The 57,671-nt window shown below is 43.7% G+C and carries 48 protein-coding genes and 1 tRNA gene (2 of these 49 running past the window's edge); 11 read left to right on the top strand and 38 right to left on the bottom strand.

The features are described 5' to 3' along the window. Nucleotides 1-59: the 3' portion of a DUF1257 domain-containing protein gene (locus H6F41_RS02640; protein WP_094535623.1), read on the top strand. 292 nt of this gene lie to the left of the window's left edge; only the last 59 of its 351 coding nucleotides appear in the window; its start codon lies off the left edge, out of view; its stop codon occupies nt 57-59. Nucleotides 60-220: 161 nt separating this feature from the next. Beyond that, nucleotides 221-883 carry a hypothetical protein gene (locus tag H6F41_RS02635; RefSeq protein ID WP_190401912.1) on the top strand — a complete coding sequence of 221 codons (663 nt, stop codon included), beginning with the start codon at nt 221-223 and terminating at the stop codon, nt 881-883. Between the two features lie 20 nt (nt 884-903). Here the strand turns inward: H6F41_RS02635 and H6F41_RS02630 are convergent, their stop codons facing one another. The 8 genes from H6F41_RS02630 to H6F41_RS02595 form a co-directional block, all read right to left on the bottom strand. After that, complete coding sequence (locus tag H6F41_RS02630; protein ID WP_190401911.1) at nt 904-2,985, bottom strand: ribonuclease catalytic domain-containing protein; 2,082 nt, start codon at nt 2,983-2,985, stop codon at nt 904-906. A 142-nt stretch (nt 2,986-3,127) separates the two neighbouring features. Next, nucleotides 3,128-3,310, bottom strand: a complete 183-nt coding sequence (locus H6F41_RS02625) for a hypothetical protein (RefSeq protein WP_190401910.1) — start codon at nt 3,308-3,310, stop codon at nt 3,128-3,130. Between the two features lie 271 nt (nt 3,311-3,581). Next, a complete protein-coding gene (locus H6F41_RS02620; protein WP_190401909.1) occupies nt 3,582-4,427 on the bottom strand; it encodes an LbetaH domain-containing protein in 846 nt (281 codons plus the stop codon). A gap of 168 nt (nt 4,428-4,595) precedes the next feature. Further along, nucleotides 4,596-6,644, bottom strand: a complete 2,049-nt coding sequence (locus tag H6F41_RS02615) for a ribulose bisphosphate carboxylase small subunit (protein WP_190401908.1) — start codon at nt 6,642-6,644, stop codon at nt 4,596-4,598. Between the two features lie 219 nt (nt 6,645-6,863). Next, nucleotides 6,864-7,172 (bottom strand): EutN/CcmL family microcompartment protein, encoded by a 309-nt coding sequence (locus tag H6F41_RS02610; protein WP_190401907.1) that lies wholly within the window; start codon nt 7,170-7,172, stop codon nt 6,864-6,866. A 104-nt stretch (nt 7,173-7,276) separates the two neighbouring features. After that, entirely contained in the window at nt 7,277-7,618 is a 342-nt protein-coding gene (locus tag H6F41_RS02605) for a carbon dioxide-concentrating mechanism protein CcmK (protein ID WP_009625736.1), read from the bottom strand. 114 nt (nt 7,619-7,732) lie between these two features. Continuing rightward, nucleotides 7,733-8,041 carry a carbon dioxide-concentrating mechanism protein CcmK gene (locus tag H6F41_RS02600; protein WP_190401906.1) on the bottom strand — a complete coding sequence of 103 codons (309 nt, stop codon included), beginning with the start codon at nt 8,039-8,041 and terminating at the stop codon, nt 7,733-7,735. A gap of 510 nt (nt 8,042-8,551) precedes the next feature. Further along, nucleotides 8,552-9,307: a carbon dioxide-concentrating mechanism protein gene (locus H6F41_RS02595; protein WP_242022882.1), complete on the bottom strand. Its 756-nt coding sequence runs from the start codon at nt 9,305-9,307 to the stop codon at nt 8,552-8,554. 207 nt (nt 9,308-9,514) lie between these two features. Here H6F41_RS02595 and H6F41_RS02590 point away from each other — a divergent pair, with 207 nt between their 5' ends. Beyond that, nucleotides 9,515-10,522 (top strand): diguanylate cyclase domain-containing protein, encoded by a 1,008-nt coding sequence (locus H6F41_RS02590; RefSeq protein ID WP_190401905.1) that lies wholly within the window; start codon nt 9,515-9,517, stop codon nt 10,520-10,522. Here H6F41_RS02590 and H6F41_RS02585 read toward each other — a convergent pair. Then, the gene (locus tag H6F41_RS02585; RefSeq protein WP_190401904.1) at nt 10,519-11,316 is read right to left on the bottom strand and encodes an ABC transporter ATP-binding protein; all 798 of its coding nucleotides are present in this window, start codon (nt 11,314-11,316) and stop codon (nt 10,519-10,521) included. The genes H6F41_RS02590 and H6F41_RS02585 overlap by 4 nt on opposite strands. A 97-nt stretch (nt 11,317-11,413) precedes the next feature. Between H6F41_RS02585 and H6F41_RS02580 the strand changes: the two genes are divergently transcribed. Both H6F41_RS02580 and lipB read left to right on the top strand, forming a co-directional pair. Further along, a complete protein-coding gene (locus H6F41_RS02580; RefSeq protein ID WP_190401903.1) occupies nt 11,414-12,382 on the top strand; it encodes a FecR family protein in 969 nt (322 codons plus the stop codon). 69 nt (nt 12,383-12,451) lie between these two features. Next, nucleotides 12,452-13,150 carry a lipoyl(octanoyl) transferase LipB gene (gene lipB / locus H6F41_RS02575; protein ID WP_190401960.1) on the top strand — a complete coding sequence of 233 codons (699 nt, stop codon included), beginning with the start codon at nt 12,452-12,454 and terminating at the stop codon, nt 13,148-13,150. Here lipB and H6F41_RS02570 read toward each other — a convergent pair. From H6F41_RS02570 to H6F41_RS02515, 12 genes are all read right to left on the bottom strand, one after another. Further along, the gene (locus H6F41_RS02570) at nt 13,147-14,895 is read right to left on the bottom strand and encodes an EAL domain-containing protein (protein ID WP_190401902.1); all 1,749 of its coding nucleotides are present in this window, start codon (nt 14,893-14,895) and stop codon (nt 13,147-13,149) included. The two genes, lipB and H6F41_RS02570, sit on opposite strands and share 4 nt — an antisense overlap. Before the next feature lie 227 nt (nt 14,896-15,122). Continuing rightward, nucleotides 15,123-19,709: a GAF domain-containing protein gene (locus H6F41_RS02565; protein WP_190401901.1), complete on the bottom strand. Its 4,587-nt coding sequence runs from the start codon at nt 19,707-19,709 to the stop codon at nt 15,123-15,125. A 35-nt stretch (nt 19,710-19,744) separates the two neighbouring features. Next, complete coding sequence (locus H6F41_RS02560; protein WP_190401900.1) at nt 19,745-20,896, bottom strand: hybrid sensor histidine kinase/response regulator; 1,152 nt, start codon at nt 20,894-20,896, stop codon at nt 19,745-19,747. 67 nt (nt 20,897-20,963) lie between these two features. Next, complete coding sequence (locus H6F41_RS02555) at nt 20,964-23,327, bottom strand: response regulator (RefSeq protein ID WP_190401899.1); 2,364 nt, start codon at nt 23,325-23,327, stop codon at nt 20,964-20,966. A 12-nt stretch (nt 23,328-23,339) separates the two neighbouring features. Then, nucleotides 23,340-25,772, bottom strand: coding sequence for a hybrid sensor histidine kinase/response regulator (locus H6F41_RS18875; RefSeq protein WP_242022880.1), 2,433 nt, complete (start codon nt 25,770-25,772; stop codon nt 23,340-23,342). 8 nt (nt 25,773-25,780) lie between these two features. After that, complete coding sequence (locus tag H6F41_RS02545) at nt 25,781-26,782, bottom strand: ABC transporter substrate-binding protein (protein WP_190401897.1); 1,002 nt, start codon at nt 26,780-26,782, stop codon at nt 25,781-25,783. A gap of 372 nt (nt 26,783-27,154) precedes the next feature. After that, the gene (locus H6F41_RS02540; RefSeq protein WP_190401896.1) at nt 27,155-29,620 is read right to left on the bottom strand and encodes a response regulator; all 2,466 of its coding nucleotides are present in this window, start codon (nt 29,618-29,620) and stop codon (nt 27,155-27,157) included. A gap of 10 nt (nt 29,621-29,630) precedes the next feature. After that, on the bottom strand, nt 29,631-30,065 hold the full coding sequence (locus tag H6F41_RS02535; RefSeq protein WP_190401895.1) for a response regulator: 435 nt from the start codon (nt 30,063-30,065) through the stop codon (nt 29,631-29,633). Nucleotides 30,066-30,069: 4 nt separating this feature from the next. Beyond that, entirely contained in the window at nt 30,070-33,039 is a 2,970-nt protein-coding gene (locus H6F41_RS02530; RefSeq protein WP_190401894.1) for a PAS domain-containing protein, read from the bottom strand. A 131-nt stretch (nt 33,040-33,170) separates the two neighbouring features. Then, complete coding sequence (locus H6F41_RS02525) at nt 33,171-34,310, bottom strand: hybrid sensor histidine kinase/response regulator (protein WP_190401893.1); 1,140 nt, start codon at nt 34,308-34,310, stop codon at nt 33,171-33,173. A 205-nt stretch (nt 34,311-34,515) separates the two neighbouring features. Then, on the bottom strand, nt 34,516-36,429 hold the full coding sequence (locus tag H6F41_RS02520) for a M24 family metallopeptidase (protein ID WP_190401892.1): 1,914 nt from the start codon (nt 36,427-36,429) through the stop codon (nt 34,516-34,518). A gap of 165 nt (nt 36,430-36,594) precedes the next feature. Further along, the gene (locus H6F41_RS02515; protein ID WP_190401891.1) at nt 36,595-37,086 is read right to left on the bottom strand and encodes a hypothetical protein; all 492 of its coding nucleotides are present in this window, start codon (nt 37,084-37,086) and stop codon (nt 36,595-36,597) included. Between the two features lie 201 nt (nt 37,087-37,287). On the opposite strand from H6F41_RS02515, the gene H6F41_RS02510 reads away from it, so the two are divergent. Next, complete coding sequence (locus tag H6F41_RS02510; RefSeq protein ID WP_190401890.1) at nt 37,288-37,923, top strand: exopolysaccharide biosynthesis protein; 636 nt, start codon at nt 37,288-37,290, stop codon at nt 37,921-37,923. A gap of 83 nt (nt 37,924-38,006) precedes the next feature. Next, nucleotides 38,007-38,624: a DedA family protein gene (locus H6F41_RS02505; protein ID WP_190401889.1), complete on the top strand. Its 618-nt coding sequence runs from the start codon at nt 38,007-38,009 to the stop codon at nt 38,622-38,624. 15 nt (nt 38,625-38,639) lie between these two features. Here the strand turns inward: H6F41_RS02505 and ureC are convergent, their stop codons facing one another. From ureC to H6F41_RS02420, 17 genes are all read right to left on the bottom strand, one after another. Then, the gene (ureC, locus tag H6F41_RS02500; RefSeq protein WP_190401888.1) at nt 38,640-40,352 is read right to left on the bottom strand and encodes an urease subunit alpha; all 1,713 of its coding nucleotides are present in this window, start codon (nt 40,350-40,352) and stop codon (nt 38,640-38,642) included. A 4-nt stretch (nt 40,353-40,356) separates the two neighbouring features. Continuing rightward, nucleotides 40,357-40,668, bottom strand: a complete 312-nt coding sequence (locus H6F41_RS02495; protein WP_190401887.1) for an urease subunit beta — start codon at nt 40,666-40,668, stop codon at nt 40,357-40,359. 55 nt (nt 40,669-40,723) lie between these two features. Then, nucleotides 40,724-41,368 (bottom strand): Uma2 family endonuclease, encoded by a 645-nt coding sequence (locus tag H6F41_RS02490; RefSeq protein ID WP_190401886.1) that lies wholly within the window; start codon nt 41,366-41,368, stop codon nt 40,724-40,726. Between the two features lie 32 nt (nt 41,369-41,400). Then, complete coding sequence (gene ureA, locus H6F41_RS02485; RefSeq protein ID WP_190401885.1) at nt 41,401-41,703, bottom strand: urease subunit gamma; 303 nt, start codon at nt 41,701-41,703, stop codon at nt 41,401-41,403. Between the two features lie 7 nt (nt 41,704-41,710). Further along, nucleotides 41,711-42,535 (bottom strand): urease accessory protein UreD, encoded by an 825-nt coding sequence (locus H6F41_RS02480; protein ID WP_190401884.1) that lies wholly within the window; start codon nt 42,533-42,535, stop codon nt 41,711-41,713. A gap of 57 nt (nt 42,536-42,592) precedes the next feature. Continuing rightward, complete coding sequence (gene urtE, locus H6F41_RS02475) at nt 42,593-43,315, bottom strand: urea ABC transporter ATP-binding subunit UrtE (protein WP_190401883.1); 723 nt, start codon at nt 43,313-43,315, stop codon at nt 42,593-42,595. 30 nt (nt 43,316-43,345) lie between these two features. Then, nucleotides 43,346-44,095, bottom strand: a complete 750-nt coding sequence (gene urtD / locus H6F41_RS02470) for an urea ABC transporter ATP-binding protein UrtD (protein WP_190401882.1) — start codon at nt 44,093-44,095, stop codon at nt 43,346-43,348. After that, nucleotides 44,070-45,260 carry an urea ABC transporter permease subunit UrtC gene (gene urtC, locus H6F41_RS02465; protein ID WP_190401959.1) on the bottom strand — a complete coding sequence of 397 codons (1,191 nt, stop codon included), beginning with the start codon at nt 45,258-45,260 and terminating at the stop codon, nt 44,070-44,072. Before urtC ends, urtD begins: the two co-directional genes overlap by 26 nt. Before the next feature lie 27 nt (nt 45,261-45,287). Further along, entirely contained in the window at nt 45,288-46,457 is a 1,170-nt protein-coding gene (locus tag H6F41_RS02460) for an ABC transporter permease subunit (RefSeq protein ID WP_190401881.1), read from the bottom strand. A 120-nt stretch (nt 46,458-46,577) separates the two neighbouring features. Next, entirely contained in the window at nt 46,578-47,897 is a 1,320-nt protein-coding gene (gene urtA, locus H6F41_RS02455; RefSeq protein WP_190401880.1) for an urea ABC transporter substrate-binding protein, read from the bottom strand. 427 nt (nt 47,898-48,324) lie between these two features. Further along, nucleotides 48,325-48,843 (bottom strand): FKBP-type peptidyl-prolyl cis-trans isomerase, encoded by a 519-nt coding sequence (locus tag H6F41_RS02450; RefSeq protein WP_190401879.1) that lies wholly within the window; start codon nt 48,841-48,843, stop codon nt 48,325-48,327. A gap of 167 nt (nt 48,844-49,010) precedes the next feature. After that, a tRNA-Phe gene (locus tag H6F41_RS02445) sits at nt 49,011-49,083 on the bottom strand. Nucleotides 49,084-49,211: 128 nt separating this feature from the next. After that, nucleotides 49,212-49,835 (bottom strand): YdcF family protein, encoded by a 624-nt coding sequence (locus H6F41_RS02440; protein ID WP_242022878.1) that lies wholly within the window; start codon nt 49,833-49,835, stop codon nt 49,212-49,214. A gap of 140 nt (nt 49,836-49,975) precedes the next feature. After that, nucleotides 49,976-50,572 (bottom strand): recombination mediator RecR, encoded by a 597-nt coding sequence (gene recR / locus H6F41_RS02435; protein WP_199288635.1) that lies wholly within the window; start codon nt 50,570-50,572, stop codon nt 49,976-49,978. 48 nt (nt 50,573-50,620) lie between these two features. After that, the gene (locus H6F41_RS02430) at nt 50,621-51,220 is read right to left on the bottom strand and encodes a hypothetical protein (protein ID WP_190401878.1); all 600 of its coding nucleotides are present in this window, start codon (nt 51,218-51,220) and stop codon (nt 50,621-50,623) included. Nucleotides 51,221-51,286: 66 nt separating this feature from the next. Further along, nucleotides 51,287-52,024, bottom strand: a complete 738-nt coding sequence (locus H6F41_RS02425; protein ID WP_190401877.1) for a Stp1/IreP family PP2C-type Ser/Thr phosphatase — start codon at nt 52,022-52,024, stop codon at nt 51,287-51,289. Between the two features lie 150 nt (nt 52,025-52,174). Further along, nucleotides 52,175-53,866 (bottom strand): ABC1 kinase family protein, encoded by a 1,692-nt coding sequence (locus H6F41_RS02420; protein ID WP_190401876.1) that lies wholly within the window; start codon nt 53,864-53,866, stop codon nt 52,175-52,177. A gap of 138 nt (nt 53,867-54,004) precedes the next feature. On the opposite strand from H6F41_RS02420, the gene H6F41_RS02415 reads away from it, so the two are divergent. From H6F41_RS02415 to H6F41_RS02400, 4 genes are all read left to right on the top strand, one after another. Continuing rightward, nucleotides 54,005-54,829 carry a DUF4351 domain-containing protein gene (locus tag H6F41_RS02415; RefSeq protein ID WP_190401875.1) on the top strand — a complete coding sequence of 275 codons (825 nt, stop codon included), beginning with the start codon at nt 54,005-54,007 and terminating at the stop codon, nt 54,827-54,829. A 4-nt stretch (nt 54,830-54,833) separates the two neighbouring features. Further along, nucleotides 54,834-55,109, top strand: coding sequence for a hypothetical protein (locus H6F41_RS02410; protein ID WP_190401874.1), 276 nt, complete (start codon nt 54,834-54,836; stop codon nt 55,107-55,109). A gap of 4 nt (nt 55,110-55,113) precedes the next feature. Then, nucleotides 55,114-57,516 (top strand): ComEC/Rec2 family competence protein, encoded by a 2,403-nt coding sequence (locus tag H6F41_RS02405; protein ID WP_190401873.1) that lies wholly within the window; start codon nt 55,114-55,116, stop codon nt 57,514-57,516. 116 nt (nt 57,517-57,632) lie between these two features. Beyond that, nucleotides 57,633-57,671, top strand: the 5' portion of a protein-coding gene (locus H6F41_RS02400) for a S9 family peptidase (RefSeq protein ID WP_242022877.1). 1,947 nt of this gene lie beyond the right edge of the window; the window shows 39 of its 1,986 coding nt (coding positions 1-39); its start codon is at nt 57,633-57,635; its stop codon lies beyond the right edge, outside the window.

Genomic DNA, 57,671 nt, shown 5'->3' with positions numbered 1-57,671 from the left:
TGACTGAAGTGAAGCGTCCTGGGCTAAGCAATGCCAACGTCAAACTTGTCTTGCAGTAAGAGGCATAATCTTGCGATCTAAATATGCAAACAAGCAGGCTATTCATATCTTTGAGTAGCCTGTTTGTTTGTGAAAATTGCTAGAAAAAAGCTTAGCCCCTTCACATTTCTCGTTTTTAAATGTAGGATCGTGATACATAATTTTAGAAATTATTGCCCCCATGGAAATTGCGATCGCACTCTTGCAACACTACAGTTTTGACCTTGGGGGCTATAGCATCCAAGATTTAACCCATGCATGGCGCATTTTTAAACCTGAATGGGTACGTCAAGCCGTAATCGAATCACTATTCCAAGGTAGATATAAAGCAATTTCCGTTAATCAAATTTTGCAACTATGGCAGCGTAAGGGGGAACCTCACTGCCGCTACAACCATGAGTTTGAGCGTTTAGTCTGTGGCGATGTCGCTGTAATTTACGAAGATCGCATTTATTACACACCTCCACGCACTTCTGTACAAGATGCGGCGATTACAGAAATTGCCCCCTTTCGGCCAGTTAGTGAGGCTATCTCACCAATTCCATTCCCCAAACGAGCAATGCTAGGGAACCTAGGTAAACAAACTACTAACTCCCACAGCCCCTTTAAGTATCCCCGCCACACCATGCCATCGGGAACAACCACATCAATAATAGCCCCCCGATCAACATCAACATCTGAATATTCACTGGTGTATGAGTCAGCCTACGCAAATATGACTTTACTCGCAGAAACTTCGATGTTTGTCGATAAATTGCGATCGATGTGTGGCGAGCCAGCTAGTCTCTATAAAGAAGAGCGCGATATTGAAGCCACTAACAACAATGTTATGGTAGAACGCTAGAATTTCTAATTAGACAATTTTTAGAAGTCTATCATTTCAGATTCTATGCGATCGCTATCTCGCTCCATTTCCATTTCTAGAATTGAAGTAGATTGTTGCGCCTCCTGAAAATAAATAATGTCTTTGCGAGGGTCAACTTCACCAGTCTTAATCCGCAAGTTATCACCAACTTGAATTTGTCGATTAATTCGCATCGGCAACTTTAAGCCCAGATCTTCAATTAGTACGAGGGCAAGCTTTTCATTTTCACGTAACCAATCCAACATCAAGGCTTCCCAAACCACATCTTTGTTGCGACGCAGATATTCTAAACTCCAATACCGCACCGACTGCTTCTCAACCTGATTGGCATCCCAGATTGCAGGATCGATTGCTTGTAAAATACCCGTTAACATCTCCGCCGTAAATGGTAAAGGCTCATTGCGTAAAAAGGCTTTGATTTGCCAATGCGCTAGTAGATCACTATAACGACGAATTGGAGAAGTTACCTGTGCATAAGCATCAAGTCCTAAACCTGAATGGCGTGAGGCATAAAGACCCAGTGAACCTTTAGTCATACATCGGCAAATGGCAAACTCGCGTACAGGTCCTGATGGTAACTGCATCAGGGTGTCTAGGGGTGGTAATTCAGGTTGTTCTTGATAGCGATAGGGAATCGGAATACTATGGGTTTGAGCAAACTTGGCAGCGACTTCTCCTGCCAGAATCATCATCTCTGCGACTAGTTGCCGCGAGAAAGTGTCCTCCATTAGTTCTAAGGTAAGGCGATCGCCATTTTTAGAATCGACCTTAACACTTGTATCAGGTAAATGAATTTCGATTGCCCCCTGAGCAACCCGCCATTTTTTTCGCAATCTCGCAAAATCAGCAAGACGCTCAAGATCGTCCTCGACACCGAGTTGCAACATTTCTTCGACATCTTCATAGGTAAGTCGATAGTTCGGCTTAACCAAGCTAGCTACAATTTCATAGTGGGTGACTGCGCCCACTTCATCCAGATCAACCGCAAAGGACAGAGCATGACAGACTTTGTTCTCAATTAAGCTCATTGGCCCTGCCGCCAACTCAATGGGGAACATCGGAATCACTCCCGTTGGTAGATAGACACTCGTACCACGTTTACGCGCATCCTTATCTAGAGGACTCTCAGGATCAAGCCATCGCGTTGGATCGGCAATGTGAATCCAGATCCGCTTATTACCATCAGCTAAAGTCTCAATGCTCAGACCATCATCAATTTCAGTGGTGGTAATATCGTCGATCGTATAGACATGTAAATGGGTAAGATCTTGCCGTAGATCTTGCATACTGTCAGGAATTGGCGAGTTTAGACATTCTTGCGCTGCCACAATTAACTCATTGGCGAAGCGGATCGGAATTTGACTGCGGAGTAAATTTAAGTTCTCATGTTCACTCCAAATGCCTAAATCTACTAACATTTGGAATGCTGATTGCTCATTTTTAGAGCGCTTGGCAAAAGTCAATAGCTCTTGTGCCGCCGCTTTATCGGATGATTCATCGCCATAGAGGGCATAGCGCTCTAGACAATCTAAACGACTGCGATCGCTAGTTGTCCAAGTAACATCTTCGCCTGAAAGTTTTGTGGTTAGTTTATTTTGAAATTCTTCAATTAATTTTGCCCGTTGTGCTGCTGCTGCCGCTTGGTGTTTTAGCTCTGCCACCTGTGAGCTAGAACGAGGCTCATAGAGATCTCCTTTTTGCTTAAAGTAAATTTTGTCATTACTTAATAAGCAATAGGCGGCATAGGAGGTAATTGCGGAACTTTCGGAAAAAAGTAGGTTAGCTAAATCTTTAGGGCTAGTTGTCTGATTGTCTTCAATGAGAATTTCCCAAGCCACTTCGAGACTGGATGGATCGAGAAAATTCTCAACTTTTTGTAAAAATGAGGGAATTTGTGAATGGGTGAAGCTTGCATCATCCCCACTAGATTTGATGGTGTAGTTGATTTCTCGAGGATGGATAGTATGGGTATTGCCATTTTCATCAATTGATTGAAAGTGTTTTTTGCCTTCAGGGCGATCAATCACAACAAGGCGACGATCGCCATGCAATTTCACTTCAACTAGCGTACCTTTTTCCAAAATTGCCCCTTATTCAGCAAAGCCAAAATTCTTCTTTAATATTCTACCTTTTTATATAGCTGTCTCCATATAAAACCTAAAAACCAGAGTTGTGAAGATGTGCTAACTCTAGTTTTTGGATTTTAGGTTTATAAATTGATACCTAGACAATTTCATCCAACATAGTTGTGGCGATTGCCCCAACGGCGGAAGCTGCGATCGCAGGTTGATAAGCCCTAATGGCATTTGATAATGTCGCTCTTGTGGGTTGTTTAGGGGCTAAAAGCATAGCAGTTCCCAAAGCTAGTAAAGCAATACTAGATTTAAGTCTAAAGGTGCTATTCATCTTTTGCATTCCTCCCACGCAGGTTAGTTCAAAGTTTGACTTAGTGCAGCAAATGACTAAGACACAGGCTTTTTTGTTTCCTGTAGATTTAGTGAAGTAAGCTTAGCTTCAGAATTTACTTTGATTGACAGTAATAGTAATCGGTAAACCATCATGAGAATGTAATCTAAACATCAAGTTTTATATGATTTTGATCACATCAAAAAAGGAGTGCGCCCACTTTTTGGGCGCACTCCTTTTTGCTTATTGATATGCTGAAATACTTAACCAACTAATTTTGTGGATACAGTCTTTTGATGTAGCGATTGATTTGTGATTGAGCATATGCCTTAGCCTGTGCTGAATTAGCTGCCGTTAGGGTTGCTAGATCAGTACCACTTACAGGATCAATACTGGAATTAACTGGTTCATCTTCCAATGACTCGGATATATCTGATGACTCGGATATATTTGAGGATTCAGCAAATTTTTCAGCGGAAATTTCTACTTGAGTTTCCGTAACTGTGCGCTCAACGGAGTTGGCAACGATATTATCTGGAGTTGCCGTCACGCTTGTGTGGACATAGGTTTCAGTTGTTGAGCGTTCAATAATATTGTCAGAATTATTGGGGATTTCGGTAATAGGGTTGGGGTTATTTTTTAAAGGAGTTGCGGGTGAGTAGGTATGGGTAAAGGAATAATTGGTCGGGGAAGTAGGATTGCTATGGGGGGGTAATTCTTGAGCAATAGCAGGACTTGCTTCTTTTTCTATACTGCTTTGTTCTAACCCACTAATTAAGGAACAGGGAGGTACAATTGCGCCTTTGGCAATTACAGCACGGACAATTGAACTAGAAGCGCCGATACAAGCGCCTTCACCAATTTTGCTAGTGCCATAAACTAGGACTCCCGCTCCTAAGTTTGCCCCTGCCCCAATTTCTAGAATTCCACCTTGGGCATGAAGTACCACACCCATGCCAATACAAACACCAGCAGCAATCATGATGCGTCCCCCCTGATCGGCTTGGATCAGTACACCTGCGGCAATTGCTGCAGTTTGATCGATTACTACATCCCCACAAACGTAGGAGCGAAAATCTCCGATCGGTTCTAAAGGTGGTAGGTAGTTCGATTGCATTACATTCTTTTCTAAATTCTCTAAATACCGAAACTAGAAATGGCGTAGCCATTTTTAGTTTTAAAAAGCTTTACTGAGTTTTGATTCACAAAATCGTTGTTACACTTTCTGTGATCCTAATAGAGAACCTCGCACAGCGAGGTTCTCTATTAGGCATTAATTTAGTCACTATTTAGCAGGGCGTTGAATAATTCCTTCAAATACGCGACGCTTTGCCTTGGTATCAATACCGAGCAATCGCACATACTCATCACCATGCTCAGCTAAACAGGCTTCTAAGGCACGAATTACTTCGGACTCATTGGCTGCGGCAATGGGTGAGCAGCTATGCCAAGAGCTAGTACGGAAGTGACGTTCGTCAGCATGTTCTGTGCCAATGCGATAGCCTTGTGATAGAAGCTGACGAATGCGGGACATCATTTCGGCACTGATCTTGCCAACAGCTCCGCCATAGGAGCCATTGCTGCTAGTATTGCTAACCTTAACGGCAGTGCGGGTCGCGGTTACGGGCTGTCCACCAGGACGGTGCACGAGGATTTCCACAACGCGGCGCTTTGCCTTGGTGTCAACGCCAACTAGACGAATATATTCATCGCTATACTCAGCAATGTAATTTTCTAAAATTGCGATCGCAGCCGCAGCATTGCTAGCGGTAATTGCGGGTAGAGTTTGCCAAGAGGTAGTTCTGAAGTGACGCTCATCGGCATGCTCAACACTAATGCGATGACCTTGTGCCAACAGTTGGCTAATAGTAGTGGCGGCATCATTGGCTACACCATTACTACCTGCACGAGGAGCGCTATAGCTCGCATTAGAGCCATTGCTACTAGCATTACCGATACTGACAGCAGCGCTAGTAGGATTTTGAATAATTGTTTCGACAACGCGACGTTTTGCCTTGGGGTCTACGCCCACCAATCGGACATACTCGCCTTCATGTTCAGCAAGAATATTATTGAGGGCAGCAATGACACTGGACTCATTGGTAGCATCGATGGCTGCACCAGTTTGCCATGAACCAGATCGGAAACGACGCACATCAGCGAACTCAGTGCTGATGCGGAAGCCCTGTGACAGCAGTTGACGAACTTGACCAGCAACATCGGTGTTATTAGCACTAGCAGTACCACCATTAGAGGTTGCCTTAGGCGCACTATAGCTAGCTGTAGCAGCGGTGGTATTACTGATCACCGCAGGTTTATCGCTAGGACGTTGAATGATTGTTTCTGAAAGGCGACGCTTTGCCTTGGGATCAACGCCAAATAGGCGGACGTAATCACCTTCATTTTCCACAAGTGCATTTTGGACTGCTGAAATTACAGTTGAGGCTTCAGATGTGTGTGGAATTGCACAGGACTGCCAAGAGCCAGTGCGGAATCGACGCTCATCGGCATACTCGGCGGCAACATGGTAGCCCTGAGCTAAAAGTTGTCTTATTTGCTGTGCTAAATCCCCATTCATAGGTTCGTTCCTCTGTGCGTTTGTATTTGTGCTTGTAAAACTGTGACTGGTTTGATTAATTTGATTAAAATCTTGCTTATTAATTCGCGTATTAAGATCTTCAGCAGAGTGGCTGTTTGGTTTCGGCGAGTTCTGTTGTTGGCGAATCGGGGTAATGCAGGCAATATCAGCAGCACAGCGATACCCTTGTCGCAGGGATTCGTTGATACCGACAACATGACTCGCAAAATTTTGTTCTGATTCCCGTACATTCGGTAGCAGATCGGCTTGTTGCTGCGTCGTAATCACTGCACCAGAAGGAACATATTTACCCGCAGGAATTTCTACATCTTGGACAAGGGCATGTAAAGAAATAACGCAGCCGTCACCGACTCGCGCATTAAATACGGTTGAGCGGAACCCAATAAAGCAGTCGTTGCCAACAAAAGCCGGCCCATGGATAAGAGCCATGTGCGTGATTGAGGTGCGATCGCCAATCCAGACGGAGTATTCTTTCCCGTCACCACCAATTACACGACCTTTTTCAAGACCATGAATAACGACTCCATCTTGAACGTTCGTACTATCACCAATGTGAAAAGGATTGCCCTCATCAGCACGAATTGAAGTGCCAGGAGCAATCAAAACATTAGCGCCAATATGAACATCCCCAATTAGATTGGAAAAAGAATGAACGTAGGCGGATGGGTCAATTGTGGGTTCTGCCAATTTCCTAGACCAAGGCGTAGGGGGGGCAGCAAAGCTACTAACTACCATAGTGAATCTGTACTTCTAGGCTTTACTTAATAACTGGGTCATCAAAACCAAGAATATAAGTACCTTAGAAGCACTCCTCCAAATAACAACTTAAGCTACAACATCGGAGAACTATTAAGAACTATTAATTACTAGCGCTGCTCATTCAAGATTTAGATTGCATCTAATTAGATCTAGGCAATGCTTTGGGCAATACTCTGAAATTAGTGTAGATGCGTACTATTGCATTCTCTCGCTATATTTTTTGCTGTAGAGAGTACGATCGCTGAGACTAACTGTGTCAATGATGGCAATCACTGCGGCATCAATCGGACGGTTTTCGCTGTTTAGCACTTGTCTTGCGCCACTACCACGGGTAAACAGTACCCACTCATCTACGCCAGCACCAACTGTATCAGTGGCAACTTCATAGTCGGGGAGTAGTTGACCTTGCAGATCAACTAATTGCAAAAGCAAAAACTTAGTCCCAGACAAATTGGACTCTTTGTAGGTACTGACGACCGTACCGCAAACTTTAGCGATTTGCATATTGTTATAAGTACGTGAATGGTGATGAATGCGCTAGCAAGTCAATTGCTAAACCAGTGCGATCGCTCGTTAAGCAGAGCATGATCGCGCTAGTTAAGCCCTAACTATGGGCGGTTCATAGGACGGATGGAGTTAACATTGTCACGGAACTGCTCGACTTCTTCGGTGTAGCGAATAGGTAGAACGTATTCGAGGTTTTCGTGAGGACGCGCAATGATGTGGGTGGAAAGAACTTGTCCGCCGTTGACACGCTTGACAGACTCAGTACCTGCTGCTACTGAAGCTTGCACTTCGGATACATCACCACGAACGATAACGGTGACACGACCACTGCCGATCTTTTCGTATCCAACTAAGGTTACGCGAGCTGCCTTGACCATGGCATCTGCTGCTTCTACAACGGCAGGGAAACCAAGGGTTTCAATCATTCCAACTGCGATCGCCATAATTAATGTTCTCCTAAAAAACAAATAATGAAAATAGTGAAAATTTAGTCTTTTGATACTTTTTTGGAAAAATCTTTTTGAGATAATTACAAAAATAGTTGCCAAAAGTCATGTTTAAAAAGCAAACTGTTCTACTTCTCGCGTGTAGCGAATAGGTAGGACATACTCTAGGTTTTCGTGTGGTCTAGCAATAGTGTGGGTCGAAACAACTTCGCCCCCATTGACACGATTTGCAGCATCAACACCAGCGTCGATGGATGCTCTCACCTCAGAGATATCACCTCTGATGATGACAGTTACCCGTCCACTACCGATCTTTTCGTAACCCACAAGGGTAACGCGAGCTGCCTTGACCATGGCATCCGCCGCTTCTACGATCGCGGGGAAGCCTCTAGTCTCGATCATTCCAATACCGATTGGCATAATTTAAGCCAGTATCCTTACGAATCTCTAAAAAATTGAAGTTCTCGCGATTTATCTATCAATCATATGTAGATGCACGAGCGCAACTATTGATCTTAGCTACGATCGGTTCGCTTCAAACATCAAATTTTAAATTTTTAATACAAAATAAAAATGAGATGACGCTCGGCGCACTTTATGCCCCTGCTTTATGGCAGATGGCTTTTCGCAGCTAATTTCCAGATATTTATGACTTTCTGTTGTAACGCATTTCTTAACTAATTACTTCAATAAAGTAGTAGATAAGTATTTATTACTAAAGATATAGCCATTATAAACCTGAACAATCAGAGAAAATGAATAATATAAATATATCCAAATCTATCTTTATATATACGATAACGAGTGGCGGTACATTTGACAATATAAGCCGTCATGATAAATCTAAATAACGTATATAAATCTGGCTTATTTGCAATTTATTTGGGGTCACTTGATCCCCAATTTGCTGTTCACTAATGCGATCGCAGATTAACGATCATTAAGAGGGACATTAAGAGGGATAGTTTCGACTTCAGCAATTTCTAAGTTTGGTAACTGCACCAATTCTTGCTCTTGTTGCTGTAATGCCATCATCGGTATATTTACGGGGATCGGAGTCTCAATCCAATATTCCGATGTGGGCAAGGTTTCTTCGAGATCGTCGAGAGGGCGAGGAATAATCATTAATGTATGGAATTCCCCAATTCGTTCGGCTTCATACATGCCTGCTTCGATTGCGATCGCAACATCAGCAACATTGCCGCGAATAATTGCCGTGCATAGCCCTGCACCGATGGTCTCATAGCCCGCTAGATGCACATCCGATGATTTGAGCATCATATCGGCAGCACCGACCATGGCAGGAAATCCGCGAGTTTCTAGCAAGCCAATGGCTTGATTGCTAAGGCGACTATATCTACCGTCGGTAAGCTGACTCAAGCGGGTGCTAATTGGTAAAATTGCTTCTAAATTAGGATAGGGACGCGGAATCACAATCGTAGAAACTAACTGCCCAAATTCTTTCGCAGTTTCGGCTCCAGCCTCTACTGCCATTCTCACATCGGTAATTTGCCCTCGGACAATTGCTGTGCAGAAGCCGTTGCCAACTTTTTCGTAGCCAACTAGTCTGACGGTTGCTGATTTGAGCATCATGTCAGCAGTACCAACAATTGCAGGAAAACTAATAGTTGAGACCATCCCCAAAGCACTTCCAGAGAGATCGATTCTTTGAGATGTACTACTCATTAGCTAACACTATGAAACTAAAAAAACTTGTAACAGACTTCGCGAAAGTCTTAACCATACCAGTGTATTTTACTCTCTTCCCACTCAAAAACTTGAGAGAAGTCTAAAAGACTAAGTTTTCAGTTGGCAGCGATTCTCCCTGCTATTCTGTAATTAAATGCTTGATAAAATAGCCAAGCAAGCCCAAGATGTCTTGCTCTTAGAAAAATGCAATCGCCCGAATCTGCGCTTAAAAAAGAATACATTCTAGTCGTAGATGATACGCCACCCAACTTGCATTTGCTAGTTACGATGCTAACCCGCAAAGGCTACGATACTCGCGGTGTGGATAGTGGTGCAGCAGCTTTGATAGATATTGAGAGAGAAGCCCCCGACTTGGTTTTATTAGATATTAATATGCCTAATATGGATGGGTTTCAGGTTTGTACTCAGTTAAAGTCAAATCCACTCACTGCTGAAATTCCTGTAATTTTTATTAGTGCGCGTGATGGGGTGTTGGATAAGGTGCAGGCTTTTGCAGTCGGTGGAGTTGACTACATCACTAAACCATTTCAACTTGCGGAAGTATTGGCTCGAATTGAGAACCAGCTAACCTTACGCAGACTGCAAAAGCAATTGCAGGAACAAAATGAGCGACTGGTACTGGAGATTAGTAATCGCATCATTGCCGAAACTTTGCTGCAAGAAGCAAATGAGAAACTAGGCAGACTCGTTAATATGGATGGTTTGACCCAGATTGCAAATCGGCGCTGTTTTGATGAGTATTTAGAACAAGAGTGGCCTAGATTGGCAAGGGAGCAACTACCGTTGTCTTTGATTATGTGTGATATTGATTTTTTCAAAAACTATAATGACACCTATGGGCATGTGTCAGGTGATGACTGCTTACGCAAGGTTGCCATGGTTATTAAGCAGTCAGTGCGTCGTCCTGCGGATTTGCCAGCACGTTATGGTGGTGAGGAGTTTGTGGTGGTATTGCCGAATACGGATATTGATGGAGCGATGCAGATTGCTGAGGCAATTCGCCAAGATCTCTTGGATTTGAAAATTCCCCATGAAGATTCTGCGGTGAGTAAGTTTGTAACTTTGAGTATGGGTGTAACATCTTTGATCCCGATTGTTGACTCTAGCCCTGCGATATTGCTGACGGCGGCGGACTATGCTCTGTATCGAGCGAAGGAATTGGGACGCGATCAAACCTATAAAATTGGCTAGTCCCATTCTTCTTCTTGATCAAATTGATCACTTGGTTGAGAAAGAGGGTTTCGTTTTAATAAGTTATCAATGTCTTGCCAATTGACCAGATTAGCCTCAGCATCTTGAGTTAATTGCCCTTGATGCAGACAGATAAGTCGATCGCACCATGGTTGTACTAAATCGAGTTGGTGATTGATCATTACTACGGTAACGGGATCTGGTAATTGGGTTAACTCGGTTAAGATTTCTAGTAATAAATGTGAAAGCCCACGATCTAAGGCAGATGTTGGCTCATCAAGCAATAATATTTCTGGTTCGAGCATTAAGGCTCTGGCGATCGCTATCCATTGTCTTTGACCAAGGGATAGCTCTAGTTCGGAGCGATTTAATAGTTTTGATTCAATTTGTAGTTTCTCTAGCCATTTTTGCGATCGCAGATCAATTTCATGCTGGGGAAATTTCTGTAGTTTGAGGGGATAGGTGATTGCTTCGGCAACAGTCATGCCTAACAGGCTTGGTTCTTGGGGAACAAGTAACACTCGTCGTCGCAAGGTTTGAATGGGAATATCTTGGATGTTTTTACCATTGAGGGAAATTGTGCCAACCGATGGATCGGTGAGGCGATTTAGCAAGCGCAAAAATGTGGTTTTACCTGAGCCTGTTGCACCAATTACAGCAGTTTTGCTACCTTTTGCGATCGCAACCGATATATTTGATAAAAGTGTCCGAAACTTAGTCTGGTAGCTGACCTGATCTGTTGCGATCGCAACATTGGGCAGGAGTATCTGAGATACTGATGAAACCTTTTGCATGATGTAACTGTCTGTGCGGTTTAACGATCATAACGATCAAGATAGCCTTCAAACTATTAAACCTTTTCTCAAGCTAAATTGTGGAGAACCAACACATATGTCTGCATCACATCTTTCACAAAATTTTTCACAGCATATTTTAGAAACAACGTTGCAAAATCCTAGGAAAATATCTCACCAAAAGCGCCTTGCCTTTTTTCTGACAAGTTTATGTGTTGCTTCCTTAGCTACGCCGCAGATTGCCCCAGCATCGGCTCAAGCAACACAGGCGACTGTGCAGGAAATTTTGGATGGTAATCAAGTTTTTATTCAAAACAAACAAGCTGCACTCAGGGATGTTGCCCGCAAACAGCAGCAGGTGCGGACAGGCAATTCGCGAACAGCCCTTTTGTTTAATACTGGTGCAGTGGCAAGGCTATCAAAAAATGCCGTCTTGAAAATTGGTGATTGCGCTCGGCTGAGTCGAGGCACAATTTTAATAAACGGTGCAGTCAATGCTTGCTCGGCTTCGATCACGACGGGGGTACGCGGCACAACCTATGTCTTGGAAATTGATGAGGCGGGCAATCAGGAAGTGAAGGTGTTAGAGGGTACGGTCGTGGTCAAGCGCAATGCCGTCCCCACGTTTGAGGAAGAAGATTTAGATATTGATGATCAGTCAGATGACGATACAAATCTATTAATGCCTATCTCTCCCTTAGATCAAAAATCTTCCAACCCTCCAAGCACTGCACCCAAGGGTAAGGAGTTTGATGATGATCTGATGCCAGATCAGAATTTAGAGACAGAAACTCAAGATCAAGATGAAGTTGTGTTGCAAGCTGGTGAAAAAGTCGAGGTTGATCGGCAGGGCGAAGTTGGCATCATCGAGAAACTCACTGCCGATGAGTTTGTGAGTTTATTGCAAGGCAATTTGTTTCAAGGCTTTAGCAGTCAAATTCCGGGAATCGATAATGTGCGCTCTGCGTTTAGCAATCTATTCCCTAATGTTAACTTTCCTATTTCTATTCCTAATATTCCTACACCAAGTATTCCTATTCCAAGTTTTCCGAGCTTTCCCTTTTAAACATTTTTAATCCCGCCTTCGGCGGGATTAAAAATGTTTATGTATTTTATTTTTATTTGGAATGTTCATATGCTCCGTAATTGCTTACTTTATCAATGTGATCGACCTGTTCCCTATCTAACTGCATGGGAATGGCAAAAGTCATTAGTGGAAGAACGTAAGCAAGCAAAACGCAATGGGCAAGATTTGCCCGATGTGTTGTTATTGGTTGAGCATCCTGCTGTATATACCTTAGGGCAAGGTTCAAGTTTAGAGTTTTTAAAATTTAGTCCTGATGATCCCGATATTGAATGTCATCGCATTGAACGCGGTGGCGAAGTTACCCATCATGCGATTGGGCAGTTAGTTGTCTATCCCATTCTCAATCTTGACCATCATCAGCATGATTTGCATTGGTATTTGCGACAACTGGAAGAGGTGATCATACAGGTGTTGGCTAGCTATGGGTTAACTTCTCAACGCATTGATGGCTTAACGGGGGTATGGATTAATCAGGGTGGTCAATATCAAAAAATTGCACAAATGGGAATCAAGATTAGTCGCTGGATTACGATGCATGGTTTTGCGCTGAATGTATCCATGGATTTATCTGGTTTTGAACGGATTGTCCCCTGTGGTATCGCGGATTGCCAAGTTTGTAATCTCAATCAATTTGTGCCGAATCTGGAAGTTGAGCAGGTAAAAATTGCGATCGCAAAGACTTTTGCCGACATCTTTAATTTAGAAATACAGCCCCGATCCATCCCCAATCAATGGCTTAAAAGTTAACTTCCCATATAGATTTTGGTAATCTCGGCAGCAGGGAGAGGGCGGTTAAATAGATAGCCCTGCCCATACTGACAGCCAGCATTTTGTAACCATTGGAGCTGTTCCTTGGTTTCGATGCCTTCGGCAATTACGGATATTCCCAATTGATTGCTGAGGGCAATGATCGTATCAACAACGTGATAATTGTTGTTTTCAGCGTAAATTTGGTTAACAAAGGAACGATCAATTTTGAGATTATCGACGGGGAAACGATGGAGATAGCCAAGGGAAGAATAGCCTGTGCCAAAGTCATCAATACTGATTTGGATATGTCGCGATCGCAATTCTTTGGTGAGGGCAATCGCTGCCTCCGCATTGTCCATAATCGCGCTTTCGGTAATCTCTAGCTTGATGTTGGCAGGGTTTGCGCTAGTCTCCGCAAGGATTTGATCAATATCAGCCAGTAGGGTCGATGAAGCAAACTGGCGCACCGAAAGGTTGACACTCATCGTTAGATCTGTCCAGCCCTGCTGTTGCCAATCGTGGAGTTGTTGGCAAGCTTGACGGAACACCACCATGCCCACAGGCACGATCAAGCCCGTTGTCTCCATGGAGGGAATAAATTCGTTTGGCGCAACCATACCGCGTTCGGGATGCCGCCAACGTACTAGGGCTTCAAACCCTGCTAGGCGCTCTGTTTGCAAATTGATGATGGGTTGGTAAAACAACACAAACTCTTGCTGCTCTAGCGCCCGTTGTAGATCATTTTCTAAAATCAGGCGATTGAACATGGTTAGGTGCATTTGGCGATCAAAGACTTGATGACTATCTTTGCCCCGCAGTTTGGCTTGATACATGGCAGTATCGGCATCTTGTAATAGCTCTTCAGGTTTGCGATCGCTATTTTTGCCTAGGGCAATTCCCATGCAAACGGTGATGTAAATTTCGCAATTGGCAACCACAAATGGTTCTACAAAGCTTTGGAGAATATCTTGCAAAAATGGCTCGACCTGTGACTCATCTTCCACTTGATCAAGCAGAAAGCAAAATTCATCTTCTCCCATTCTGGCAAGGATATCGCCAGATCGTAAATGTTGTCGCAACCGATCTGCGATCGCAACTAATAATTGATTGCCCACATGATGCCCAAAGGAACCATTAACCAATTTGAATTGATCGCAATCTAAATAAACTAAAGCGAGGGAAGAATCTCCTTGTTTTAATCTATCTGCTAAATTGTGCAGCAAATAGGCGCGACTAGGTAACTTGGTGAGCGCATCCTCAGAAATCATAATTTGTAATTGGGCGGTGCGGTCTTGCACCATCGACTCCAATTTAGTATTAAATTCTGCTAGTTGCTTATACTGCTGATGAATGCGAATCATCGACTTAACCCTAGCCATCATTTCTAAACGATTGACTGGTTTACTGATAAAGTCATCGGCTCCTGCAAATAGACATTGAGCAAGGTCTTTTTTGGTGGTGAGAGCCGTTACCATAATAATTGGCACGGGACTCCATTTGGGGATGGCTTTAATGCGCTTACAAACTTCAATGCCATCCATCTCTGGCATCATCACATCCAGCAAAATTAGATCGGGTTGAAATACATCTAGGGATTCAATTGCATCTCTGCCATTAGCAGCATAGTGTAAGTGATAATCCTGATTGTCTTGATCGACATCTTCGCTATTACTCAAAAGCGTTTCAATAACATCAAAGTTATCAGGTTCATCATCGACGACTAAAATAGATGGTTTGCTCATAGTTAGTATTGCTGGGACACTACAAATTGGGTATCTAGAAATTTGCTGGACAGTGATGAAGTTGATCGTAATCGTAATTCATGAATTTTCACCATTATCAATAGTTTTATAGCTAAGACCAAAACTCAAAAGAGAGTCGTTGCGCGTCGCGCTGCGACTCTCTTTTGGGGTTCTTTTGGGGTTTGCTTTTGTCGTAACATACATGGCTACAGCTATAGTGATAATTTTTAGTGAGAACTCAACAGCCTTTGAATGGTTGTAGTTAGCTCCCGTAATTTGACGGGTTTACTAAGATAACTAGTTGCGCCTGCGGCAAGACAAAGCTCAATATCACTTTCCATTGCCAAAGCCGTGAGCGCAATAATTGGTGTATTGGCGAGAGCAGGCAATTGGCGGATTTTTTGAGTCGCTTCTAATCCATCCATGATCGGCATTTGAATATCCATCAAAATCAAGTCAGGTTGTACCGATTGCAAAATATCAAGGGCTTGTTGTCCATTATTGGCAATGATCATTTCATAGCCTTTGGCAATCAGATAACTAGAGATGGTCATGATGTTGGCTTCGCTATCTTCCACCAAGAGGATGATGGGAATGTGGGAAATTCGCGTACTAGTTTGGCTAGAGGTTCTGGAGTTATTATTTTGACTGGGCGGCAAGAGTTCAGGATGCGTGGTGATACAGGGAAGATCAATCATGAAGCAACTGCCCCCCCCCAACTTGCTGGTCAAGCTGACTTTACCACCGTGCATTTCCACGATCCTTTTGACGAGGGCAAGTCCTAAGCCTGTGCCTTGATATTGACGGTTGAGGGCGCTATCGATTTGAATAAATGGTTGGAATAGCTTGCCGATATTTTCGGCGGAGATGCCAATGCCTGTATCGGTGATGGCGATGCGAAGATAGCCTTGAATGTCGGAGTGATCATTCTGTTCGGGGCTGTCAAGGGGCAGTACACTCGCCTCTAAGTTGATTGAGCCTTCCTCTGGTGTAAATTTCACGGCATTGTTGAGCAGATTAATCAGCACTTGGCGAATGCGGCGCTCATCGACGTTTAATTCTGGGAGGTTATTGGGGAATTTGGTATGTAGTTGAATCCGTTTTTTGAGGGCTTGCTGCTTGACAAAGGCAAGACTCGATTGACAGAGTGATTCGACGGTAACGGTGCTGTATTCTAGTTCGATCTGTCCTGACTCAATTTTGGCAACATCGAGAATGTCATTGATTAGCTCTAGTAAGTGGGAGCCACTGCGTTCAATGGTTTTTAATGCTTTAATTTGGGATTCGGTGACATTGCCAAAGACTCCTTCTTCTAGCCCTTCAGTCATGCCGAGGATGGCATTGAGGGGGGTACGCAATTCATGGCTCATGTTTGCCAAAAATTCATCTTTAAGGCGAGTGGCTCTGGCAAGTTCTTGATTGGAGAGGGCGAGTTGATCGTTGCGCTCGGTGAGTTGTTGTTGGGCTTGCTGACGATCGCCTAATTCTTGTTGTACCTGATCGAAGAGGTTGACCTGCTGAATAGCAATCGCAAGTTGGTTGGCAACTTGTTGTAGCAGTTGAGCATCTGTATCAAGCCACACCCGTTTTTCTGAACAGGCATGGATGACTAGCACTCCCCAAAGCTTATTACCGACATAGGGAGAAACCCAGCGATGACTTTCGTCGGCTCTGATTTCCTGCAAAATGGGAGCAACAATTTTGGATTGAATTTTTCCTTCAACAGAATATTCCATTAGGCATTCTGTCCAACGATCATTCATGACATCTGGCACAATTCGAGGTTGACCTTGCCAATAAAGTTCTAAGATTTCTTGAGACCAAACTTCATCATCCCAGTGCAAGTTTTTTAGTTGAGGCAAACCATCGGATACGGCTTCTTCTTCAATCTGACTATTACCATTGGGAAATACTCTAAAGATAAGTACCCGATCGCCATGAAGAACTTCTTTTACTTGTTGTACAGCCGTTTCGAGGATATGCGGTAGGTCAAGCGATTGCTGAAGAATTTGTTGGGTAATATTCGCCATAGCCTGCTGCCGCCGCAGTTGCTGCTCAATCTCAGCTTCTTTCTGTTTGCGCTCTAATAATTCACTTTCCACCTTCTCGTATAGGCTCGCTTGCTGAATGGCGATCGCTAGTTGGATAGCGATTTGCTGCGTCAAACTAATCTCAAATTCTTGCCATTGACGGGGGCGATCGCATTGATGGACGCATAGCAATCCCCATAGTTTTTCGCCACAGGGCAAGGGAATAATTAGGTTGGCACGGATCTGGAACTGTGCCAAAACATCGATATGACAGGGCGTTAAGCCATGATTGTAAATATCATTGATTGCCGAAAATTTACCCTCTAGGTATAACTGGGCATAGTCTTCGCCAAAACAATGATCATGGACGGGTCGCCTCAGTACCGATCGCAGCCCTGCCACAGAGGATTCGGCAACAAACTCACCGTCATCGTAGTGAGAGTCAACATCGAATTTGAAAATACCAACGCGATCGGCATGGAGCAGTTGGCGAATTTCTTGGCAAGCTGTATCAAAGATTGTTTGCAGATCTAGGGATTGGCGAATGCGTTGGGTAATTTCCCGCAGTAGTGTTTCCTGCTGTGCTTGCCGCTTGATGATCTGATTCGCCTGTTTGCGATCGCTAATATCGCGGCAGACACAGATTAATAGCCCATCATTGGTTAAGGTCAGCGATAGCCCTTCATCAAAGGTAGATCCATCTTTGCGAGTTGCGATCGCTTCACCACTCCAAGATTTATCGCGTCCCAACACAGGAAAGACCTCATGCCCAAATCTCTCTATCTCCGATGGCGAATATAAAATTTGCCAATTTCTGCCCAACAGATCCTCCACATTGGCATAGCCAAATATCTCCGCATGGGCATGGTTCATGTAGATGTATTTGTCATTTTCCAACACAGCAATGCCATCGATGGCACTCTCAATCGCCGCTAGTTTTTGTTGAAGATCTTTTTCGGTACGCTTGAGATCGCTAATATCGACAATCACACAGACGCATTCCTCTTCCGAAAGCATCGCTAGCCCAATCAACACATGAAGAGGATGACCAGACTTGTGATAGTAAACCTTTTCCCAAGGTTCAATCACGCCACTTAATTTGACATGGGCGAGCGTGTGCAGATCGATGGGCAGATATTCGAGAGGAATCATCTTTGTCCAATGCAGTTCATGCCCTTCGAGATCGCTGCGACTGTAGCCAATCAAATCTAAGAAACAATCATTGGCATCAAGAATGTCACCTTGCAAATTGACAAATAGCATCCCCACTACGTTGGCTTCAAATATGCCCCGAAATCTTGCTTCACTGGCTTTTAGTTCCGATTCAGTCTGCTTTTTATCGGTTTGATCGCGAATAATTACCATCACCTCATCTTCATCGATCGGCACGACCCGCACTTCTTCAAAAACTAGGCGATCGAACTTGTTATACAACTGATGTTCATAGACCTGTAATTGTTCTGTAGTCAGCGCTCGATCGATGACATCCAGTTGACGTTGGCATAAATCTGGCGGTAAGACCTCGGAAATATGGTACTTAATCGGGACAAAGTTATCGTGATAGTCGGTATCGTTGATGTATTCTAGGCACTCGCCATGACGATTTATGCGGAGCAACATATCAGGTATCGCTTCGATGATGGCGCGCAGTCTGGCCTTGCTGTTTTGCAATGCTTCAGTACGTTCGGCAACCTTTGCTTCTAAGGAGTGATTGAGGGCAATCAGCGCAAGTTTGGCTTTTTGGCGTTCTTGCAGTTCTTCCTGTAGTTGTTGGTAAGTTAAGACTTGCTTTTGTTCTAATTCTAGATTTTGACTTTCGAGGAACGCAATTTTTTCAGCCTCTAGGCGCAGGACTTTTTGTTCTAGCACTGTTGCCAAATTGTAAAGCTCGATGGGGTTGAGAGCTTGGAGTAAGCTGCTTTGGGTAACGATCCCTAAAAGTTGATTCTGGCTATCGGTCACGGCAAGGCGACCGATGAAATATTGCTCCATCAACTGATAGACCAACCACAATGTATCCGTTGGTTGCACGGTAAAGATGGGGCTGCTCATCATCTCGTGAGCATTGCTGTTTGCAAGGTTTAAGCCCAAAGCTTGAAACTGAACAATATCGCGCTCCGTGATAATTCCTAACGGTACTTGTGGTTGGTTTTGGGGATTAGCATTCTCCTGTTCGCGATCGGCAGTAACGATCACGGAGCTGATGCGATGGCTTGCCATGAGTTGGGCGATCGCCAGCATCGATTGATCGTGACGAGCGCAAACCACCTCACGGGTCATCACCTCAGAGACCATTCGCAAGCGCAGAAGGTCGATCGGGCGGGAAGTTTGACGCAAACTTTCATGGGTAATGATGCCCACAAGCCGATCTTGCTCATCGACAATGGGCAGATGGCGGATGCCCTGCTGCTGAATCAGATTCACCGCCATAAATAAGTCTGTAAAGGCTGACTCACGCATGGTGGTAACTTTCTGCGTCATCACTTCACGGATTGGCAAGAGATCGATCGGTTGCCCCTCAGCACTGAGGCGCACCACATCCCGCTCGGTCATAATCCCCACAATCTGTTCATTCTCGACAACTAACACGCAGCTCGATCGCACATCTATGTGCAGTTTCTCTTGCCTGTTCGATTGGTCTTGTTGAACTTCACATTGCGATCGCAAGTCACTCATCCTATGGATTGCCACCATCACTGTAGTTTCAGTCGACACTACAATCGGATCGCGAATGATTGCCGCATTTAGTTCTGATTTGGTAAGTGGATTAGGATGAGAGAACATAGATTTAGGAAAAAATTAGTGAAGTTAGCCCAGCTCTAATCATGAACAATTGGCATATGGGCAATTGGCAGTGAAATATTTACTGTTGTCTGCTCTTGGCAGATACTTGCGATCGAAAACTGTCCCCTTGCTAGTTCTACAATTTTTTTGACGATTTTTAAACCCAAACCAACACCTTGTTGTTCGTAGATTTTGCGCTCAAATTGCATAAAAGCACCAACAAGAGCGATTTGTTCGTCGGTCATGCCACGCCCGAAATCTTGTACTGACAAATGAAATACGTGATCAACAACTTGACTCCTTACTTTTATTATTGATCCTGCTGCCGAGAATTTCATAGCATTATCAAGTAACTCATACAAAATCGTCCAAAGATAATTCTCTGGTATTGTAATTTCAGCTTCCTCTAGCTCAAAGATTAGATCATCACTACGTTGCGCTCGACTAGCATCTGCTCTCAGCTTTGACTCAACTATGTCTTTGACAAATTTGGTATGTTTTGATTTAAATAATTTCTGATGATTGGGCGATACCTCTAATTCTAGGTAAGTTAAAAACTTTCTAGTCAATCCCTCTAAGCGTTGTGCTGATTCATCTGCCCAACCTAACATTTCCCGAATTTCGCTAAGATCCATATTTTCGAGATCTGCCATCAATACATCAATTGTACCGATGATGCCATTGAGGGGAGTATTCAGCTCGTGGGACATCTTGGCGGCGAGAGTACCCCGTAATTCATTGAGAGTGCTTTCGAGGATATTAATTGTATTAGATTGAATACTAGAAAGAGTTTGGATATTGTCGTACTGTTGCTTAATGCGGAGCATCGAGTTAACCCTTGCTCGCAGTTCGACACTATTGATTGGCTTACTCAAAAAGTCATCAGCCCCAGCATTCAGACAATTTGCCAAATCAGATTTACTATTGAGGGCTGTCACCATAATGATTGGTACTGTTTGCCATTTGGGAATCGCCTTGATGCGCTTACAAACTTCGATGCCATCGATCTCTGGCATCATCACATCTAACAAGATTAAATCTGGCTGACAGGCATCAAGCACTGCGATCGCATTTTTACCACTAGCAGCGTAATGTAACTCGTAGTCTTGATCGCCCAACAAAGTTTCGATTACATCGAAGTTATTGGGGTCGTCATCGACAATCAAAATTGAAAATGTATGTGTCATTACCTTGCTTTTATTAAACTCAATATATCAGCCATATTTCAGCGTAGGGGCAATTCATTAATTGCCCCTACACCAAATTAGAATTTTCCTTTGCCAGATAGTCTTCTAAATAAGTAACTACCACAGGGAAAGTCGCATCAATCTGCTCCATTATTTGTTCACTGCCATCCAGTTGTTTATTGCGTCCTGCCACCTCTAAACCAAAGCAAAGTTCCGCAAAGGCTCTTGCCCCCAACATGCGGCTACTTCCCTTTAAAGTATGTGCTACATATTCAATTTGTGAAGCATCCTGTTCTAATATTGCCTGATGTAATTTATCTAATAGAATGGGACATTCTTCATTTAAGAAGATACTAATCATCCGTTTAGGTAAACTCAGAGAGACTTGCTCAATCTCTTGGAGAGAGCGATCATCAAAGTCTGAATTAACATCGAGGATCGATGGTTCTGGTTCTTGTTCTTTAGGGAAATGTCCCCAGCGATCGATAATTCTTTGGAGCGTTTCAAAGGATACGGGCTTACTGATGTAGTCATCCATCCCTGCCCCCAGACACATCTCCCGATCGCCCTGCATTGCACTTGCAGTCATCGCAATCAATTTAGGACGCAAGGGATTATTCGAGAGTTGTGACCATTCGCCGACAATGTGCGTAGCAGTTTCCAGTCCATTCATACGGGGCATTTGCACATCCAAAAATACAATATCAAAATCTTGTTCCTTAATCGCTTCTAATACCTCAATGCCATCATTCACTATTTTGGGAACATAACCCATTTTGCTCAGCATTGCCAGCACCATTTCTTGATTGATCAGATTATCTTCTGCAACCAAGATATTCAGAGGTAATTGAGTGGCGAGATCGGTGCGAAGTGGTTTGGTGGGACGCAGCATATTGCGCCGCTCAATGGGAGTCATTGCCTGTGGCGCTTCATCGGTGACAGTCACGGGGATGACAAAGGAAAAAGTTGAACCTTGATTGAGGGCGCTTTCTGCCCAAATTTTACCCCCCATCATTTGTACAAGCTTCTGACAGATGACCAGCCCTAACCCCGTACCGCCATACTGACGAGTAGTGGCAATCGATGCTTGGGTAAAGGGCTGGAATAGTTTTTGTAATTGTTCAGGAGAGAGTCCGATTCCTGAATCTTTAATTGCAAATAAGAGCGTTGTTTGATTGTCTGCGTCAGTGGTAGGGGATACAGAAATTTGGACTACTCCTTCATGGGTAAATTTGACAGCATTGTTCGTTAAATTAAGAAGGATTTGGCGTAACCTAATCGCATCACCGAGGATATAGGCAGGGGTATTTTCGTCAATTTGATATTGAACTTTGATTCCCTTCGATTCAGCTTGAGTGCTAAGCAGAGCACAGGTGTCGATGATAATTGCATAGACATCAACGGGAAGATGCTCTAACAAAAGCTTTTGGGATTCTAATTTGGAGAAGTCGAGAATGTCGTTAATCACCGTGAGCAGAATTTCGCCACTGGTTTGAATCGACTGCACAAAGCGATTTTGCTCTTGATCGAGTGTTGTTGTGGCGAGTAGCTCGGTCATACCCAAGACTCCGTTGATGGGAGTCCGAATTTCATGGCTCATCATCGCTAAGAAGTCCGACTTAACTCTCAGCGCAGATTCGGCAACTTCTTTAGCTTGTTGGAGATTAGTTTCATACTGCTTGCGATGGGTGATGTTGCGAAATCGCCAGACAAATCCCCAAAATTTTCCCGTGGGCGAAGTAACAGAACTACTAAAGTATTCATAGTTATTGTTATTGATGATGATTTCGCCGTGACTAACTTCCTCTGGCTCATCGTAGGTTTCTTCTAAAATTTGAATAATTTCCTCGGGAAAATTTTCCTGTATCAATAGTGGAATTAGGGGCAGTTCTCGATAATTAACATGGGCGGTGATCGCATTCATGTCCCATATTTCACACATTTTTTGGTTATAGGCAACTAGTTTGCCTTGCTCATCAACGGCAATAATTCCCTCCAAACTTGCCTCTAGTTGAGCATGGATCATCGCATTAGCCCGTTCTAGACGATCGTGCTGTTCTTTGATGCGTAGCATCGACTGCACTCTAGCGCGAAATTCTAGAGAGCTAAGGGGCTTACTAATAAAATCATTAGCCCCTGCATTCAAACATTTAGCAAGGTCTTCTTTGGAGTTTAGTGCCGTCACCATGATGATGGGGACTTCTTGCCACTTGGGCAGGGTCTTGATTAGTTTACAAACCTCGATCCCATCCATGACGGGCATCATTACATCTAGCAAAATCAGATCTGGCTGAAATGTATCCAGATAGGTGATCGCATCCTGACCACTAGCGGCATAGTGTAATTGGTAGTCTTGATCGCTCAATAGCGTTTCAATCACATCAAAATTATCAGCTTCATCGTCAATGATTAAAACAGATGCTAGATTCATTGCCTATCTTGGTTAAGTCGCTAAAAGTTGATGGATAGTTTTCACCAGTTGCTTTAGCTTAACAGGTTTCGAGAGATATTCATTCGCACCTGCGGCGATGCAGCGCTCACGATCGCCAGTCATCGCCAGAGCCGTCAGGGCAACTATCGGAACGTTAACTAAAGCAGGAATCTGTCGAATTTGTCTAGTTGCCTCTAAACCGTCAATAATCGGCATTTGTACGTCCATCAAGATTAAATCGGGCTGCTCGGCTTTTGCCATTGCGATCGCATCTCTCCCATTTTGTGCCAAAACCATGCGATAGCCCTTTGCCTTGAGATAGCTGGATATAGTGACGACATTAGCATCATTGTCTTCAGCTAATAAAATTAAGGGCATTGCCTCGGGAGTGTCATCGGTTGAGGCAGTATGTACGTCTTGGGTGCTGATAAATATGGGGTTATTTTCTTCTTGATAGGAATTATTACAGGGGAGTGCGATGGTAAAACAACTGCCGACCCCTTCTTGGCTGCGGAGACTAACCTTGCCGCCATGTACTTCGACAAGCCGTTTGACAAGGGCTAGCCCTAGTCCCGTTCCTTCATATTGACGGTTCAGGGCGCTGTCGATTTGCATAAAGGGCTGAAATAGACGATTGATATTTTCGGGTGCAATACCGATGCCTGTGTCGGTGATATCAATACATAGATACTTTTGGGGTAAGGTGATCGCCAATTTGTCGTGGGGGGCTGAGGTGGAATTGTCAAGACTTATAGAGTCTTGGAGTCGGACTTCGAGGGTAATGCGTCCACCTTGAGGCGTGAATTTGACAGCATTGTTGAGTAGGTTGATCAACACTTGGCGAATCCGTCTTTCATCCACCTGCAATTCGGGAATATAGCGAGGAATTTTGACTTCTAGTTGAATGCTTTTGCTGAGGGCTTGTTGTTTGACAAAGGCTAAGCTGGATTGACAAAGTAGGGCGACATTTGTAGAGCTGTAATCGAGTTCTAGCTGACCTGATTCAATTTTGGCAACATCAAGGATGTCATTAATCAAGGAGAGCAAGTGCGAACTACTACGCTCAATAACCCGTAATGATTCGATCTGGGCAGTGCTGACTGTACCGAATACCTGATCTTGCAAGCCTTCGGTCATACCTAAAATGGCATTGAGAGGAGTCCGTAACTCGTGGCTCATATTTGCCAGAAACTCATCCTTGAGACGGGTAGCTCTGGCAAGTTCCTGATTGGTTTGTTGGAGTTGAGCTTCGTAGTGCTTAATATCGTTGATATCGGTAATTGTGCCAATGGCTCTGATTGCTTTGTTGTCTGCACCTGTAAATGCTTGCCCACGGGACAAGAACCATTGCAGATTGCCATCCACATCCATGAGGCGATGCTCACAGTTAAATTCGGGGCTATTGCCGTCTAAATGGTTCTGGAGATTTTTGAGAAATAAGCTGCGATCTTCGGTGTAGATGTAATTGAGCCAACTGGCAAGATTAACTGGCAATGCACTCTGGGTATAGCCTAGCCATTCTCTAACTACAGAATCCATTACAAAGTAGTCGGTTGTGATATCCCAGTCCCACACCCAGACTTTGGCGGCACGGGTTGCTAGTTCATAGCGCTGTGCCACCTCGGCATATTTTTTCTCGACTATATCCATTTCCCTTTGTTTATAGGTTTTGAGTTGCTCAAATACAGAAGCAAAGGTATCCCCTAAAAATCCAATTTCGTTATTGGGCATGGCAGGTAAGGTCAAATTGCCTTGCTTCTGGCTATTAGATACAGCAAGGGTCATCTTGGTGAGTGGACTAAGCACTAATTTCCGTAATAACCAAGCCATAAATGCAAGCATTAGCCCAAGGCTAAAGATCATCAGATAGATTGCATAGCTCGTATTCTGGAGAGCTTCCTCTTCCATTTCCTGCAAATTCATAATGGCGATGACAATGCCGTTACCTTGGTTGTTGGCAAATTCAGTATTATCTTTTTGAAATAGGGTGCTGCTGAAGGGTAAGATCTGCACCACCACGTGCTTACCTTTGATAACGGTCTGGATATTTTTCTCGATGCCGCTTTGGGAAGCTTGCTGAGCAAATGAGGCAAGTTCGGGGTGTAAAGATGCGTATTTAGTATTGGTTTCTTTGATATCCATAGTCCGACTATGGGCAAGTAAATTCCCATCAGGTGAGACAATCGATATCTCGATAACGGTGGGTAAGGTGGCGTAGTTTTGGACAATCCGCTCTAGCAGGAACACCTCTTTATCTTCGATTAAACCTTCGGTGGCAAATTCTAGCCCCTGTGTAATTCCCCTAGCCCGTTGCTGAATTTGGTGTTGTAAATTTTGGCGGAGAGTGGTGTAGGTGATGGACAAAGAAACTACACCAACAGCAAGCAGTGAAACTGCAAATCCACCTAATAGTTGATGAGCTAGTTGATATTTAGGTAGTTTCATTTGTGCATTCATGATTGCCAATTTTTAGTTGCTTTGGTGATCGGAGAAGCATTAACAATATCCACATTGTCTCGTACTTTACGTCCATGACGAGGATCGGTAATTAATAGTTCTCTGGTTTGCTTTGATGCTTCTAATAAACGCCCACCTGCAAACATGCGTTGATTCATGGCAAGATCTCCTTTTTTTAGCCCTTTATAGTCTTCTTCAAATACTTCAATGGGCATATTCAGTTGCTTAGCGACGGAGGCGAAAACTTCCTTTGGTTTTGTTTCTACGGCTTGAATAGTCTCGAACCATGCCTCAATAAACTTAACTAGTATATCTTCTTGATTGGTGAGTACGCTGGAACGAGTTGCTAAAGAATCGATGACGACACTATCAACATCGGCGGTGGTATGAATTACTTTGCCTTTAGCGGCTTTAGCGGCATTGGACATGAGAGGTTCCCATAGGACGGAGGCACTGATTTTGCCATCTTTGAGCATGGCTGCACCGCGCTCGTTGGCGACATCAACAATTTCTACGTCTTTTGGTTTGAGTTGATTGGCTTTGAGAGCTTCTAAGAGAACCAAATGGGAAACCGTGCTGAGTTTGGCGCTGACCTTCTTGCCTTTTAAGTCTTTGACGGATTTGATGTCAGGGGCGGCGGCAATGCCATCAGAACCTGCCGAGATATCACAAACCATAATAATGACAGGATTTTCTTGGTTTGCATCTACTTGCATTACTTCCGATAGTGGGGTAAAGCTGGCATCTTGGGAACCACGCATGGTGGCGCGAATATTGTCTTGCTGATTGTTAAAACGGATGAATTCAACATCTAAGCCCCGTTTGCTAAATAGTCCTGCTTCTTTGGCATAGAGGGCGATTTGATAGCCCGGCCAACTGTTAATTCCTACTTTAAAAGTTTGGAGATTTTGAGCAGGGTTACTACAGGCTTTAATTGCGATCGCAGTTACAACTACACATAGTGAAAGGAGTAATCCTTTAATAAATTTTGATTTCATAGATTTTAGAAGATTGTTAAATTAATTATTGATAAGATCTAGCTCAAATTGTTAGGATTGCTAGGAAAATATACAGGACATTCTCTAATCATTGATGCTTAAAATGAGTTTTTTGCGATTGAAAAACCTTGAATTAAAATTAAATTGCAAAAATGAAAAAAATCAAAGAAAAAAGTTAGCTTGAGGATTCCCCCCGTGCAAGCAAACTCTAGCGGCTAAATTTTAAGGGAGAAAATCAATTGACTTTGAGTAGTTTAGGTAAATATAACTAATTCCCCCATGGTTTTAGTTTAGATTACGGGACTAACCAATATCTCTAATATAAGCATCATACTAGAATTTTATAGTTTAGTTAATCGAGTTATGTAGAATCTATTTATTGCATGATAAAAATTTTTGAATCGTCGTGACTAATTCTTTTAATTTTACTGGCTTAGTTAGATAATCGTTTGCTCCTGCGGCGATACAGCGCTCGCGATCGCCTGCCATCGCTAAACCCGTAATCGCAATAATTGGGGTGTCAGTAAATTGGGGGTTTTGGCGAATAAGTTGCATTGCTTCGATGCCATCCATATGGGGCATTTGAATGTCCATCAAAATTAAGTCGGGATGTTCGGTTTGGATAATTGCGATCGCATCTAGACCATTATTGGCTGTGATGAGATGATAGCCCTTGGCGGTCAAATAACTCGAAAAAGTGATGATATTAGACTCATTGTCTTCGACTAATAAAATGAGCGGTGATATTAAAGCATCGGGAGAGCTAGTGGAGGGATCAAGATAATTGGGATTTAGCTCAGATGGATTGAGAATTGCCGATGGACTGGATATTTCCGTGCAGGGCAGCATAATCGAGAAGCAGCTACCTACGCCTAACTCGCTAGTGACGCTAACCATGCCACCGTGCATTTCTACTAAACTTTTGACTAGAGCAAGTCCTAAGCCTGTGCCTTGATATTTACGGTTGAGGGCGCTATCAATTTGGCTGAAGGGCTGAAATAGCTTGGTGAGATTTTCTGGGGAAATACCAATGCCTGTATCAGTGATGCTAATACGGACATATTCCTGTGTAGATTTTTCTGTTTTTAAATGGGTCACTTGCGTGATAGCAAGGGTGATGTGTCCGCCTTCGGGAGTGAATTTGACGGCATTATTTAGAAGATTAATCAATACTTGACGGATGCGGCGTTCATCGATGTTTAGGTCAGGCAGATTATGGGGAATTTGCGTATGGATATGAATATTTTTCTGGCTAGCCTGTTGTTTGGCGAGGGTGAGGGGCAGTTTGCAGAGAACTTGTAGTGAAGTGCTGCTGTACTCTAGTTCAACTCTCCCTGCGGAGATTTTGGCAACATCGAGAATATCGTTGATTAGCGATAATAGATGGCTGCCGCTTGACTCGATGTTTTGTAATGCTTTGAGTTGCCGATCGCAAATTGTGCCAAATACTTGCTCTTGGAGCCCTTCGGTCATGCCCAAAATTGCATTTAGAGGGGTGCGGAGTTCATGGCTCATATTGGCAAGAAATTCATCCTTGAGGCGAGTGGCTTGGGCTAGTTCTTGGTAGGTTTGTTGAAGCTGGACTTCGGCCTGTTTACGACCGCTAATGTCGCGAATGAAAAAGACAGCTTCATCATTGCCACAGGGCGACACCCGCACCTCTTCATAATGAATGCGATCGCCTAATTGGATTTGATGCTCATAAATTTGGACGGTTTGGGTGGTGATGGCTCTGTGAAGTGCCTCATATTTGCGATTTATATATTCTTTTTCAGTCCCCTCAATGACTACCTCATACATGCGTTTGCCGATTACTTGTTGGGGATCGACTAGATTTAGACCTTGGGGTGATGCTAAAAAGTCGAGGTAAGTACCTTGGCAATCGACCCGAAAGACGAGATCTGGCAAGGCAAGCAATGTCGCACGAGTACGTTCTTCACTAGTTTGTAATTCCTTGGTGCGCTGTTCTACTCTGGTTTCTAACTCATGATTGAGTTGTTCTAGGGCTTGGTTTGCTTGCTTGCGATCGTTAATATTCAAATTTGTACCGAGCATTCGTAATGGTTTGCCGCTTTCGCTTCGTTCAATTACCCGCCCTTGGCAAAATATCCAAATCCAGTTCCCCGATTTATGGAGCATTCGCAATTCACATTCATAGTTATCTATTTCTTGGCGAAAATGCGTTTCTAGTGCTGCCGTAGCCTTGATTAAATCCTCTGGATGGACATGGCTTTGCCAAGTGTCAAAATTAATTGGCTCTAACTCAGCAGGGTGATAGCCAATCATGGTTGCCCATTGCTCATTTACCATCAAGCCCCCAGTTTGTACTTCCCAGTCCCATAGCCCTATTCCCGAACCTGCAATCGCAAGTTGTAGCCTTTCCTTAACTAGATTTAGTTCTATTTGAGCTTGTTGCCGTTCCAATCGGATCTTTGCCTCACGTACTTCCCGCCGAATAACTTCAGGCAATCTTGTCAAATTTGCTTTCGCCACATAATCATTAGCGCCAGCCTTCATCAATTTCACTGCTGCCGTCTCTCCGATTGTGCCAGAAACCACCACAAAAGGTAGCATTGGATCGTGTGCTTGCACGACTTTGAGCGCCGCAGGAGCATTAAAATGTGGTAGATGATAATCGGAAATTACCACATCCCAAGTTTGTCTATTTAGGGCTGCCTGCAAATCCTCTGAGCCTTCCACCCGTTCCCAAAGGATTTGCATCCCCGACTGTCGCAGTTCGCGAAGTACCAACAAAGCATCATCTTCAGAATCTTCAATGCTTAAAATCTTGATCTGGTTGTCTGAATTAGTATCTAATGCACTTAATTGCTCATTCATAATTGCTCATTCACAGAGATGATTCTGGGATTTCGTGGGAAATTACTTCATTAATAACAGCCCAATACAGACCGAGTTGGCGGACAGCTTCTGTAAATTTTTCGATGCCGACGGGCTTGCGGACATAACTATTGGCTCTCAAGTTATAACTATCGAGGATGTCCTGTTCTTCGCTAGAGGAGGTCAGCACGACAACGGGCAGAAGACTAGTGCGTTCGTTAGCACGGATCTGACGTAATACTTCTAGTCCACTGATTTTTGGCAGCTTGAGATCTAGTAAAACAACACTGGGTAAGGGATTGCTGTTAAAGATGAGCGTTAATGCTTCTTCGCCATTCCGCGCCACCAGAATTTTATTGGCAATGTTGCCGCGCTGCAAAGCTCGCAGAGTCAATCTTTCATCATCGGGATTATCTTCGACAAGGATAATTGGTGGAATGGTCATGGGTTTAAGCTCCTTTGAGATTAGAAGTATTTGCTAAGGTCTGCGGCACTGTGAAATAGATGGTTGCGCCTTGTTCGACGGCGGCTTCTGCCCAGACTTGCCCACCATGCCGATGAATGACCCGTTGGACAGTGGCGAGTCCAATGCCTGTGCCAGCAAATTCATTGGTGTTGTGCAAGCGCTGAAACACGCCAAATAGCATGTCGGCATATTTCATGTCAAAGCCTGCGCCATCATCGCGGACAAAGTAGATCGGTTGCTCTTGTTGATATTCTTGTTGTTTGTCATTGGTGGCAATGCCAAATTCAATGCGAGCAGTGGTATGGTGGCTCGTAAATTTCCATGCATTTTGAATCAAGTTATTGACTACAACGCGCATCAGACTGATATCGGCGGAGACGTACACATCGGATGCGATCGCAATTTCTACCCGTCGCTCTGGTTCTGCCATTTGCAATTCTTCAATTTGTTCTTGCACCAACAGACTGAGGTTGACTTGGCTATAGCGCATTTCTGAACGAGATAGACGCGATAGGCGCAACAAATCATCAATCAGGTTTCCCATGCGCTCAACATTGTGCCGAATGCGATCGAAATAGATTTTGCCCTCTGCATCCAACTTATTTCCATAGTCTTCGAGAAGGGCTTGACTAAATCCATCAATGGCTCGTAATGGCGATCGCAAGTCATGGGAAACGGAATAGGCAAAGGCTTCTAGCTCGCGATTAGAGGCGGCAAGTTGGGCTGTGGTTTGGAGTAGTTGAGCTTCGGACTGTTTGCGATCGCTAATATCAATATTCATACCAATCATGCGAATTGCTTCCCCAACAGCATTGCGCCGCACTAGGGAATAAGCTTTGACATAGCGAATAGAACCATCATCAAGCATAACCCTAAACTCAGAATCGTAGTCTTTCCTGCCTGCCAATGCTTCTTGAATTGCGGCTTCCACAATAGGTTGATCGTCTTGATGGATTCTGCTTACCCAAGTATCATAAACACTGAAAAGCTGAGTTCTGACAATGCCATATAGTTCATACATACGGTCATTACAAATCAGGGTGTTATCAGTCACATTCCAATCCCAAATTGCAATATTTCCCGATTTCACAGCCAAGGTCAGGCGATCGGATAGATTTAATAGTTCTATTTCCGCTTGTTTTTGTTTGGTAATGTCGATATGACAGCCAATCATGCGTACAGGCTTATCATCTTGATCCCATTCGATGATCTTGCCAGAGCAGTTTACCCAGACGGTAGAGCCATCTTTATGGTGATAGCGCACTTCATTGTAATAGGGAATTTCGCCATGGCTCTGCACATGCCGCTCAAAGCATTCTAAAACCGACGGCAAATCCTCTGCAAAAATTAATCTTTGCCATGTTTCGGGCGAGTCAGCTAATTCATGCTCAGCATAGCCAAACATGCGCTTAAAGCCTGTACTCAAATATTCCTGATTGGTTTGCAAATCCCAATCCCAATATCCCGCCAAGACGACATCAAGGATGTTTTCTAACAAATTCAGTTCTTGCTGGACTTGTTTGGCTAATAAACGCTCAGCTTCCGCCTTTTTGCGATCGCTGATATCCATATGCGTTCCCAACATCCGCAACGGATTCCCCATCTCATCCCAAGCCAAGATCTTCCCAATTGACAGAATCCACTTCCATTCACCTGTGGTAGTCTGTTGCCGAAATTCCACTTTATAGTCTGGCAATATACCTGCTACATAGTCACGATAGATTTGAGCAACATGTTCTCGATCATCTGGATGCAGACGTTCAATCCATTTTGCATTAGTTTCGACAAAGGTGGCAGGATCATACCCTAGCATCAGGGCATATTCGGAATTAACGATCGCAATACCTGTCTGGATATTCAGGTCATACATGCCTTGATTTGCCGAGATCAGCGCTAGACGCAATCTCTCCTCACTTTCGATTAACTTCTGCTCATTCTGGATGCGCTCCTGCATATTCGTGATTGCCTGTCCCATCACTTGCAAGAGCCGAATCGTGTCTTCTCGCCACACGATTGGTTGACTAAAGGAGGCAAAGCCAATTGCGCCGATCATGCCCGACTTTTGGGTGAGGGAGACTAGCAAAATAGCCGCGATATTTGCCTGTCGCCAATTTGCTTGATCGATGGCGGCTTCGGGCGGGAGGTCGGCAATGTTCGGGATATATACTACTTCGCATTGGTCTAGCAGGTTACTGCTCCAAGGAAATAATCGCCAGCAGTCGATTTCCTGTGCGATCGCAATTTGCGACTGGCAGCCCTCCTTCACCCATTCATGGGTCATGCTCGAAGTCTGTTTTTCTATGTCGTACTGGAATATATAACAGGTATCGACTTGGGTAGTTTCCCCGATCAACCGTAGCGTAGATTGAATTTCTGCATCTAGATGTTCGGGATGTAAATCGACAAATCGGCTGGTAATTTCGGCAATTAATTGGTTAAATTCACGCTGTACCTGCAAATCATGTTCATTTTCCTGTAATCCTTGCAGGATTGTTTGATGTTCATTTAGCAACTTTGTCTTAATGCCGATCGATTCCCACAGGCTAGCGGCTGTGACTAACCCGATGAGTTGGTCTTGAGCATCCACAACAGGTAAATGCAGAATGCGATGGTGTTGCAGCAGATGGATTATGGTCGATAGGTCTGTAAATGCTGATGCCCTTGTGGTGATGACAGGCTTGGTCATCACTGCATCCATTGTCATGTTTTCTGGGGATTGCCTTTGAGCAATCATTCTCACCACATCTGCTTCCGTAAAAATGCCCACAACTTGGTTGGACTCTAGCACTAGTACGCAGCTAGCTCTGGCAGCGTCAGATCCTCCCTGCTGACGTGCATCTCTCATTAGTGTAATTGCGGTAATTACTGGTGTGTCCCTGTTTGCCAGCAATGGATTCGCAATCATGGCTGAACCGATCTGATCTGCCGTTAAAGTATCTGTAGATATAGGCATAGATTTTGTTTAATCCATAAAATACGGGCAAAATCTCAAAAGAATTTCCTATATATTACCCGCAGATCAGGATTTTAAGAAAAAATCCTAAACGATAGCTTAGGATTTTTGAGTGGAATTTGATACAACCATTAGGCGATCGCAATGATCGGTAGGGTGAGATTAATGGATATGTCTTGGTTGGGGATACTTGCGATCGCAAATTGTCCACCCGCTAGTTCCACAATTTTCTTAACTATTCTCAACCCCAAGCCAGTCCCCTGCTGCTCATAATTCTCGCGATTAAACTGCATAAATGCCCCAACAAGCTGAATTTGTTTTTCTGTCATCCCCACCCCTGAGTTTTGTACAGACAAAAGCAAATTTTCTCCAATCACTTGACTCCGCACGATAATTTTTGTCCCGATATCCGAAAATTTAACCGCATTGTCTAGCAATTCCAACAAAACAATCAAAATATCCTTCTCTGATAAGGGAATCTCGGCTTCCTCTAGCTCGAGGCACAAATCATTACTTCGATTCAGGCGGCTGATATAGGAATTTAAGTTCGTGGCGATCGTTGTACTAGAAAATTTGGTATGGGCGGATTGAAATGATTTTTGGCGGTGGGCTGATACTTCTAAATCTAAGTAAATTAGTAACTTCTTCGTCAATTTTTCAAGACGTTGAGCCGATTCATCCGCCCAGCCTAAAATCTCTTGCACTTCCGCGACTTCCATATTTTGGAAGTCAGATTTAAGCAGCTCAATCGTACAGACAATGCCATTGAGCGGCGTATTGATTTCATGGGATAACCGCGACGCTAAATTCCCCCTTAGCTCATTGAGTGTTCTCTCTAAAACCGCAACGGTCTCGGCACGCAGTGCAGATAATCCTTGAATATCATCATATTGTTGCTTGATGCGGAGCATGGAATGGACACGCGCCCGTAACTCTATACTATTTATGGGTTTACTAACAAAATCATCGGCTCCCGCATTGAGGCAATTAGCAAGGTCAGATTTTTCATTGAGGGCTGTTACCATAATGATCGGAATAGTCTGCCACCTAGGAATAGCTTTAATGTGCTGACAAAACTGAATACCATTCATTTCTGGCATCATCATATCTAACAAAATCAAGTCAGGTCGTAATTCTTCAAGCTGCGCGATTGCTTCTTTGCCACTAATCGCATGGTGCAACTGATAGCCTTGATACCCTAAAAGAGCTTCGATTACATCAAAGTTCCTAGGCTCATCATCGACAACCAGAATTGAAAATGTTTTTATCATGTTTAAAATGATCTAAATGATCCAGATGATTTAGTTTTTTGGTTATCTTTCCCCGAATAATCAAATAATAAAACTAAACTAATCCTCTTTTCAAACTTTTTAGATTTGCTGCTCCCTTCTCGCCGAAGAAATCGACCTCTAAAACCAAGAAACAATGGTGTGCGGCGCAGCCGCGCACCATTGTTTCTTGACTGGAAAGGGGGCATCAAATGCTACAAGCTTGTTTTAGCCATGCTGTTTCTGCATCAGAGAGCATCGGTGATAGCTTCTGCACCACAGCAGCATAGTAATTCTCTAGCCATGCAATCTGTTGAGAATTGAGCTTGTGGCGATCAATTAACTTCTTGTCAAAGGGAATATAGGTCAAAGATTCAAACTCGTACCAAAGTGTCGCATCGGTATCTGACTCCTGAGAACTCTCTGAATCCTGTTTTTTAGCTGCTTTGACAAAATAGAGATTCTCCAAGCGAATACCGCCCCATTTCGGTTTGTAGTAACCTGGTTCGATACTATTAATCGTGCCAAGATCGAGGGACTGATTGACGCGCTTGCTAATGCCATTGGGCCCCTCATGGACATTGAGGAACACACCCACACCATGCCCAGTGCCATGCCCAAAATCTAGACCACTTTGCCACATCGAAGAACGGGCAATCCCATCAATTTGACTACCAGTTGTGCCTTTAGGGAATCTCTGCATGGCACAATTAATATGGGATTTGAGAACCTCGGTATAGAAGTTTCGTTGTTCTTCTGTCGGTGTGCCAAGGCTAATCGAGCGCGTATCATCAGTAGTTCCACCATAAAACTGCGCTCCAGAATCTAAGAGTAGTAAGTCACCATTGAGAAGTTGGCAAGCAGGATTAGGATTGCTGTAATGAACGATTGAACCATTCGCCCCAGTACCTGCAATCGTTGGGAAACTAAGATCGTAAAATCCTTCTTGTTGGCGGTACAAGCCTTCAATTTTATTGGCAACATCTCGTTCACTGATGCTATGTCCAGCATCAATTTGTTCTTCTATCCATTTGAGGGTGAGTGTCTTTGCCCAGCTAGCTTTGAGATTGGCTTGCTGCATTTGAGCAATTTCTACAGCATTTTTATGAGACTTAAACATCTCCACGGGATGTTCAGCTTCGACAATTTTTGCCTTGACTTCCTGAAGTTGGAGATATGTGCCGTAGGTGGTTTGCGCGATCGCAATTAATACATTTTGTGCATCTTGCTGTTCTTGCACTAGCGATCGCAAAATGGGGATATATTGCTCGTAATCAAGAATTTGCACCTGTCCCGCTAGAGATTGGCGCACAGGTTCGTCAATTCGGGCTGTATTAGTGAATAAATATGCCTCATTTTGAGTAACGATGGCATAGCTAATGAAAACAGGATTGCATTCAACATCACGACCACGCAAGTTATAAAGCCACGCAATTTGGTCAAGCTTGGTCACAGGTAAAATCGCGGCTTTCTTTTTGTCCATGGACTCACGGACTCGTCCTAATTTTTGGGTAAGACTTTCCCCAGTAATTGTGTCAGGCAGGGCGATCACGGGTTGATCCCCAAAGGATGGCACAGGCTCGTTGGATGCCCAAGGATTTTGCGATCGCACGGCATCTACGAGGTTGTCAATAATTGGCACAATTTCTACACCACAACTGCTGAGGCGTTCAGAAAAGCGGCGATATTGGGCGACAGTAATCGTAAATGGATCGATCCCTAGTCGTACAATTTGAGAATTGGCGCTAGCCTGTTGCCCCAATTCTGCAAGCACTTCTTCGACAGTTTGGTGATCTTCTAAACCAACTTTGCAGACTTTTTGCAGATTGGCATCTATTTGCATATCCGCTTGCTCGTAATAGCGCGAATCCACAAATACCCAAGCTTTATCAGTGCTAATTAAAAAATCACCTGCCGAACCTGTAAATCCACTAATCCATTGACGACGCTGTTTCGCTTCGGGCAAATATTCGTTAAGATGCTCATCGGCAGAAGGGACAAAATAGGCATCTAGTTTATATTTTGCCAGTTGCGATCGCAGTACCGCAAATTTCTGAGCAGTTCCGTTTAATTCAGCAGATTGATGAGGGGATTGAGTGGGCAAGCTCTGCAATAAAACCATGAAGTTGTCTCTGTATAGCAATAGGATTATCCAGATTTTAGCCTATCGCTATCGGCTGCTACAGATCCAAGTCAGAGAGTGTAAGTAGTTCAGTATAAATAACCTTAAAACCCAGAGGCGGGCGGCTCACGCTTCTGGGTTTTGGTTTGAATTATTTTGTTGCGATTAATCAACGTAGGCTCCACGGTATTTAATTCTTTCTTTGGGCTTTGCCGATTTTTGACTATCTCTTTCGGTTGCGAAGGAACTGGAAATACCTTGAGAAGACTGCTCGTCATGATTGGCAATGTTAGCTCCTCGATATTTAATCGGCATGGGAGACTCAAGAGAATCATTTTCGCGATCGCTATTTTTGGGCATTTCTTCTGGCTTGTACCAACTGCCTCGGTAGAGCATTCCTTGCTCGATCTCTTGCTCGGTGTCTGCGAAATTATTGGAATTTCGAGCTTTGGGCGGGGTGTATAGTTTACCTAGCACCTTAAAACAAAAGTAAGGTAACGCCACGGCAATCATGAGAATCAGCAACAGCGAATCGATCTCGTTTAGAAGGTTAGAAATCATTTCCACATGTTGATTAGATGCCCATAGCGACAGCATCGAACAGACGGCAATGAGTGAGCCGACTTGCAAAGTGTGATAAACAAAAGACTTTTTCATGGACGATTAGCCACAGTTACTTTAACAGTTACTTTGAATTAACTTTGCCTAATTGCATCCTAAACATCGGTGCTTATCTAGATCTGCTTACAAATACAATTAGCGACATACTCTATTAACATAACGTTTATTGATGATTGCGATCGCAATATTCGCTACGATTTTGAATAGGATTCAGTCAGCGCTAACATTTACGAAATTATGGCTCAACTTTCTCAAGACTTGCATAACTTTTTTATTGAAGAGCCTCCCGATGAGCATGTGACCCTCGCGGCAGTGCTAGAGCTAGCGGGTGAGCGTACCTTTGGTTTTTTGTTTGTATTGCTAGCATTGCCCTCAGCTTTACCGATTCCCGCCGCAGGCTATTCTGTCCCCTTCGGTATCGTGATGCTATTACTAGCCTCACAGTTAATTATTGGTGCAAAAACGCCTTGGTTGCCCTCAAAAATTATGCACCGTCCCATTTCCATCCAGCGAGCGCAGGGAATTGTCAAACTCGGTATTCCTTGGATGCAAAAGATTGAACGACTCTCGAAACCACGGCTTACCCCAGTTTGTACCAGTCGATTAGGTCAAATCATAATTGGAATTGCGATCGCACTGATGTCAATCTCGATGATGATCCCCATACCTGGTACCAATACTTTGCCTGCCATGGGAATCTTTGTGACAGGATTTGGGCTATTAGATGATGATGGCGCAATTAGTTTAGGCGGGATGCTTTTATGCGTATGTGGTGCAACCTTAACCATTTCGATCCTCTATGCGATCGCCGTTGGTGGTACAAGTCTCTATGACTGGTTACGCCTGACCATCAAGAGCTTATTAGGTAGATAAACCAGTAGTTTGAGAGCTTGTGCCATTCTCACTATGTGAGCGCACAAGCTTATAGAAAAAATCCGATAGATTGAGCGAACGCAATGACAGAATGGATTACTAACACGATGAACTCCCTTGGCTACTTGGGGATCGGATTGTTGATGTTTTTAGAAAATTTATTTCCGCCAATTCCCTCTGAGCTAATCATGCCTTTGGCTGGCTATACAGCAACTTTCCCTAATACACAAATTCAAGTTATTCCTGCGATTATCGTGGGAGTATTAGGAACTATTTTAGGTGCGATCCCTTGGTACTATGCGGGATTACTTTTGGGGCAAAATCGCCTACAACTATTAGCAAGTCGCTATGGCAAGTGGATTGGTATCTCTGGCGATGATATTGATAAGTCAGTAAACTGGTTTCACAAGCATGGCTCAAAGGCAGTTCTCTTTGGTCGTTTAGTTCCAGGAATTCGCACATTGATTTCTATTCCCGCAGGAATTAGCAAAATGCCGCTAATACCTTTCTTTCTCTATTCCACCTTCGGCACATTGGGCTGGGTATCTCTATTAACCTATGCAGGTTATTTTCTAGGTAGAAATTACAAGCTAGTCGAAGACTATATTGATGTAATCACTAAGGTTGTTGGGGCTATTTTGTTTATTGCAATCGCTTCGTTTATTGGTTATCGCTTGTGGAAGCGATCGCAACCTCGTTAACGCCTCAAAAATATTTCAAAACAAGAAATAGCGCTGAGCCATCGGTAATACCGAGGCTGGTTCGCAGGTCAACAATTCGCCATCTGCCCTCACTTCATAGGTTTCCGAGTCAACCTCCATCCGAGGCAGCGCATCATTGAGCTTCATGTCACGTTTGCTAATATTGCGCGTACCCTTAACCGTCAGCACTTGTTTATGCAAGCCCAACTGATTTGGTATGCCCAGAGCCATCGCCGCTTGAGAAACAAAGGTAAAGGATGTTTTTGCGATCGCACCGCCATAACTGCCAAACATCGGACGCATGTACACAGGCTGTGGTGTAGGAATACTGGCGTTGGCATCACCCATCTGTGACCATGCGATAAATCCTCCCTTAATCACCATTTCAGGCTTGACTCCAAAAAAAGCAGGATGCCAGAGAACAAGGTCGGCAATTTTGCCAACTTCAATGGAACCGACATATTCAGCAATACCATGGGTAATTGCAGGATTAATCGTGTACTTTGCCACATAACGCTGAGCGCGGAAGTTATCCGCCCTTGTACTCTCTGGACTGGCAAGCACGCCTCGCTGTACCTTCATTTTGTGGGCAGTTTGCCAAGTTCTAATAATCACTTCGCCAACTCTTCCCATTGCTTGCGAATCAGAGGAAATCATACTAAATGCCCCGATATCATGGAGAATATCTTCAGCCGCAATCGTCTCGCGACGAATTCTTGATTCTGCGAAAGATACATCTTCGGGAATGCTCGGATCGAGATGGTGGCAGACCATCAGCATATCCAAATGTTCATCGAGCGTGTTTAAAGTATAGGGACGAGTGGGATTAGTGGAAGACGGCAGCACATTTGCTTCCCCACAAATTTTGATAATGTCGGGAGCATGACCACCACCTGCGCCTTCGGTGTGGTAAGTGTGGATCACGCGATTTTTAAATGCTGCGATCGTATCTTCCACAAATCCCGCTTCGTTGAGCGTATCCGTGTGGATGGCAACCTGCACATCGTACTCATCGGCAACACCTAAACAAGTATCAATCGTGGCAGGAGTGGTTCCCCAATCTTCATGGAGTTTCAACCCAATTACCCCAGCTTCTACTTGCTCAATTAGTCCTTCGGGCTTGCTGCTATTGCCCTTACCCGAAAAACCTATATTCATCGGAAAAGCATCGGCAGCTTGCAACATTCGATAAATATTCCAAGGACCGGGGGTGCAGGTGGTAGCATTTGTGCCAACGGCAGGGCCAGTTCCACCACCAATCATTGTTGTGATCCCCGATGCGATCGCAACTTCGATTTGTTGCGGACAGATGAAATGGATATGCGTATCAATCCCCCCTGCGGTGAGAATTCGTCCTTCCCCTGCAATGATTTCTGTACCTGGACCAATGATGATGTTTACATTGTCCTGAATATAGGGATTTCCCGCCTTCCCGATCGCGACAATCTTGCCATCTTTAATCCCCACATCTGCCTTGACTACGCCCCACCAATCAAGAATCAGTGCATTGGTAATTGCTAAATCAACAGCTCCATTGGCATTGGTAATTGGCGATTGTCCCATGCCATCACGGATCACCTTCCCACCACCAAATTTGACTTCATCGCCATAGGTGGTGTAATCGCGTTCCACTTCAATAAATAGTTCGGTGTCGGCTAAGCGAACTTTATCACCAACGGTTGCACCATAGGTTTCTGCGTAGGCGCGGCGGGACATTCTGTAACTCATTCGTTTAATTCTCCAATTTGCCTTCTACTAAAGCATTAAATCCATAAATCTCGCGAGTCCCCACATAGGGAACGAGATTTACTTCCTTTTCATCCCCTGGTTCAAAGCGGATGGAAGTCCCCGCAGGAATATCAAGGTGTGTACCTTTAGAGCGATCGCGATCAAATATCAGCGCTCGATTGGTTTCATAAAAATGATAATGTGAACCAACTTGGATTGGGCGATCGCCTGAATTAGCAACCTTGAGTGTAATCACTTCGCGCCCAGCGTTCAATTCAATATCACCTTCTTGAGTAATGATTTCACCAACAATCATAGACTTATCTCCATTTTTATTTGATTTTTATTTAATTGGGATGCAGCTATACATCCTAAATGTTCAGAATTTGAGCAGCAGTTAGGTCTAGTTCAGGAAAAGTCTGTGAAATAATTTTGTCATCTCCTGTAAATTTAGTTGTTTGATATTTGCCATTTTCATCTAGTAAATTAACAAACACAGTCGGTATTTTAGGGTTACCAAGAAACTCACGGCTTGCGATCGCTAAATAATCGACAATCCAATATTCGGGAATACCAATCCGTTCATATTCCTCAAACTTGTCAATATAATCATCCTCCCAATTTGTAGAAATGACTTCAACAGCTAGCTGAATTGTTTCGCGTAAACCCCTATAGTCACCACGATTAGATCGCCAAATAGTTGCATCAATTACGCTTAAATCAGGTATCCGTCCGCGTTCATTGCCTTGTTGGTCAATAGTTCTGATGGGAATAGCTCTTTTAATTACATAATTGAGAGACAAACGTTCCACCTCTCGATAAAAGCGTCTATCAATGAATTCACCAACATCATCATGATTGCGTGTAAATGCCATTTCACAAATCTCAACTACCTCACCATCGATCAGTTCAAAATGTCCATATTCTGGATATATTTTTAAAAACTGGTCAAAGGTTAATTTAGGTTTGCCATCTGCCAACTTTTGTTTGTTTTGGGGTGTAGTGATCGCAATCATCTCAGACCTCCATAATGTATTTGGATTGCTGGTTAGCGGATAGGATTATGTACTGTCACAAGCTTAGTTCCATCGGGAAAAGTTGCTTCCACTTGCACATCATGGATCATTTCGGGAATGCCTTCCATCACATCATCACGGGTGAGCAAAGTCGCGCCATAGGACATTAGCTCAGCAACCGTGCGACCTTCCCTTGCTCCTTCCAAAATCTCGGCAGTGATGAACGCGACTGCTTCAGGATAATTTAACTTCAAGCCTTTAGCTTTACGACGTTCTGCTAGTAATGCAGCCGTAAAAATCAATAATTTATCTTTTTCTTGAGGCGTAAGTTGCATGGGATAATTACCAAACTCTAGGTACGCATATCTTTCTATCCCTATAGGATACACGCAAAAGCTGCCAAATTTCTTGAAACCATTTACGCGCATCACCAGAGGAATCACCACAATAGCGACAGACTAAACCTGATTGCGATCGCGTCACTCCTGACATTCCCTGATAATTGCCATGTTCCCAAGTAGAACGAATCTGGGTAATTAATTCAGGTTCTACGGTTGTGCCGACAAAGATAAAATTTGCTGCGATCGCAAAACCATTTAAAGCGTTAGGACTGCCTAATATGTCAATATTTCCATGAAGATGTTGTCGATCAATCCACAAGGGGCTTTGGTCTCGCCATACCTCTGTGTGCGATCGCCAGTTACCTTCTAGAAATTTTTCCCCTCTAGCTGTACGACCAAACCGAATGATTTCCCACATTGTACAGGTAGCAGTTGGGGCTAGTTCAATTCTTGTTTGCTGACGATATTGCGCTTTGGAAAACACAATTGTCTCTTGGGGAAACCATTCCAAATTTGCGCCTTCATCAATTTGAATATGGATATTTTGTAAGGATTCTGCACCTGTACTGCGATAGATTTTACTGGCGGCAGCAGTAGTAATTAGGGCTTGGGTTTGCGGTTGTAAATGAATTTTGGCTGATAGGCGATCGCCACCGACTAAACCACCTGCGGTATGTAAGAGAATGCAATGACAAACTTCTTCACCTTCAGGATATAACGATCGCTGGATTTTCCAAGGTGCTACGGTATAGCTACGATTTAATATTGTTTGTTGACTCCGTTTGCTAAATTCTAGTTCTAATTCTCCTGCCCAAGATGCAACCATAAAGAAAGTATCCTCATCGTGTAATAAAGGGCAGCTATGCTGCCCTTTATTACAATATTAAACCGCTAGAAATGTTTGAATGACTTCGTTACTTAGTTCTGACGTTTTGCCAGAAGCGACAATGCCGCCTTTTTGCATGGCGTAGTACCAATCGGCTTGGCGCACAAAGTGTAAATGCTGCTCTACCAATAGAATTGAGATGCCTGTCGTTGCAATAATATGCTTAACCGCCGCTTCAATTTCCAAAATGATCGAAGGCTGAATTCCTTCCGTTGGTTCATCAAGGATGAGTAACTTTGGTTGTCCCATCAATGCTCTTGCGATCGCAAGTTGTTGCTGTTGACCACCACTCAAGTCACCGCCCATCCGATTGAGCATTGACTTCAAAACAGGAAAAAGCTCAAACACCATATCCAAAAGAGTTTGACGTACCGCAGGACTAACAGGACGAGACTCAAGACCTAGCAAAAGGTTTTCCTTAACACTCATGCGCGGCATTACTTCACGCCCCTGAGGCACATAGCCCACACCCATGCGGGCGCGTTGATCAGGGGTTAGCTCATTAATATCTTTACCAAAAAAAGATATTTCTCCCTGTCTGGGCTTGAGCAATCCCATTACTGTTTTTAGGAGCGTCGTTTTACCAACTCCATTGCGACCAATCAGGCAGACCATTTTTCCTGAAGCCACACCCATATCAACATTTCGTAAAATATGACTTTCGCCATAATAAACATTGAGATTATTAATTTGTAAAATTGGATCGTAAACTTCTTCCATAAATCACCTTTGCTTTAAGTTGAATGTTAACTAATCTTCTTCTTGCTGACCTAAATAAACTTCAACGACTCGAGGATTATTCTTGACTTCATCGAAGTTACCTTCGCAAAGCACTGAACCTTCATGTAAAACCGTGACCTTGCGAGCGATCTGGCGGACAAATTCCATGTCATGTTCAATCACAATAATCGAATGGGATTCTGCGAGTGACATTAATAGTTCGCCTGTTTGTTCAGTTTCCTCATCGGTCAACCCAGCAACGGGTTCATCCACAAGCAAGAGATCGGGAGATTGAGCGACTAACATGCCAATTTCTAGCCATTGTTTTTCGCCATGGGACAAGAATTCCGCTTTCATCGTGGCTTTATTCATCAGTCCAATTGTTTGCAATAGGTCGTTTACCTTTTGCTTTTCGACTACCGATGGTGACTTAAAAAGAGTGGAAAAAACATTCTTGTTAGGATTACTGGCGAGTTCTAGATTCTCTCTTGGGGTGAGATTGAGATAGATGCGTGGAGTTTGGAATTTACGTCCCACGCCCATTCTGGCGATTTGATGTTCCGCTAGCGATCGTGTATTTCTGCCTTTAAACCGAACTTTACCTTCGGTCGGCTTTACTTTGCCAGTAATTACATCTAAGAATGTTGTTTTACCAGCACCATTAGGCCCAATAATCACTCGCAATTCCCCTTGTTCCATGTCAAAGTTCAAGTGATTAATTGCTTTAAACCCATCAAAGCTTACCGTAACATCTTCAATCTCTAAGATTTTGCCGTTCATTTTGTACCTCTGGATCTAACTCAAGACTGGGATATGTAACGGTTGGTCTGCCACCAAATAATCTCTTGAATAGCAATACACCAGTGGTGCGACACCAACCCACCAAACCATCGGGCAGCACCATAACGACGAGTAAAAACATCGCGCCCTGAAAGAATAACCAAACTTCAGGAAACTGTTCACTTAGTAAACTTTTGGCAAAGTTAACTAAGATCGTACCGATTAATGCACCGATTAGAGTGGCGCGACCACCTACCGCTACCCAAATGACCATCTCAATGGAAAGGGCAATATCCATGGATTTAGGGGAAATGATGCCTGTCTGGGGCGTAAACAACGCACCGCCGATGCCTGCTAAAACTGCGGATATCGCAAATACTAAAACCTTAAAACCTGTGGGGTTATAGCCCGAAAAACGCGCACGATTCTCATCATCTCTTAGGGCAATGAGTAATCGCCCAAATCTACCACTGGTCAACCAACGACAGAGTACATAGGCTAAGCCAAGAAAGACTACAGTCAGAATGTAGAAAACTCTTTGGGTTTCAGGGGCATTGATGTCATAGCCAAAAATGGTTTTGAAATCAGTAAGCCCATTAGTTCCATTAATCAGTTGTTGCTGGCCATTGAAAAAGTTGAAAAAGATGATTGTGGTAGCTTGGGTGAGAATTGAGAAATAGACACCGCGAATCCGATTACGGAATACCAAGTATCCTAAAACTGCTCCAACAATCGCAGGAATAAGGACAATTGCTAATACCGTAAATTGGAAAGAATGAAATGGTTCCCATAGGGCGGGAAGCTTATTGATGCCGTAAAGAGGCATAAATTCAGGTAGCTTTTGAGTTGCATCGGCTGGAAATTGTAGTTTTAGGTGCATTGCCAAGGCATAGCCACCTAAACCAAAGAAAACTCCATGCCCTAAACTCAAAAGTCCTGTAAAGCCCCAGATTAAGTCAATTCCCAAAGCCACAATTGCTAGAGCGAGGAATCTACCTAGCATCGTAATTCTAAATTCTTGACCTGTGGCAGTAAAAATAGGGGGGATCACAAAAATCAAAATTAGTGCGATCGCAAAACCAACAGCAATTTCAATGCCAAGCGATCGCCAGTTTTTTTTTGCGATCGCAGAAGTCGGAATATTCTGAGATATATCTTCGATCATGCTCATTTATCTATTCTCTAATGGTGATTACAACTCCACGGAACGACCTTTCGGAGGAAACATGCCTGCAGGCTTGTACTGTAAGAACGCAACAATCATCAGGAATAGCAATACTTTCGCCATGCTGGTTGTCCCAAAGAAAGTAAAAAATCCTGCGACGGGGCTTTGTGGACCAAACAAAGTGACAAAGGTCTGCGATCCAAATAGATAGCTCGTAATCCCAATTGCCATCGCTGCCGCAATACTACCGATCAACTTACCAACACCACCAACGACGACTACCATAAATGTGTCTACGATGTAGTTCTGACCAGTATTAGGACCAACGGAGCCAAGGAAACTGACCGCACAGCCCGCTACTCCTGCTAGACCTGAGCCAAGGGAAAAGGTTAGAGCATCAACAGTTTTGGTGGGAATACCCAAGCAAGAACTCATCTGGCGGTTTTGCATGACAGCGCGGATGCGTAAACCCCAAGGAGATTTTTCTAGAAATAAATAAATGCCAACTACGCAAACAATTGTGAGCGCAATGATAAATAAACGCACATAGGGAAGCTGAATCGCGCCAAGCTCTAGACCTCCACGCAACCATTTTGGAGCAGTTACATCTACATTTTGCGCTCCAAACCAAGGCTGAGTTACGGCAATTTTATAAGTCTGCGCCATAAATACAGCCACAGTTCCCGAAATCGCAAGGGATAGGGGCAATAAAATTGCGATCGCCCAACTACGAATTGCTAGCCAATTGGGGCGCTTTTGGAGAATCCAAACGCCACCAAAATATAAAATGCTAAAAATGATGAGTCCCGCTAAAATTATCCAGTTCACACTACGCACGAATTGCTGAAAAATCAGGCTCACGCCCCAAGTTGCCAGCAATGTTTCTAATGGTCTGCCATAAAGATGACGAATTACTCCCTTTTCTAAGAGAAAGCCAATCGCTGCGGTCACTAAAAAAGCAGCTATCAGCGCTGCGAATACATAAAAATCTGTCCAAGGTTCTCCTAACCCTTTGAAGCCATTCTGCACCACAAAAGTTGTATAGGCTCCAAACATCATCAGTTCTCCATGAGCCATATTAATTACGCCCATCAAACCAAAGACGATCGCCAAACCCAGTGCAGCTAGCAACAAAACCGAACCTGTACTGATGCCGTTAAATACTCCCTGAAGAAGTTGAAGAAGGTTGTCTGTCATGTTTCTATCAACATTTATCGGTATTCGGTCTTGACATAGATATTGAAAAGATGTAAGGGCAATTAATCAATTGCCCTTACATCTTTTCGTTTAGCTTTAGCTTAAAGTTATACAGAATGCTTAAGCTTTTTTGAACTTGCCACCCTTCGCTTTGTCAGAGTAATCGCAGTAGTAGCCTTTAGTTTCTGCAACAAATTGGTTCCAAGGTAATGGTGCAACTGCTTCTTTGGTTTCGTTGACAATCTTGAACTGACCATCGGCTGTAACTTCACCAATTCTTACAAACTTAGAAAGGTGATGGCTGTTTTCCATAGTTACCTTGCCTTCAGGAGCGTCAAAGGTTTGACCAAGAGCAGCCATTCTTACAGCTTCAAGATCATCAGCTTTACCTGCCTTCTTAACTGCTTGCGCCCAAATGTTGACAGCAATGTAACCAGCTTCCATCGGATCATTGGTTACGCGATCTGCGCCATACTTGGCTTTGAATGCTTCTACAAACTTCTTGTTGGCAGGATTGTCAACGGTCATGAAGTAGTTCCAAGCAGCGTAGTGACCCTTCAGGAATTCAGGACCAATTGCCTTGACTTCTTCTTCCGCGATACTGACAGACATCGAAGGATATTTGTCCGCAGTGAGACCAGCACCTTGCATTTGCTTGAAGAAAGCAACGTTGCTATCACCGTTCAGGGAGTTATAGATTACGCCGCCATTAGGCAATGCTTGCTTGATCTTGGAAATAATCGGGGTGACTTCAGAGTTGCCCAAAGGTAGGTAATCTTCACCGACTACCTTGCCACCTGAAGCTTCCAATTGTGCTTTGATGATAGTATTCGCAGTACGGGGGAATACATAGTCAGAACCAACAAGGAAGAATTCTTTACCCTTATTCTTGAGTAGCCAGTCTACAGAAGGCTCAATTTGTTGGTTAGGAGCAGCACCAGTGTAGAAGATATTCTTCGAGCATTCTTGTCCTTCATATTGAACAGGATAGAAGAGTAAATGATCCTTGGATTCAAATACTGGTAGCACGGCCTTACGGCTAGCGGAAGTCCAGCAACCGAAGACAGCTACAACTTTATCCTGATCGATCAGTTTCTTAGCTTTTTCAGCAAATGTTGGCCAGTCAGAAGCGCCATCTTCAACAATCGCTTCAATTTGTTTACCTAATACACCGCCAGCTTTATTGATTTCTTCGATCGCAAGTTGAGTTGCATCAACTAAACTCTTTTCACTGATTGCCATCGTGCCACTCAAAGAGTGCAAAATACCAACCTTGATGGTGTCACCGCTAGCGGCTGTGGCGGTTGGTGATGCTGTACCTGCTGCGGTGGTCGCCGTGGGGGTAGTAGTAGCTGGCGCACATGCCTTAATCAAACTGCTGACTCCTAGAGCCGCAGATCCATAAACTATAAATTTACGACGATTCATTTGACTGCCCATTAAACTTTAGTGCCTCCAGAACTTGAGAAGAATACGTTTTATGCGAAAGCGAATTTTCGATAATATTAATCAAAAATTAGAGTGATAATGTTACTCCTTTTTTTGCATCAATCAAAACAACTGACGATTCATCCTTATATAGTTAAACTGAACTAGTTGTATCGTAGAATACCATTCTTCTTTGCAGTCTCTAAAGCGCCTAACAGAGAGATTGATGGGGATATAACAAGATATTTAAAATCTGGCTTTTGTCTAGCAATATAATTTTTTCTTAAGACTTAAAACCCAAACAAATAGCAGTAGCACTGCTATTTGTTTGGGTTTTAACTGAAATAAAATACTAACTAAAGAAGCGATCACAGTTGATTTTATAAAATCAACTGTGATCGCTTCTTAGGATATTAAAAAGTTGGGATTTTAGAAGTATTTAGGAAATACGCAATAGCTCAACATCAAAAATCAAGGTGGCATTAGGAGGGATGACTCCACCTGCACCACGAGCGCCATAACCGAGATCGGGAGGAATAATCAAGGTGTAGCGATCACCCACTCGCATAATTGAAAGACCCTCATCCCAGCCCTTAATCACTTGACCAACGCCAAGCTTGAACGAAAAAGGACTATTGCGATCGCGAGAACTATCAAACTTAGTTCCATCTTCGAGTGTGCCAGTGTAATGCACAATTACGGTGTCGCCCTTCTTCGGTGTTGCACCTGTACCAGCCGTGATCACTTTATATTTGAGACCAGTGCCAGTTTCTTTGATTTCTGAATCGCTCATACTAATTAAAGGTGCTTCTGCTATTTTTACTTCTGTTTGACTCGGTGCGCCTGTCGATGGAGCACCAGTGCTAGCAACTGCTGCCTGTCCGCCTGTAATTTGAGCAACTACAATGACCAGTACAGCAACTGCCATAATGCCAAAGCTAATCAAAATTCCTTTCAAGGCTGTTTTCTCCAATCAATTACGTAATGACGAGCCTTTGGCATCTTACAGCGATTTGGGCTGTAAAGAAAAGGGTTCGCTGAGCGAACCCTTTTCTTTGGTTATGACTTAAATATGGCTGATTTAAACTAATTGAAGCTAATTTAAGTTGTTTATCTGGAAATTTATGCCAGGAACGAGATTTGAACTCGTGACACGTGGATTTTCAGTCCACTGCTCTACCAACTGAGCTATCCCGGCGTTGCGCTTGTTTTAGCGCTTTACTAAGATAACACCGAAGTGGATTTTAGAGCAATAGTATTTTCAAAATTTTCTCAAAATTTGTTTAGAACCAAAAACAAGAAAGAAGTTGCGGCTCGAAGCAACTTCTAAGAGCCAGTTACAACCCAAAAGACCGATCGCAAACCATCACGCCAAGCCTTAACAGGTTGCTCTGCGGATCTAATTGGCGAAGGAAATGTGACAGGATGCATCTCAATGCCACGACTACCTAAAACAATCTTGCCAATAACCAAGGCGCGGGGCATATGAAACTCGGAGGTAATCACATATACATCCTTGATATTACGCTGTTCTAACTCCGAGACCATCACTGTAAAGTTAGTCACCGTATCAACTGCACGATAATCTAAGTGAATGCGATCGCGTTTTACGCCTGCCTGATCAAAAACATACTCAGCATATTCCTCTGGACTGCCAGAAGAGACAAATATCGGTAACTGTGGATGTTTGAGCGCAAACTGAGCCGCAAATTTTTCGCGAGACGGCTCACCACCTAAAACTAAAATTGCCTGTGGCTGTCGAGCGGCTTGACTGGTGCTGATTGAGGGTAAACATGGTACACCAAAGATCATGCAACCCGAACCAATTAACCCAGATAACGCTGTGGTAGAAATTCTGCTAGAAAATGGGTTAATCATCGTCATTATGGCATCGTGAATCAGCAAGATATTATCGACATGTTGTAACAATATGCAACCAGATATTTCCATTTATTTTCGATATTTTTAGCGCTTGGGCAAATTTTCTCGAAAATTCATTAAGTAACTGGGTGCAATTAAATATAAATCCCTACAACCTGTGGCGCACACACCGTGCGTGCCACGGGTTGTAGCACTGGATTTTACGTCAACTACATATCCAGCTCGCGCCTACCTTCAATTGCTTTCGCAAGGGTTACTTCATCGGCATATTCTAAATCACCACCCATTGGAATGCCAAAGGCGATGCGCGTAACTTTTGTAAAGGGCTTCAGCAATCCACCGACATATAAAGTTGTCGTTTCGCCTTCAACACTAGGGGCAATCGCCATAATTACCTCAGATACTTTATTGCCACTAACGCGGCGAACAAGATTTTGAATATTAAGCTGATCGGGACTTATGCCATCCATGGGCGAGATTAGTCCGCCCAGCACATGATATTTGCCACGATATTCACGGGTTTTTTCGAGGGCAATCAAATCACGGGAGTCTGAGACTACGCAAATCACAGAATTATCACGATTGGGATGGGCGCAGATTTCACAAATTGGCTCTGCGGATAGATGTCCGCAGATGGTACAGCTTCCCACCTGTTGCTTAGCCTGAATTAGTGCTTGGGCAAGGGCTTCGATTTCTTCAGTGGGTCGTTTGATGATATGCAGCGATAAGCGTTGAGCGGTTTTTGCTCCAACCCCAGGTAGTCGCTGCAATTGTTCGATCAGATTAGCTAGGGGGCGAGTATACAAGATAGCAGAGGCATGAAGTGACGTTAACAATTTTAACGTTGCTTCGGGTCAACCCTGTTGCTCCTGTTGATATTTTTGGACGAAGCGACTTTGTAAGTCATAGGCTTCTCTCTCCATTAGGTTATTTTCGTATTTTTGCTTGGCGCGTTTATATTCGACAAAATATTGATAACCAAATTGATCCAATCCGCCATTTTGGAAGCATTGGCGGACATGTACCATTTCATGCACGAGGAGTGATAACTGTTTTATGTCTTCAGGTTTGTAAGCATCCCGTAGATAAATGCGATCGCAATAGGTTTGGGCAATCGACTCAATTTCGCCAAAGTGAACAGCCACATTCCCAAACACCCAGCGATCCATCATCTGCGCGTTGTAAATGACTGTGACCCGATCAATGTAGTTAAGGAAATATCGACGTAAATAGCGTTTCTGGATATTATCTAGCGCTAGTCCATCTCTATTTTTTGAGCGCATGGTTTTTGCCGCCGCCTGATAGGCGATCGAGCCTGCTTGCCCCCAAGCTTCTTCGGCAAGGCTAGATTTTGTCTCCGAGTCGGCAAAAAAACGAAAATCAGAAATCCCAATCAAAGCAATTAGGGATAAGGTGATTAAAAATAAAAAAGCGATTCTCCAAAGTCTATTCATTACGCTTTGTAGAATGATCAACAACAACAGCAATCATTCATATTTGAATGATCTTACTCCTTGTGTTTAACCGTTGGGGGTTAGCTCATTAGAGACAATCACCACCGTAATATTGTCGCGACCGCCGCGCAACTTTGCAGATTCAATTAGAGCTTGGGCGGCTTGCTGACAATTACGAATGCTCTTGAGATGATGCGTGATTCGATCATCACTCAACTCCTCCGTTAAACCATCACTACAGATCAAAAAGCGATCGCCCGGTTGCCATTCAAGTTCTTGAGCTGTAATGGACTTGACATCTTCACGTCCCAAGCATTGCAAGAGCATATGTCGCCAAGGATGGGTTTTCGCATCTTCGGGATTGACTACCCCTGTCTGAATTGCCCTTGCAATCCATGTATGGTCATCGCTGATCTGTTCTAGCTTGGCTCCACGCAGGCGATATAGTCGGGAGTCCCCAATATGACAAAACCAGGGTTGCTCATTACGAAATACCAATACAACAATGGTTGTCCCCATATCCGATCGCACAGGATTTGCTGATTGATCGCGAATGATTTCTTGATTTGCCTTAAAGATTGCCTCTTGCATTAAGGTTTGTGTATCTTCCTCGATCTCCCAAAGTGCTTCTAGACATGCACGAATTGCATCGACAGCAATCTTACTTGCGATCTCGCCGCCTGCATGTCCTCCCATGCCATCAGCAACTACAAAAAATCTGCCATTGGGATCGATATAGTAAGAATCTTGGTTGGCTGATCTGACACAACCTGTATCGGTTGCTCCCGCAAATAGACGCTTCATGTTAAATGGTTCGGCTCGACGTATTTAATTGACTGACTCTAGCTATCGCAATCTTTAGTTTACTGCCCATGGGCGAAAACTAAAGCAGTGGTAATGAAAAATGGAAAAATGAAAATTATGAAAGTCGCAAATGGCATTTACTACTATCGATCATCTTTCAGGACGATCTATTCGTGATAGCAGGCGCAATAAAGTTAACACAAAGATCACTGCAACTATGGTTGCACCCAATGCAGGAATTTGCCAACCATTAATAAATAGCAGGGTGGCACAGAGCAAGCAAGTTGCTCCCAACAAGGCATAAATTGCACCGATGCCGACATTGCTAAGCCGCCTTAACAAGCGGTCAGTTTCTTGCGACTTGATTCTGACGCGAATATCGCCGCGATCGAGCTTTGCAAGGGTGTCATCAATCCGACGCGGTAATGCGATCGCAGTATTGCTGACCTGTGCCGCCTGTCTGCCTAATTCCCCAAAAAAAGCGGTGGATAGGCTACCCGATTCTCTGTTACTACCATTTTCCATAAGATTTGTTGCGTAGGGTTTAGCTACTTCCATAAAGTTAAAGCTGGGATCCAGTCCTTTCCCTAAACCTTCGAGGGTAGAGATGGCGCGAAGCACAAAGGTAAAGGTGGCAGGAAACCGAAAGGGTTGGTCATAGGCGATATCGTACAAATCATCACTAATGGCAGCAACCGACTGTTTTTCCATCGGCTGTCCCATAAAGTTATCGAGCATATACTGCACCGATCGACGAATGGGGCCACTATCACCAGTTATTTCTAATGCACCTAGTTCTACCAAGGAATTAATCACTGCTTCGGCATCCTTTTGAGCAATACCAAAGAAAGTGCGTAACAACTTATCGCGGGTAATTGACTGAATCTGTCCCATCATCCCGAAATCATAGAAAATTAATTCACCTTTGCCTGTGACCGCCAAGTTGCCAGGATGGGGATCAGCGTGAAAGAAACCGTGATTGAGTAATTGTTCTAAATAGGCTTCTGCTCCGATACGGGCGATCGCACTGCGATCGATTCCCGCCGCTTCAAGGGCAGCATAGTTGCTGACCTTAATGCCTGGTAGGTATTCTAAAGTCAAGACTCGCCGCGAAGCATAGCGCCAATAGACTCGCGGTACGATAATACGGTGATCCCCACGGAAATTACGACGAAAGGTATCGGCATTTTTGCCTTCATTTAAATAGTCGGCTTCCTCATATAGAATTTTGCTGCATTCTTCATAAATACCAACCCAGTCACGTCCGCGCCCATGCTTGGGATGGTTTTGAAAATATTGAGCAATCCGCTTGAGAATACCTAAATCAATCGCAAATAATTTTAATAACCCCGGTCGTTGCACCTTGACAACGATCTCTTCCCCAGTGGGTAATAGGGCTTTATGTACCTGACCAAGACTCGCCGCCGCGAGGGGAACTGGCTCAAAGTAGCTAAACATTTGATCAAGGGGTTTCCCCAGTTCAGCTTCGATAATTTGCTGAGCTTTGGTCGCGGTGAAAGCAGGCACTTTGTCCTGTAATTTTGATAGCTCTTCTACCGACTCAGCGGGCAAAATATCCGCACGAGTAGAGAGCAGTTGACCCACCTTAATAAATGTGGGACCAAGTTGTAGCATTGACTCACGTAACCAGACAGCCCGTTTGCGAGTACGTTTTTTTGCCTTGGCTTCAGTTTTGCCACCGATGTAGCTCCATTTCTTGCCATCGATCCAGATCATCCAAGAAAATATAAGGACAGTACGCCAAATATCAATGGTACGAGCGAATTCAGAGTAGTTGTCACGACTCCAGCGATAATTGGTTTCAGAGGATAAAGCTGGCACGGCTCACTTAAATGACGTTAGAACAATCAACAATCTGTAACAAACCTTTACATCTTAGCGTGAATGTTTATAGTTGTTAATATTTGGTCATTAGCAACTTAATCTATGTAAAACCTCTCAAAAGTCTAAAACCAGTCAATGTTTGACAATATTTGTAAATTTATTGCCGAAACTTACTCTGCTGATATTGCTTCATGGTTGCTGGGTGAGCCAATCTTACTTACACAAGTGCAACCTCAAGAGCTAGCAGTTGAACCAATTCGTGCAGATAGCTTAATTTTGCTAGAAGCAGAAGGTCTGCTACTGCATTTAGAATTTCAAACTAAATCTGATCCGCAAATCCCTTTCAGAATGTTGGATTACTGGGTACGTGGGAAAAGAAGATTCCCAGATAAAAAGATACGTCAGGTCGTAATTTATTTAAAAACAACAAGCTCCGATCTGGTTTTTCAGAACAAATTTGAGGAAGATACAACGCATCATCAATTTGAAGTAATCAGACTATGGGAGCAAGAACCAAGCGAATTCTTAGAATCTTCAGGTATGCTGCCCTTTGCTATACTTGTAAATGACCCCAATAAAGAGCATCTACTGCAAGAAATTGCTCAAAAAATTAACGAAATACCTGATCTCAACGATCGTAAAACCATAGGAGCTGCAACCTATGTGTTAGCAGGTCTGGTTTTAGAAGAAAATGTTATTAAGAAAATTTTGAAGAGGGATATTATGCGCGAGTCTGTGACATATCAAGCAATTCTTCGAGAAGGTCGCCAAGAAGGTCTCAAACAAGGATTATTAGCGATTATCCTTAAGCAATTGACCCACAGGTTTGGGACTTTACCACCAAAACTTCATACTCGCATTATGCGCTTACATATCCCCCGATTAGAAAGTCTTGCTGAGGCGATTTTGGATTTTCAGAGTCTTGCCGATTTAGAACTGTGGTTTAGCAAGAAGAAATAAATGAATGGATGCTTTTAATCCGATTCCTCCAGATTGGGTCGAGAAGGCGACTCATGCTAGTGGTTTTTGCTGTCCTCGATGTAGTCAACTACCAAGTAAGGCTAAAGCTGTGTGGATAAACCGCCGATCGCCTGTATATATTGAGAATTATCAACGTAAATGGCAAGAATTCTATCATTGTGAATGTGAGGCGGCTTGGTGGGCTTGGAGTAACGATCGTCCACCATCGGAATTTAGCGATCGCAAAATTCATAATAACTATGACGACGATTTGAGCTAAACCCATGAAATCGCAAGTCGCCCTAGTATTAGCTTTGTCCTTTGTGGCAGGTGCTTATGCCAGTTTTTTATCAGATTGGACAGGCTTTTATGCAGTCTTTGGGATTGGGTTTGGGATATCCCTCTTAGTTCCTGCAATGTGGCGATTGGGTCCTAAACGTTGGGTTTATCTAGCAGCCACCCTAATTGCAATCTTTGCCTGTTTCTACGTCAAAGTTCGCACCCCTCAACCGCAAGCGGAAGACGTTTCTAAATACGCGCCATTATCTAATGTTATCGTCCGTGGCAAGGTCATCGAGACACCTAGTCTAACTCGTAGTGATAGGGCAAAGTTTTTGTTAGAGGTGCAAGAAATTAACCCCTCTGGCAAAGCGAATGATGAGCCTCCTAAACCTGTGACTCCTGAGCCTGAAGATGAAAAAGATGATGCCGAGGTTAGACAGAAGAAAGCAGAAATGCTCAGGCAGATGCAGGAAGAACGGCTTAAGACACTTAATGAGCAAAAATTCATCGCCACATCGGGCAAGCTGTATGTCACTGTCCCCTTGATTGAATCTACAGGATTAAAGTCAGGGCAATTATTAGAGCTATCAGGACGATTATATGTACCGAGCCGTGCCGATAATTTTGGGGCATTTGATTTCAAAAACTACTTAGCGCGACAGGGTGTATTTGCGGGACTGAGTGGACGTTCACTCTTGTTGCAGGGAGATTCACCGAGTTTTGGGGAATGGTGGTTTGTCAGTCGCATTGTTCGCGCCCATGTGACAGGGGCAGGAGTGCCAGAGGGGGCGCTCTTGAGTTCCTTGGTTTTGGGCAGTCGGGCTGTAGATTTACCCAGCGATCTTAAAGATGTCTTTATTCAGGCAGGACTAGCGGCAGTGTTGGCGGCTTCTGGCTTTCAAGTCACCTTGGTACTTGGGGCAGCGATCGCCATCACCCGCACCAGTTCGCTAAAGTCACAATTCATGATTGGTTGCCTTTGTTTAGGGGCATATTTACTGCTGACGGGGGCTAGCCCATCAATTTTACGCGCCGTGGTGATGGGCTTTGGTAGTTTGATTGGTTTGGTGGTGCAGCGACGTAGCCGCCCCGTAGTTGGGCTAATTGTCACCGCCGTATTGCTATTGCTATATCAACCACTCTGGATTTGGGATTTAGGGTTTCAGTTTAGTTTTTTAGCAACCTTTGGCTTAATCACTACCTCTCGTTCAATCATGGAGCGATTGGAATGGCTGCCACCTGCGATCGCAGAATTACTATCCGTGCCGATCGCTGCTTATATCTGGACATTGCCACTGCAACTACTGGTGTTTGGCAAGCTCTCACCCTATAGCTTGTTGGCGAATATGATCACTACGCCTTTAGTATCCATCTCCACCTATGGCGGCATTATTAGCGGATTTTTGGGAGTGCTGTTTGTGCCACTGGGTGCAGCGATTGCATGGTTTCTCTATCCCCTATTGCATTGGACGATTGGGCTAGCTCAATGGATTACTAGTTTGCCCAATGCGAATACTAGTGTTGGTGCGATCACAATTTGGCAAATGTTGGTCGCCTATATGTTGTTCATCGCTATTTGGCTAGTGCCTTGGTTTAAAAAGATGCAGCGCTGGACAATTGCCTTTGCTTTAGCCTGTGGGGTGATGTTTGTTCCCAATGCGATCGCACAGGCAAATACCTTTCAAATCATCTTGCCATCATTTAATGATGTGCCGATCATGCTGATTAAAAATCAAGGACAAACGGTGCTGATCAATAGTGGCAATCGCCAATTTGCTAGTTTTACCTTGCAGCCATTAATCCAAAAGCTCGGCATTAATCGTCTCGATTGGGCAATTTCTACCGATACTCAACCTGATTTTAGTGATGGCTGGAATGTCTTAGCTACTGGTTCAACTAAGATTGGTCAGTTTCGGGACATGAATATTGGCGTTACGCCTAAAACCTATCAGTCACTCCAACAGGCTTTGACCAGTGCCAACACCCCCATTGTCTCCACAAAATTGGGCGAAACCATCACCATTAACAATCAAATATCGTTGCAATTACTTAACCAGTCACCTGATGTACTGAAAATTAAAACTGGTGAATTGTCTTGGTTACTAATTGCCAACACTGACCAAAAATCCCAAAGTAAAATATCTGAACAGGTGGAGTTGCTACCCCAGTTATCGAGTAATGTGCTTTGGTGGACGGGGGGGCAACTTGAGCCAACACTATTACAGGCAATCAATCCGCGAATTGCGATCGCATCCTCAACTAGTCTTTCTGAAGCAATGGTTAATCAGCTCTATGAGAATAAAACCAAAGTGTTATGGACGGGGCGTGATGGTTCAATTCAATGGAATCCTGACCAAGATTTTCAAACTCTCCGCGATCAGCAAGATGCCCAGTCACCAATATGAGCCAATTCAAACCCTAAAACCTGTGGCGCATGCACCACAGGTTTTAGGGTTTGATACTTAATTGCGCCCAGTTAATTAATTTAAATAATCAATACTTTTACTGTGAGTCTATTAATATGCGTAATATGCGATCGCTAATCTTCCCAATTATTCTG

The organism is Pseudanabaena mucicola FACHB-723, from assembly GCF_014696385.1.
Lineage (GTDB): Bacteria > Cyanobacteriota > Cyanobacteriia > Pseudanabaenales > Pseudanabaenaceae > Pseudanabaena.
The sequence above is the reverse complement of the archived record's forward strand: the minus strand, read 5'-3'. Positions and strand labels throughout refer to the sequence as shown.

What these genes read in the sequence shown, in the direction of transcription:
- H6F41_RS02480 (WP_190401884.1), bottom strand. Translation starts at nt 42,535, where the DNA reads ATGGTTGCATCTTGGGCAGGAGAATTAGAACTAGAATTTAGCAAACGG.
- H6F41_RS02505 (WP_190401889.1), top strand. Translation starts at nt 38,007, where the DNA reads ATGACAGAATGGATTACTAACACGATGAACTCCCTTGGCTACTTGGGG.
- H6F41_RS02520 (WP_190401892.1), bottom strand. Translation starts at nt 36,429, where the DNA reads ATGGTTTTATTGCAGAGCTTGCCCACTCAATCCCCTCATCAATCTGCT.
- H6F41_RS02530 (WP_190401894.1), bottom strand. Translation starts at nt 33,039, where the DNA reads ATGCCTATATCTACAGATACTTTAACGGCAGATCAGATCGGTTCAGCC.
- H6F41_RS02415 (WP_190401875.1), top strand. Translation starts at nt 54,005, where the DNA reads ATGTTTGACAATATTTGTAAATTTATTGCCGAAACTTACTCTGCTGAT.
- H6F41_RS02600 (WP_190401906.1), bottom strand. Translation starts at nt 8,041, where the DNA reads ATGCCAATCGGTATTGGAATGATCGAGACTAGAGGCTTCCCCGCGATC.
- H6F41_RS02460 (WP_190401881.1), bottom strand. Translation starts at nt 46,457, where the DNA reads ATGACAGACAACCTTCTTCAACTTCTTCAGGGAGTATTTAACGGCATC.
- ureA (WP_190401885.1), bottom strand. Translation starts at nt 41,703, where the DNA reads ATGCAACTTACGCCTCAAGAAAAAGATAAATTATTGATTTTTACGGCT.
- H6F41_RS02430 (WP_190401878.1), bottom strand. Translation starts at nt 51,220, where the DNA reads ATGAATAGACTTTGGAGAATCGCTTTTTTATTTTTAATCACCTTATCC.
- H6F41_RS02560 (WP_190401900.1), bottom strand. Translation starts at nt 20,896, where the DNA reads ATGACACATACATTTTCAATTTTGATTGTCGATGACGACCCCAATAAC.
- H6F41_RS02635 (WP_190401912.1), top strand. Translation starts at nt 221, where the DNA reads ATGGAAATTGCGATCGCACTCTTGCAACACTACAGTTTTGACCTTGGG.
- H6F41_RS02425 (WP_190401877.1), bottom strand. Translation starts at nt 52,024, where the DNA reads ATGAAGCGTCTATTTGCGGGAGCAACCGATACAGGTTGTGTCAGATCA.
- H6F41_RS02585 (WP_190401904.1), bottom strand. Translation starts at nt 11,316, where the DNA reads ATGCAAAAGGTTTCATCAGTATCTCAGATACTCCTGCCCAATGTTGCG.
- urtD (WP_190401882.1), bottom strand. Translation starts at nt 44,095, where the DNA reads ATGAACGGCAAAATCTTAGAGATTGAAGATGTTACGGTAAGCTTTGAT.
- H6F41_RS02605 (WP_009625736.1), bottom strand. Translation starts at nt 7,618, where the DNA reads ATGGCGATCGCAGTTGGAATGATTGAAACCCTTGGTTTCCCTGCCGTT.
- H6F41_RS02490 (WP_190401886.1), bottom strand. Translation starts at nt 41,368, where the DNA reads ATGATTGCGATCACTACACCCCAAAACAAACAAAAGTTGGCAGATGGC.
- H6F41_RS02615 (WP_190401908.1), bottom strand. Translation starts at nt 6,644, where the DNA reads ATGGTAGTTAGTAGCTTTGCTGCCCCCCCTACGCCTTGGTCTAGGAAA.
- H6F41_RS02405 (WP_190401873.1), top strand. Translation starts at nt 55,114, where the DNA reads ATGAAATCGCAAGTCGCCCTAGTATTAGCTTTGTCCTTTGTGGCAGGT.
- H6F41_RS02510 (WP_190401890.1), top strand. Translation starts at nt 37,288, where the DNA reads ATGGCTCAACTTTCTCAAGACTTGCATAACTTTTTTATTGAAGAGCCT.
- lipB (WP_190401960.1), top strand. Translation starts at nt 12,452, where the DNA reads ATGCTCCGTAATTGCTTACTTTATCAATGTGATCGACCTGTTCCCTAT.
- H6F41_RS02545 (WP_190401897.1), bottom strand. Translation starts at nt 26,782, where the DNA reads ATGAAATCAAAATTTATTAAAGGATTACTCCTTTCACTATGTGTAGTT.
- H6F41_RS02625 (WP_190401910.1), bottom strand. Translation starts at nt 3,310, where the DNA reads ATGAATAGCACCTTTAGACTTAAATCTAGTATTGCTTTACTAGCTTTG.
- H6F41_RS18875 (WP_242022880.1), bottom strand. Translation starts at nt 25,772, where the DNA reads ATGAAACTACCTAAATATCAACTAGCTCATCAACTATTAGGTGGATTT.
- urtC (WP_190401959.1), bottom strand. Translation starts at nt 45,260, where the DNA reads ATGATCGAAGATATATCTCAGAATATTCCGACTTCTGCGATCGCAAAA.
- H6F41_RS02610 (WP_190401907.1), bottom strand. Translation starts at nt 7,172, where the DNA reads ATGCAAATCGCTAAAGTTTGCGGTACGGTCGTCAGTACCTACAAAGAG.
- H6F41_RS02535 (WP_190401895.1), bottom strand. Translation starts at nt 30,065, where the DNA reads ATGACCATTCCACCAATTATCCTTGTCGAAGATAATCCCGATGATGAA.
- H6F41_RS02540 (WP_190401896.1), bottom strand. Translation starts at nt 29,620, where the DNA reads ATGAATGAGCAATTAAGTGCATTAGATACTAATTCAGACAACCAGATC.
- H6F41_RS02570 (WP_190401902.1), bottom strand. Translation starts at nt 14,895, where the DNA reads ATGAGCAAACCATCTATTTTAGTCGTCGATGATGAACCTGATAACTTT.
- H6F41_RS02410 (WP_190401874.1), top strand. Translation starts at nt 54,834, where the DNA reads ATGGATGCTTTTAATCCGATTCCTCCAGATTGGGTCGAGAAGGCGACT.
- ureC (WP_190401888.1), bottom strand. Translation starts at nt 40,352, where the DNA reads ATGAGTTACAGAATGTCCCGCCGCGCCTACGCAGAAACCTATGGTGCA.
- H6F41_RS02515 (WP_190401891.1), bottom strand. Translation starts at nt 37,086, where the DNA reads ATGAAAAAGTCTTTTGTTTATCACACTTTGCAAGTCGGCTCACTCATT.
- H6F41_RS02555 (WP_190401899.1), bottom strand. Translation starts at nt 23,327, where the DNA reads ATGAATCTAGCATCTGTTTTAATCATTGACGATGAAGCTGATAATTTT.
- H6F41_RS02580 (WP_190401903.1), top strand. Translation starts at nt 11,414, where the DNA reads ATGTCTGCATCACATCTTTCACAAAATTTTTCACAGCATATTTTAGAA.
- H6F41_RS02525 (WP_190401893.1), bottom strand. Translation starts at nt 34,310, where the DNA reads ATGATAAAAACATTTTCAATTCTGGTTGTCGATGATGAGCCTAGGAAC.
- H6F41_RS02495 (WP_190401887.1), bottom strand. Translation starts at nt 40,668, where the DNA reads ATGATTGTTGGTGAAATCATTACTCAAGAAGGTGATATTGAATTGAAC.
- H6F41_RS02620 (WP_190401909.1), bottom strand. Translation starts at nt 4,427, where the DNA reads ATGCAATCGAACTACCTACCACCTTTAGAACCGATCGGAGATTTTCGC.
- urtA (WP_190401880.1), bottom strand. Translation starts at nt 47,897, where the DNA reads ATGGGCAGTCAAATGAATCGTCGTAAATTTATAGTTTATGGATCTGCG.
- H6F41_RS02565 (WP_190401901.1), bottom strand. Translation starts at nt 19,709, where the DNA reads ATGTTCTCTCATCCTAATCCACTTACCAAATCAGAACTAAATGCGGCA.
- H6F41_RS02595 (WP_242022882.1), bottom strand. Translation starts at nt 9,307, where the DNA reads ATGAGTAGTACATCTCAAAGAATCGATCTCTCTGGAAGTGCTTTGGGG.
- H6F41_RS02440 (WP_242022878.1), bottom strand. Translation starts at nt 49,835, where the DNA reads ATGGAAATATCTGGTTGCATATTGTTACAACATGTCGATAATATCTTG.
- H6F41_RS02590 (WP_190401905.1), top strand. Translation starts at nt 9,515, where the DNA reads ATGCAATCGCCCGAATCTGCGCTTAAAAAAGAATACATTCTAGTCGTA.
- urtE (WP_190401883.1), bottom strand. Translation starts at nt 43,315, where the DNA reads ATGGAAGAAGTTTACGATCCAATTTTACAAATTAATAATCTCAATGTT.